The sequence below is a fragment of the Streptomyces sp. NPDC004031 genome, assembly GCF_053604375.1.
In genome coordinates, this window is record NZ_JBSGHL010000027.1 from 57,672 (window position 1) to 99,673 (window position 42,002).

Below are 42,002 nucleotides of genomic sequence, written 5' to 3' on the forward strand. Positions count from 1 at the left end.
CGACGACAGGGTGGTGTTCGTCGCGTAGTCCATCGCGTTGTGGCCGAAGTTGTTGTAGATCATCTTGTAGTTGCGGTTGCTCCACACGATCGGGTAATAGCCGCTGTACCAGGTCTGGTTGGGGTCGGTCCCGATCGGGAAGGTGGACTGGTCCATCGACGCGAGGATGTCGATGGCCGGGTTCTGCCGCAGGTCGTTCTGCCAGCTGTACCACTCGCTCACCGACGAGGTGATCGTGGACGGCAGACCCGCGGTCGCCGCGTGGTTCGGGTCCTCGATGCGCAGCGTCTCGGACGTCGGGCCCCAGCTGTTGGAGCGGAAGGTGCCGGTACCGAGGAACGTCTCGTGGTACCAGGACCAGTCGCTGGGCGTCTGGTCGTTGTAGGCCGCGACATGGAAGCCCATCCAGCCGCCGCCGCCTTCCATGTACGTGCGGAAGGCGCTCTGCTGGGCCGCGGTGTGCGGGTAGTTGTCGAGGAACATGACGACCTGGTAGTTCGCCAGGTTCGCGGTGTTGAGCTGGTTCCAGTCGTTGGTGGCGGTGTAGGTGAAGCCGTTGGCGGCGGCCTGCTGCGGGAACCAGGTGTTCGCCTCGTGGACGAAGCTGATGTGCGCCGCGTCGTACGTGCCGTCGTAGAACGCGAGGATCTTGAACGGTGCTGCCGCGTGGGCGCGGTGGAACGGCGCCATCAGTGCGGCGAGCAGCAGGGCGACGAGTGCCAGCAGGCGTATCGCCGTACGGGGTCCGGCGGTGCGGGTGGGGACCATCGGTGGCCTTCCTGTGCGCGACGGTGGGGGGACGTGCGCCTGTAGGGGGATTCAAAGGTCTAGACGGTGTTCATGTCAATGACCTATGGTCCATACCACCGACGACATCCCCCCACCTTCCCTCGCGTTCGAGGAGCCCCCATGAGACGCGCCACGCAGCGAAGTAACCGGTTTCGTCAAGTCCCCGCTCTCATCGCCTTCGGAGCAGCAATCACAACGGTCGCCGCGTTGGTGACCGGTACCGGCGCCGCGACCGCCGCCACCCCGGCCGCGGCGAAGGCGGCCCCCGCCGCCGCCCGGCCGGCCGCCGCTGCCGCACCCGCGGTCGCGGCCGCGCCGACGTCGTTCGTTCATCCCGGAGTCATGGTCAGCCGGTCCCAACTGGACTTCGTGCGCGGCAAGGTGCAGGCGGGGGCCGCGCCCTGGACGGCCGCGTACAACCAGATGATCTCCAGCTCGTACGCCTCCCTCTCGCGTACGCCCAAGCCGCGCGCGAGCGTCGACTGCGGCCCGTACTCCAACCCCAACAACGGCTGTACGGACGAGCGCGAGGACGCCATCGCCGCGTACACCGACGCGCTCGCCTGGTACATCAGCGGCAACTCCGCCTACGCGCAGAAGGCCATCGCGCTGATGGACGCGTGGTCGGCGACCATCACGACGCACACCAACAGCAACGCCCCGCTGCAGACCGGCTGGGCCGGGTCGGTGTGGCCGCGCGCCGCGGAGATCGTCAAGTACACCTACACCGGCGGCTGGCCCAACGCCGGGCGCTTCGCGACGATGCTGCGCAATGTCTACCTGCCCGAGGTCATCAACGGCTCCAACAGCAACGGCAACTGGGAGCTGACGATGATGGAGGCCGCGGTCGGCATCTCCGTCTTCCTCGACGACGCCTCCTCCTACGACCGGGCGATCGCGCGCTACCTCAACCGCGTCCCGGCGTACGTCTACCTCAGTTCGGACGGCGCGCTGCCGAAGACCGTGCCGGGCAGCGGGCTCACCACGGCGTCGCAGATCATCGGCTACTGGCAGGGCCAGTCCACCTTCGTCGACGGCCTCACGCAGGAGACCTGCCGCGACTTCACGCACACCGGCTACGGCATCGCGTCCATCTCGGACGTCGCCGAGACCGCGTACATCCAGGGCCAGGACCTCTACCCGCAGGTCGGCCCGCGGCTCCAGCAGGCGCTCGGCTTCCAGGCGAAGTACGAGCTGGGCGCGACCCCGCCGTCCTGGCTGTGCGGCGGCAGCCTCAACCTGGGCCTCGGCCCGGTCACCGAGGTCGGCTTCAACGCGCTGCACAACCGTATGGGCATCGCGATGACCAACACCCAGACGCTCACCGAGTCGCGGCGCCCCGCGGGCACGAACAACCTCTTCGTGGCGTGGGAGACCCTGACGAACGCCGACAACCCCGACGTCGCCCCGGGCGGCGCCACCCCGCCCCCGCCCGCCACCTCCGGCGCCATCACGGGCCTCGGCGGCAAGTGCGTGGACGTCGCGGGCGCGAGCAGCACCAACGGTGCGGCCGTCCAGCTCTACGACTGCAACGGCACCGCCGCGCAGACCTGGACCGTCGCCTCGGACGGCAGCCTCCAGGCGCTGGGCAAGTGCATGGACGTGGTGTCCGCCGGGACGGCGAACGGCACGCAGGTCCAGCTCTACGACTGCAACGGGACCGGCTCGCAGGTCTGGCAGCCCGGCGCGTCCGGCTCCCTGGTGAACCCGCAGTCCGGCAAGTGCCTGGACGCCACGGGCAAGAGCTCCGCGAACGGCACCCGCCTCCAGATCTGGACCTGCACCGCCGCCACCAACCAGACCTGGACCCTCCCCACCGCCTGACCCCGGCACGGGGGAACCGAGACCGCGCCGCCGCGGAGCATGGGTGCGCATTCGCGGCGGCGCCTCCCCCGGCGGGTCCGTTTCGTTCAAGACGGGCCCGGACCCGCGGGCTAGCGTCGGGGGCATGAACGCACCTCGTGTGACACCTCGCCTGGACATGATCGGGATCGTCGCCTCCGACATGGCGGCCTCGCTGCGCTTCTACCGGCTGCTGGGCATCGACCTGCCCGCGGCCGCCGACGGGGAGCCGCACGTCGAGGTCACGCTCCCCGGCGGGCTGCGGCTCGCGTGGGACACCGTCGAGACCGTCAGGTCCTTCGACCCGACGTGGCAGCCCGCCCGCGGCAACCGCGTCGCGCTCGCCTTCGACTGCGGCACCCCCGCGGGCGTGGACGCGCTGTGGGACACCCTGACGGGCGCGGGCCACGAGGGGCACCTCAAGCCGTGGGACGCCTTCTGGGGCCAGCGCTACGCCGTCGTCCACGACCCGGACGGCAACCCGGTCGACCTCTTCGCCGCGGCCTGAACGACGCCCTTGTGCGGGCCCGCGCACCGCGCCAGGATCGGGCCGCATGAGCCGTCCCTACGACGACGAGCGGCTCGCCGCCGCCTACGACCGGGGCAACGGCATGCCGGAGCCCTCCCTGCGGGCCTGGGTGGAGCTGATCGCCTCCTTCGCGCCGCGCCCCGCGCCCGCGATCGTCGAGGTCGGCGCCGGGACGGGCGTCTTCTCCGCGGCGATGGCCCGCTGGATCGAGGGCTCCACCGTGCTGGCCGTGGACCCCTCGGAGGCGATGCTGGCGCAGGCGCGCCGGCACCGTACGCATCCCGCGGTGCGGTACGCGGCCGGGTCCGCGGAAGCCGTGCCCGCCCCGGCGGGGGCCTTCGACCTGGCCCTCCTCTCGCGGGTGATCCACCATCTCCCGGACCGGCCGCGGGCGGTGGCCGAGCTGACCCGGATCGTGCGGACCGGCGGGCGGGTCGTCGTCCGCACCACCTTCCGCGAACGCCTGGACTCGGTGGTGTACGACCACTGGCCGCTGCTGCGGAAGGCCGACGAGCAGCGTTTCCCGAGCGCGGCGGACGTCGTCGCGGACTTCACGGCGGGCGGATTCGCCCTGGTGGAGACGCTGTCCTTCGCGCAGCCGGTGGCGGCGGACCTGGGCGCCTACCACGACCGGCTGGTCACCCGGCCCCAGGCGAAGTTCGCCCGGCTGACGCCGGAGCAGTTCCGGGCCGGGCTCGCGTCCCTGGCGGCCGCGGCGCGCGGCGCCGGGGCGGGCCCGGTGGCCGAGCGCTACGACGTGGCCGTGTTCTCCCGCCCGTGACGGGGGCTCAGGACGCCGGGGCCCGCCACTCGTGGGCGAGCAGGCCGAGGACCACCTCGTCCACGAACGCGCCGAGGACCCAGGCGGCGGAGCGCAGGACGCCCTCGCGGACGAAGCCGTTGGCCTCGGCGGCGCGCAGCATCGCCGGGTTGTCGGCGAGGGTCTCGATCTGGAGGCGGTTGAGGCCGCGGACGACGAAGCCGTAGTGGCACAGCACCGCGACCGCGTCGGCGCCGTAGCCCTTGCCGCGGGCGGACGGCAGCAGGCTCAGGCCGAGGTGGGCGTAGCGGCTGTGGGTGTCGATGCCCCACAAGGTGGCGTGGCCGACGAGCGCGCCGCCGGACAGTTCCACCACGGAGAAGGGGACGTTCTTCGGGTCCAGGTCGTCGACCACGAACCGGGGGTCCTTCGTGCCGGGCGCGGCCGGGCGCCAGGCCTCGGCCTCGGAGCGCGAGGCCGTGGCCACGTCGTCGAAGAGCTCGGCCCGCAGGATAGGGATGTCCTCCTCGTGCCGGGCCCGCAGCCCGACCGTACGGCCTCGTAGCATGCCGCCTTCCTACCCGGCGGGGGCGGCGGGCGGCAACCCGGTCAGTTCGCCGAGCGGGACGCCCGCCAGCGCGCGGACCTCACGGGCCAGGTGGGGCTGGTCGGCGTAGCCGGTGTCGGCGGCGACGCGGGCGAAGGGGACGCCCGCGCGGGCGAGGGCCAGGGCGCGCTGGAGGCGCAGGACGCGGCCGAGGGTGCGCGGCCCGTAGCCGAAGGCGGCCTCGCAGCGGCGGCGCAGCTGGCGCTCCCCGAGGCCGCACACGGCGGCGACGTCCCGGACGGACCGCCCGGCGGCGAGAGCGGCGGTCACCGCGGCGGGCAGCGGATCGGCGGGGCCGGCCTCGTGCGTCCGGGCGACAGCCCAGGCTTCGAGGGCGGCGACGGGGTCGGCGTCGGCGCGTGCGGCGAGCCGCCGGGCGCGGGCGGCGGGCCAGAGGTCGGCGAGCGGCACCCGGCGGTCGCGCACCTCGGCGGCGGGGGCGCCGAGCAGGGCGGGCGCGGTGCCGGGGGCGAAGCGCAGTCCGGCGAAGGCGCTGCCGGGGCGGGCGGTGGCGACGTGGGCGGCGGTGTCGGGCCCGGCGACGAGCAGTGTGCCGTCGTACCAGATCAGGTCCATGCAGCCGTCGGGCAGCACGCGGTAGGGCGCGTCCCCGCTGTCCGTGCGGCTCCACACGGTGACGCCGGGGACGGCTCCCGGCCGTTCACGGTATCCGCCCACCTCCCCATGATGCCGTGGACCGCCGACAGCGCGGCCTCAGCGCTGCCGGTGCTCGTCCCACCGCGTCTGCGGGGGCGGCGGCGGGAAGGGCGGCAGCGGGGGCGGCGCGGAGGGGCGGGGCGGCACGAGCGGGCGGGGGCGGCGCGGCGGGTCGAGCGGCTCGGGGCGCTCGGGGCGGGGGCGGCGGGCGCGCAGCCGGGAGCGGATGTCGGCGTGCGGGAGGACGTCCACCCAGCGCTCGGGGTATTCGGCGGGCGGGTCGGCGTCGTCGGCGTCGTCCTCCAGGCTGCCGGCGGCGGCGGCCTGCCGGGCGCGGCGGGCGGCGGCGCGGGCGACGACCTCGGCGGCGACGGCTTCCTTGCGGCGGTTGTTCTCCTCGCGGGCGGCGGCGGTGGCCAGCGACGGCCACACCCGGTCGACGGCGGCGTTGACGGCGGCGCCGACCAGGACGGCGAAGGCGCTCACGCCGATCCACAGCAGGACGGCGATGGGCGCGGCGAGGGAGCCGTAGATGGTGTGGCCCTCGACGGCGTGCCCGAGGTAGATCCGCAGGACGAAGCTGCCCAGCATCCACATGAGCAGGGCGACGAGCGCGCCGGGAACGTCCTCGTACCAGGGCGACCGGACGGGGACGGACACGTGGTAGAGGGTGGTGAGGAAGGCGACCGAGGCGAGCAGCACGGCGGGCCAGTAGAGGATGTGGACGGTGCCGGTGACGCCGGGGATCAGGTCGTCCACGGCGCCGGGGCCGACGACGACCAGCGGCAGCACGGCCGCGCCGAGCACGAGCGCGACGACGTACAGGACGAGCGACATCAGCCGGGTCTTGACGATGCCGCGGCGGCCCTCCAGGCCGTACATGATGGTGATGGTGTCGACGAAGACGTTGACCGCGCGGGAGCCGGACCACAGGGCGATGACGAAGCCGATGGAGATCAGATCCGGGCGGCGGCCGTGGAAGACGTCGTCGACGAGCGGTTTGACCAGGTCGTTGACGCCCTTGTCGGAGAGCACGGTCCCGGACGCGCTGAGGATGTTGTGGCGTATGTGGTCGATGGTGTCGAGACCGACGACGGTGTCGACGTAGCCGAGCGCGCCGACCAGGCCGAGCAGCAGCGGCGGCAGCGACAGCAGCACGAAGAACGCCGCCTCGGCGGCCAGGCCGGTGACGCGGTACTCCAGGCAGGAGTCGACCGTGTCCTTGAGCAGCAGCCAGCCCACCTTCCGCTTGGAGACGTTGCGGTAGAGCACCCGGGCCCGCCGCCAGCGGCTCGGACGCCGGTGGCTTCTTTCTTCTGCTGCTTGCACCCCCTTACGTTAGCTGGCATGACTGCCGTCACCCACACGGTCGCGAACCAGGCCCCGCCCCTGGTCGGCCATGACGTATACAGCACCGACACCGCGCTGACCGAGGCCGTCGCCCGCCATGCGGACCCGGCCGGGCTCGCGGAGGTCACCGAGGAACTCGTCCGGCTCGGCGAGGCCGCCGGTTCCGCCCAGGCGCAGCGCTGGGGCGAGGAGGCCAACACCTGCTCCCCCGTGCTGCGCACCCACGACCGCTACGGCCACCGCATCGACGAGGTCGACTTCCATCCGTCCTGGCACCGGCTGCTCGGGCACGCGATCACCGCGGGCCTGACCGACGCCTGGTCGCGGCCCGACGGGCACCTGCGGCGGGCGGCCGGGTTCCTGGTGTGGTCGCAGGTCGAGGCCGGGCACGGCTGCCCGGTGTCGATGACGCACGCCGCCGTGCCCGCGCTGCGCGCCGACCCGGAACTGGCCGCCGAGTGGGAGCCGCGGCTCGGCTCGCACTCCTACGACCCGCGGCTGGTGGCCCCCGGCGAGAAGCCCGGGGCGCTGTTCGGGATGGGCATGACCGAGAAGCAGGGCGGCTCGGACGTGCGCGCCAACACCACCCGGGCGGTGCCGCTCGCCGAACCCGGGACGTACGCGCTGACCGGGCACAAGTGGTTCTGCTCGGCCCCGATGTCGGACGGCTTCCTGGTGCTGGCCCAGGCGCCGGGCGGGCTGACGTGCTTCCTGCTGCCGCGCGTGCTGCCGGACGGGACGCGGAACGTCTTCGCGATCCAGCGGCTCAAGGACAAGCTGGGCAACCGCTCCAACGCCTCCGCCGAGGTCGAGTTCGACGGCACGTGGGCGCGCCGGGTCGGCGAGGAGGGCCGCGGGGTCGCCACGATCATCGAGATGGTCGCCGCGACCCGGCTGGACTGCGCGCTCGGCTCCGCGGCGCTCATGCGGCAGGCCGTCGCGCAGGCCGTGCACCACGCCACCCACCGGGAGGCCTTCGGCGGCCCGCTCGTCGACAAGCCGCTGATGCGCAACGTGCTCGCCGACATGGCGCTGGAGTCGGAGGCCGCGACGGCCGCCGTCATGCGGCTCGCGGCGTCCTACGACGCGGACACCGAGCAGGAGCGGCACCTGCGGCGGCTCGGGGTGGCGGTGACGAAGTTCTGGGTGACCAAGCGCTGCCCGGCGGTCGCGGCCGAGGCGCTGGAGTGCCTGGGCGGCAACGGCTATGTGGAGGAGTCCGGGATGCCGCGGATCTTCCGGGAGTCGCCGCTGAACTCGGTGTGGGAGGGCTCGGGCAACGTCCAGGCGCTGGACGTGCTGCGGGTGCTGGGGCGCGAGCCGCTCGCCGTCGAGGCGTTCCTGACCGAGGTGGGACGCGCGCGGGGCGCCGACCACCGGCTGGACGCGGCGGTCAAGGACCTGCTGTCGGACCTCGGCGACCTGGAGGGCGTGGAGGCGCGCGCCCGCCGGGTCGTGGAGCGGATGGCGCTGGTCCTCCAGGGCTCGCTGCTGGTGCGGTACGCGCCGTCCGCGGTGGCCGACGCCTTCTGCGCCTCCCGGCTGGGCGGCGAGTGGGGCTCGACCTTCGGCACCCTCCCGTCGGGCCTGGACCTGGCACCGGTCCTGGAGCGGGCGGCACCGGTCGCGGGCTGAGCGGCCCCGGCGGCTTCCGTACGGGCGGGGCTCGGTACGGGCCGGCGTCCGTACGGGCGGGGCTCGGTACGGGCCGGCGTCTGTACGGGCGGGGCTCGGTACGGGCCGGCGTCCGTACCGCGGGGCCGTCGCGGATCCGGCGGGCCCGGGGGGGGCAGGCGGGCCCCGGGCCCTACGGTGCCGTCACGGCCGCCGGTCCGCCGCGGTGGCTGCGGTGCGCGGTGGCCGGGCCGAGGACGCCGAGCAGGGCGAGCGCGTCCACGCCGGGCGAGCCGGGCTGCGGGGTGAAGACCAGCAGCCGCTGGTCCTGCGACGGCGTGAGCAGCACCTCGTAGTCGAAGACGATCAGCCCGACCTCGGGGTGCAGCACCCGCATGCTGCTGCGCTGCTTCACCGCGACCTCGTGCGCCTCCCACAGCTCGCAGAACTCGTCGCTCGCCGCGCGCAGCCGGGCGACCAGCGCCGCCGCAACGGGGTCGTTCCCCCGGCGGGCGACGGCGGCCCGCAGGTCGGCGACCATCTCGCGGCTGCGCTCGGTGTGCTCCTCGACCGGGTATGCCTCGCGCAGCACCGGGTCGGTGAACCAGCGCCAGGGCACGTTGCGGTCCGCCTCGGCCACCGTGCACACGCAGCCGAACAGCGCCTCGGCGAGCGCGTTCATCGCCAGCAGGTCGCCGAGGTCGCCGATGAGCTGCGCGGGGGTCTGCGTCATGTGGTCCAGCAGGTAGCGCAGGCTGGGGCGGACGTGCAGGCCCGCGCCCGGCGGCAGCGGCGGGGGGTGGCCCGCGAGCAGGTACAGGTGGTCGCGCTCGTCGGTGGTCAGGCGCAGCGCGCGGGCCAGCGCGGCGAGGATCTGCGTCGAGGGCTGCGGGCCGCGGGCCTGTTCGAGCCGCATCACGTAGTCCGCGGACATGCCCGCGAGGTGGGCGACCTCCTCGCGGCGCAGCCCGGGGGTGCGGCGGTGCCGCCCGACCGGCAGATCGGCCTCCTCGGGCCGCAGCCGGTTGCGCGACCGGCGCAGGAAGTCGGCGAGTTGCTCGCGGTCCATCTGCATGTACCCATCATGCAGCGCCGGGCGGCGGGTGCGGCCGGGGGTGCCTAGGACGGCCCGTCCTAGGCGAAGCGCTCCGATTTTCACCGCCGGGCGGCGGCGGCAAGGTGGGGGCATGACACAGACACAGATCAAGAACCTCCAGGACACGCTGCGCAGCCGCCCCGCCCTGGACCCGGACATGCCGGTGGCCGACCAGCGGGCCTTCTTCGAGGAGATCACCTCCACGGCGGTGCTCCCGGAAGGCACCGTCACCACCGAGGGCCGGCTCGGCGGGGTGCCGGTCGTGCACACCGCGCACCCGCAGGCCGAGGGCGGCCCGGACGCGCCGGTCGTGCTCTACCTGCACGGCGGCGGGTTCGTCGTCGGCTCGGCCCGCTCGGGCACCTCTCTCACCGCGGGGCTGGCCTCCCGGGCGCGCGGCCGCGGTGTCTCGGTGGGCTACCGGCTGGCGCCCGAGCACCCCTTCCCCGCCGCGGTGGAGGACACCCTCGCCGTCTACCGCGCGCTGCTGGACGACGGTACGGCGCCCTCCCGGATCGCCTTCGCGGGCGACTCGGCGGGCGGCGGGCTCGCGCTCCAGGCGCTGGTCGCCGCCCGCGACGCCGGGCTGCCGCTGCCCGCGGCCGCCGTGGTCCTGTCCCCCTGGTACGACCTGACGATGTCCGGGGCGTCGATCACCGCGCGGGCCGCCGACGACCCGATCCTGACCGCGCACATGCTGGGCCGGTACGCCGCCGCCTACCGGGGCCCGGCGACCGGCGCCCTGCCGGTGCTGGACGACCTGCGGGGGCTGCCGCCACTGCTGGTGCAGGCGGGCTCGCACGAGATCGTGCTGGACGACGCGGTGGCGCTGGCCTCCCGCGCGGCCGCCGACGACGTGCCGGTCGAGCTGGAGATCACCGCCGGGGCCACGCACGTCTTCCAGCGGTTCGCCGGTTCGGGGCTGCTCGACGAGGCCGACGCGGCGCTGGACTCCGCGGGCGCCTTCCTGCGCCGCGCCCTGACCCCGGTCCTGGCCGCGGCGGTGTGAGCGGGGCGTCGTATACGAAGGGGGTACGCGGTGGGCGCCGGACAAGGCCGCGCGGGGCGCCCTGCGGACCGGAAGAGGCGGTCCCCGGCCGGGGGTGGCGCCGCGCCGACTCGGCACCACCCCCGAAGGTGACGCGGCGTCACTGTCCGTCGGTAAGCGCTCTCGGCGCAACCGTTGCACACCGTTGCACCAAAGCCCGGCGGCCCGGGGCCGTACCGGGCACCATGGGCAGCGGGAGCTGCGGGGGCACCGGGACGGAGGCGGCGTGGCAGACCGGCCGATCGGCTACGGGCGGCTCGACGGGTCGGACCTGACGAGGTCGCCGCACCTGCTCGCCTCGGTGCGGGCGGCCACGCTCGCCGGGGACATCCCGCCGCAGGCGCCGCGCGCGGTCATCGGGGCGTCCTGGGCGCGGACGCTGGACCACGGGGTCGATCCGGACGTGGGGCGGCACAGCGGGCTGCTGGCCGCCGAGGAGATCGAGCACCGGCGGCACGGCAGCCCGCTCGGCGAGGTGCTGCCGGTGCTGGCCGACGGCCTGGTCTCGGTCGCGGACGCGGCCTGGCACATCATGGTCGTCACCGACGCGGAGGGCCGGGTGCTGTGGCGCGACGGCAGCGTCGCGGTGCGCCGCAGCGCCGACCGGCTGGGCTTCGCCGAGGGCGCCTCCTGGTCGGAGGAGGTCGTCGGCACCAACGCGATCGGCACCGCGCTCGTCACCCGCAGGCCGCTCCAGGTGCATTCCGCCGAGCACTTCGTGCGCACCCACCACGGGTGGACGTGCGCCGCGGCGCCCCTGCACGACCCGCGCGACGGGCGGCTGCTGGGCGTGGTGGACGTGAGCGGGCCCGCCTCGACCGTGCACCCGGCGACGCTGTCGCTGGTGTCGGCGGTCGCCCGGGTCGCCGAGGGCGAGCTGCGCAGGCGGCACTGGGCGGCGGTGGAACGGCTGCGGTCGGTCGCGGCGCCGCTGCTCGCGGGGATCGGCGGCCGCGCGCTGGTGGTGGACCGCAACGGCTGGACGGCGGCCGCGACCGGGATCGCCCCGGCCGAGCGCATCGCGCTGCCCGCCGCGGTGACCGCGGGGCAGGTGTGGCTGCCGGCGCTGGGGATGTGCGGGATCGAACCGCTGCCGGGCGGCTGGCTGGTGCGCGTCGGCGACGGCGAGCCGTCCGCCGCGGCCGGCCGGGTGGTGGTGGACGTGAGCGGCCCGGCGTGCTGGACGGTGACCATGGCCGGTCCGGCGGGCCGCTGGGCGCTGCCGCTCACGCCCCGGCATGCGGAGCTGCTGTACGTCCTGGCGGTGCACCGGGCGGGCCGGACGGCGGCGGAGCTGGCGGGCGACCTGTTCGGCGACCCGACCCGTACGGTGACGGTGCGGGCCGAGATGTCGCGGTTGCGGCGCACGCTCGCGGGGGTGCTGGCGCACCGCCCGTACCGCTTCGCCGAGGGGGTGGAGGTCGAACTGGTGCGCCCGCGCCGGGCGGCCGACCTGCTGCCGCAGTCGGTGGCGCCCGCGGTGCTGGCCGGGCGCGCCCCGCGCGGCTGAGCCGCGGTCGCGCCCGGCGCCGCCGCGCACCCCGTCCGACGGCGGCTGTCCGCCTCCCACCTGCTCCTCCGTGTCCGCGGCGGGAACGTGACGTGCGCCATAGTTTGCCACATAGTGAGATGCGGACGTCCACATGATGGATAACGGTGGACTCTCCCGAGACGTGCATGCCACGCTTCCGTCATGTCTCGCACTGGAATCGCCTTGGTGGGTCGGCCGCACGTCGACTTCTGCCGCGTTTCCAGCGCCATCTGTCCGGCGGGCTGACCGCACAGCTGCACTGCTCCGCCATCCCCGCCGTCGTGGATGCACGGGAGTTCCCCTGTGTCCGCGGCCGTCGTACCACCGCTCTGCGTTTCCCCAGGCCACAGGGTACTTCCGCGCCGTCAACGACCGTATTCGAGCCTGCCAGAAGGACGCATCGCCATGGCATCCAGCCCCGCCGACACCCCGCAGCCGTCTGCCGGGACGCCCAGGACACCCGCCGCGGCCCGCCGTAAGTCGACGCGGCACCGCGGCGAAGGCCAGTGGGCCAAGGGCCACTTCACTCCGCTCAACGGCAACGAGCAGACGAAGAAGGACGACGACGGTCTCAACGTGCGGACACGCATTGAGACGATCTACGCCAAGGCGGGTTTCGACGCGATCGACGGTGCCGACCTGCGCGGACGCATGCGCTGGTACGGCCTGTACACGCAGCGCCGCCCCGGGATCGACGGCGGGCGCACCGCGATCCTGGAGCCCGAGGAGCTGGACGACCGCTACTTCATGATGCGGGTCCGCATCGACGGCGGCCGGCTGACGGTGGCGCAGCTGCGCGTCGTCGGCGAGATCTCGCAGGAGTTCGCCCGCGGCACCGCCGACATCACCGACCGGCAGAACGTGCAGTACCACTGGATCCGCATCGAGGACGTGCCGGAGATCTGGCGCCGGCTGGAAGCGGTGGGCCTGTCCACGACCGAGGCGTGCGGCGACACCCCGCGCACCATCCTGGGCTCCCCGGTCGCGGGCATCGCCGAGGACGAGATCATCGACGGCACCCCGGCGATCGACGCGATCAAGTCCCGTTACATCGGCAGCAAGGAGTTCTCCAACCTGCCGCGCAAGTTCAAGACCGCGATCTCCGGCTCGCCGCAGCTCGACGTGGTGCACGAGATCAACGACGTGTCGTTCGTCGGTGTCGAGCACCCCGAGCACGGTCCGGGCTTCGACCTGTGGGTCGGCGGCGCGCTGTCCACCAACCCGCGGCTGGGCGAGCGGCTCGGCGCGTGGGTGCCGCTGGACGAGGTGCCCGACGTGTGGGCGGGCGTCGTCGGCATCTTCCGCGACTACGGCTACCGCCGGCTGCGCTCGCGCGCCCGGCTGAAGTTCCTGCTGGCCGACTGGGGTCCGGAGAAGTTCCGCCAGGTGCTGGAGGACGAGTACCTGGGGCGCCCGCTGCTCGACGGCCCGGCGCCGGAGCTGCCGAAGCAGGTGTGGCGCGACCACATCGGGGTGCACCGGCAGAAGGACGGCCGCTTCTACGTGGGCTTCGCCCCGCGCGTCGGCCGCGTGGACGGCGCCACGCTCACCAAGATCGCCGAACTGGCCCAGGGCCACGGCTCGGACCGGGTGCGCACCACGACCGACCAGAAGATGATCGTCCTGGACGTCGCCGAGGACCAGGTCGACTCGCTCGTCGCGGGCCTGGAGTCGCTGGACCTCCAGGTGCGCCCGTCGCCCTTCCGGCGCGGCACCCTGGCGTGCACCGGCATCGAGTTCTGCAAGCTGGCCATCGTCGAGACCAAGGCGCGCGGCGCCTCGCTCATCGACGAACTGGAGCGCCGCCTGCCGGACTTCGACGAGCCGGTCAACATCAACATCAACGGCTGCCCCAACTCCTGCGCCCGCATCCAGACCGCCGACATCGGTCTGAAGGGCCAGCTGGTCACCGGCCCCGACGGCGAGCAGACCGAGGGCTTCCAGGTCCACCTGGGCGGCAGCCTCGGCCTGACCGCGGGCTTCGGCCGCAAGGTGCGCGGCCTGAAGGTCACCTCGGCCGAACTGCCGGACTACGTCGAGCGGGTGCTCACACGCTTCCAGGCCGAGCGCACCGACGGCGAGCGGTTCGCCCAGTGGGCGGCGCGCGCCTCCGAGGAGGCGCTGTCGTGAGCGAGCGTGCCGCCCCCTTCTACTGCCCCTACTGCGGCGACGAGGACCTGCGCCCCTCCGAGGAGGGCGGGCACGGCGCCTGGGAATGCCGGGCGTGCTCCCGCGCCTTCAAGCTGTCGTTCCTCGGGCTGCTGGCCAGGAGGCCGGCCGCCGATTCCCCGCAGGGAGGCGCTTCGTGACCACCGCTTCTTCGTACACCGCCGACCAGTTGCAGGAACTCGCCGAGCAGGCCGGCCGCGACCTGGAGGACGCGTCCGCGCTCGACGTGCTGCGCTGGGCCGCCGACACCTTCGGCCCGCGCCTGTGCGTGACGTCGTCGATGGAGGACGCCGTCGTGGCGCACCTCGCCTCGCGCGCGCTGCCCGGTATCGACGTGGTCTTCCTCGACACCGGCTACCACTTCGAGGAGACCATCGGGACGCGTGACGCGGTCGCGGCGGTCATGGACGTCCACGTCATCACCGTCACGCCCGAGCAGACCGTCGCCGAGCAGGACGCGCAGTACGGCCCCCGGCTGCACGACCGCGACCCCGACCGGTGCTGCGCGCTGCGCAAGATCGCCCCGCTGGAGCGCTCGCTGGCCGGCTACGACGCGTGGGCGACGGGCCTGCGCCGGGACGAGTCGCCGACCCGGGCGAACACCCCGGTCGTCGGCTGGGACGCCAAGCGGCAGAAGGTCAAGATCGCCCCGATCGCCCGCTGGACGCAGGACGACGTGGAGGCCTACGTGGCCGAGCACGGGGTGCTCACCAACCCGCTGCTGACGGACGGCTACGCCTCCGTCGGCTGCGCGCCCTGCACCCGGCGGGTGCTGGAGGGCGAGGACGTACGGGCCGGGCGCTGGGCGGCGTTCGGCAAGACCGAGTGCGGGATACACCAGTGACGGCGGCTCAGCCGCAGGAGGCTTCGATGACAGCGGGCGCCACCGTCTGGCTCACCGGCCTGCCGAGCGCCGGCAAGACCACGATCGCCCGCGCGCTCGCCGACCGGCTGCGCGCGGACGGCCACCGGGTCGAGGTGCTGGACGGCGACGAGATCCGCGAGTTCCTGTCCGCGGGTCTGGGCTTCAGCCGCGAGGACCGGCACACCAACGTGCAGCGGATCGGCTTCGTGGCCGAACTGCTCGCCGCGCACGGGGTGCTGGTGCTGGTGCCGGTCATCGCGCCGTACGCCGACAGCCGCGAGGCGGTCCGCAAGCGCCACCAGGCGCGCGGCACCGGCTATGTGGAGGTGCACGTGGCCACGCCGGTCGACGTGTGCTCGGTGCGGGACGTGAAGGGCCTCTACGCGCGGCAGGCCGCGGGCGAACTGACCGGACTGACCGGGGTGGACGACCCCTACGAGGTGCCGGAGACCCCCGACCTGCGGATCGAGACCCAGGGCAGCACCGTCGAGGAGTCCGCCGCAGCGGTGCACGCGCTGCTCGCCGAGAGGGGCCTGACGACATGAGCACCATCGCGACGCACACCGAGCAGCGGGACAGCCCGTACGCGCTGACCCACCTGGACGCGCTGGAGTCCGAGGCGGTCCACATCATCCGCGAGGTGGCGGGCGAGTTCGAGCGGCCGGTGATCCTCTTCTCCGGCGGCAAGGACTCGATCGTCATGCTGCACCTGGCGCTGAAGGCGTTCACGCCCGCGCCGGTGCCGTTCTCGCTGCTGCACGTCGACACCGGGCACAACTTCCCCGAGGTGCTGGACCTGCGCGACCGCACGGTCGCCGAGCACGGCCTTCGGCTGTACGTGGCCAAGGTGCAGGACTACATCGACGACGGGCGGCTGCGCGAGCGCCCCGACGGGCTGCGCAACCCGCTGCAGACCGTGCCGCTGACCGAGGCCATCGCCGGCCACCGCTTCGACGCGGTCTTCGGCGGCGGGCGGCGCGACGAGGAGAAGGCCCGCGCCAAGGAGCGGGTGTTCTCGCTGCGCGACGAGTTCTCCCAGTGGGACCCGCGCCGCCAGCGCCCCGAGCTGTGGCAGCTCTACAACGGCCGGCACGCGCCGGGCGAGCACGTCCGCGTCTTCCCGCTGTCCAACTGGACCGAGCTGGACGTGTGGCAGTACATCGCGCGCGAGAAGATCGAGCTGCCCTCGATCTACTTCGCGCACGAGCGCGAGGTCTTCCGGCGCAGCGGCATGTGGCTGACCGCCGGCGAGTGGGGCGGCCCGAAGGCCGCCGAGCCGGTCGAGACCCGGCAGGTCCGCTACCGCACGGTCGGCGACATGTCCTGCACCGGCGCGGTCGACTCGACCGCGACCACGCTGGACGCGGTGATCACCGAGATCGCCGCCTCCCGGCTGACCGAACGGGGGGCCACCCGCGCCGACGACAAGATGTCGGAGGCGGCGATGGAGGACCGCAAGCGCGAGGGGTACTTCTAGACATGAGCGTCTCCACCAGCCCGCTGACGGCCGAGGAGCTGTCGGCCACCACGCTGCTGCGGTTCGCCACCGCCGGTTCCGTCGACGACGGCAAGTCCACCCTGGTCGGGCGGCTGCTGCACGACTCCAAGTCGGTGCTCAGCGACCAGCTCGAAGCCGTCGAGCGGGCCTCGCAGGTCCGCGGCCAGGAGGCCCCCGACCTGGCGCTGCTCACCGACGGCCTGCGGGCCGAGCGCGAGCAGGGCATCACCATCGACGTGGCCTACCGCTACTTCGCCACCGCGCGCCGCCGGTTCATCCTGGCCGACACGCCGGGCCATGTGCAGTACACCCGCAACATGGTCACCGGTGCCTCGACCGCGGAGCTGGCGGTGGTGCTCGTCGACGCCCGCAACGGCGTGGTGGAGCAGACCCGCAGGCACGCCGCCGTGGCCGCGCTGCTGCGGGTGCCGCACGTGGTGCTCGCGGTCAACAAGATGGACCTGGTGGACTTCGCGGAGCCGGTGTTCGCCGCCATCGCCGAGGAGTTCACGTCGTACGCCGCCTCCCTCGGGGTGCCGGAGATCACCGCGATCCCGATCTCCGCGCTGGCCGGCGACAACGTCGTGGAGCCGTCCGCGAACATGGACTGGTACGGCGGCCCGACGGTGCTGGAGCACCTGGAGACCGTCCCCGTCAGCCACGACCTGACGGACTGCCCGGCGCGTTTCCCGGTGCAGTACGTGATCCGGCCGCAGTCCGCCGAGCACCCGGACTACCGCGGCTACGCGGGCCAGATCGCCTCCGGCATGCTGCGCGTCGGCGACCCGGTGACGGTGCTGCCCTCGGGGCGTACGACGACGGTCTCCGGCATCGACGCGCTGGGCGTGAGCGTGGACACCGCGTGGGCGCCGCAGTCGGTGACCGTACGGCTCACCGACGACATCGACGTCTCGCGCGGCGACATGATCGCGCCCACCGCGTCCGCGCCCGCCGTCACGCAGGACGTCCGGGCGACGGTGTGCCATCTGCACGAGCGCCCGCTGCGGATCGGCGAGCGGGTGCTGCTCAAGCACGGGACGCGCACGGTCAAGGCGATCGTCAAGGCCATCCCCTACCGGATCGACCTGTCGCACGGCCTGGCCCACGACAACGACCCGGCGGCGCTGGAGGTCAACGACATCGGCGCGGTGCGGCTGCGCACCGCCGAGCCGCTGCCGATCGACGCCTACGCGGAGGCCCGGCTCACCGGCGCCTTCCTGCTGATCGACCCCGCGGACGGGACCACGCTGACCGCCGGCATGGCGGGCGAGGCGTTCGCGGAGCCCCCGGCGGCCCAGGCGGCCGCGGACGACGAGGGCTGGGACTTCTGACCATGGCTCAGGAAGCCTTTTCGGGATTCGCGAAGGAGGGCGGGCGCGTCGGCAGCGGCTCGCTCGGCTCGGGTACGGGCGGGGTCGCGCGATGTGCGGGCTGACCCGCACGACGGCGGTCCACGGCATGACCGTGGCCGCCGGCGCACGCCCCATGCGCGCTCCGCGCGCCCCGATGCACCGCTTTCGAAGACCTGACGAACTTCCGGCCGCGCCCTAGCGCGCGACACGCCGGGCCTGACGAGAGGACACACCCGTGTCTGCGCACCTCCGACCCGCGTCCCGCCCCACCGCCCGCCGCCACAGACTCATCGCCGTGGCCGCCGCCCTCCCGCTGTTCCTCGGCTCGCTGGCCGCCTGCGGCTACGGCTCCGACGACAAGTCGGACAACGACAGCTCCTCCTCGCCGGCCGCCGCGGCGTCCGGCAGCAGCACCCCCGCCGCCAAGCTCTCCGCCGACCAGGTGAAGATCGGCTACTTCCCGAACCTGACGCACGCCACCGCGCTGGTCGGGCTGAAGGAGGGCTTCTTCCAGCAGGAGCTGGGCGACACCAAGATCAAGGAAGCCACCTTCAACGCGGGTCCCGCCGAGATCGAGGCGCTCAACGCCGGGTCCATCGACATCGGCTGGATCGGCCCCTCCCCGTCGATCAACGGCTACACCAAGTCCGACGGCAAGAACCTGAAGATCATCTCCGGGTCGGCGTCCGGCGGCGTCAAGCTCGTGGTCAACCCCCAGAAGATCAAGACGCTCGCGGACGTCAAGGGCAAGAAGATCGCCACCCCGCAGCTCGGCAACACCCAGGACGTGGCGCTGCTGAACTGGATATCCACCCAGGGCTGGAAGGTCGACGCGCAGTCCGGCAAGGGCGACGTGTCGGTGGTGCGCACCGACAACAAGATCACCCCGGACGCGTACAAGAACGGCTCCATCGACGGTGCGTGGGTGCCGGAACCCACCGCGTCGAAGCTCGTGAGCGAGGGCGCCAAGGTGCTGCTCGACGAGAGCACGCTGTGGCCGAACAAGCTGTTCGTGATCACCAACGTGATCGTGTCGCAGAAGTTCCTGACCGCGCACCCGGACGTGGTGGAGGCGGTGCTGCGCGGCTCGGTGAAGACCAACGCCTGGATCAAGGCCAACTCCGACAAGGCCAAGGCGGACGCCAACGCCGAGCTGGAGCGGCTGACGCAGAAGGCGCTGCCGGCGGACATCCTCGACCCGGCGTGGGCCTCGCTGCAGGTGACCGACGACCCGCTGGCCTCGACCGCCAAGAGCGAGGCCGACCACGCGGTGGCCGCGGGCCTGCTGGACAAGCCGAAGCTGGACGGCATCTACGACCTGACGCTGCTCAACAAGGTGCTCAAGGCCGCGGGACAGCCCGCCGTGAGCGCCGCCGGCCTCGGCAGCGAGTGACGGGCCGCGGGTCCGCGTGACAACCGAACCGAGAATCCCAGGAGGTGACATGGCCGACACCCTCACCAGTGCCGGGGAGCAGGCCGTGGAGAGCGCCGCGCACGCGGCCCGGCTCGACCACGTCTCGAAGGCCTTCGGCGGGCCCGGCGGCCGGCAGCTCGTGCTGGACGACATCACGCTCGATGTCGCCCCCGGCGAGTTCGTCTGCCTCCTGGGCGCCTCGGGCTGCGGCAAGTCGACGCTGCTGAACCTGGTCGCCGGACTCGACAAGCCGTCCGCCGGGAGCATCACGACTCCCGGCGGCCGGCCGGCCCTGATGTTCCAGGAGCACGCGCTCTTCCCGTGGCTGACGGCGGGCAAGAACATCGAGCTGGCGCTGCGGCTGCGCGGTCTGCCGCGCGAGGAGCGGCGCCCGGAGGCCGAGCGGCTGCTGTCGCTGGTACGGCTCGGCGGCGCGTACGGCAAGCGGGTGCACGAGCTGTCCGGCGGCATGCGGCAGCGCGTGGCGCTGGCCCGCGCGCTCGCCCAGGACAGCCGACTGCTGCTGATGGACGAGCCGTTCGCGGCGCTGGACGCCATCACGCGGGACGTGCTGCACGACGAGCTGACCCGGATCTGGTCCGAGACCGGTCTGTCGGTGCTGTTCGTGACGCACAACGTGCGCGAGGCGGTGCGGCTGGCCGAGCGGGTCGTGCTGCTGTCCTCCCGGCCGGGCCGGATCAACCGCGAGTGGCGGATCGGCATCCCGCAGCCGCGGCGGATCGAGGACGCGGCCGTGGCGGACCTGTCCGTCGAGATCACCGAGGAACTGCGTGGGGAGATCCGCCGCCATGGCCAGCACTGAGACAGAGCCGACCCCCGGTCCGGGCCCGCAGGACACCGCGGGCCCGCTCGACAAGGCGCCGCACAAGGTCCGGGAGCGGTCCGGCGAGAGCGACCTGTCGGGCCTGGAGGCGGGCCTGGACGCGCTGGACGCGGTCGTCGTCGAGCGCGCGACCCTGCGCCAGGTGCTGGTCAAGAAGGCGCTGCCGCCGGTCCTGGCGGTCGTGCTGGTCCTGGTGGTGTGGCAGCTCGCGGTGTGGGGGCACGTCGCCGACCAGACGAAGCTGCCGAGTCCCTCCGCGGTCGCCGACGAGCTGAAGGCGCGGTGGCAGGCGGGCGACCTCTTCGACATCATCTGGACCAGCGTGTCGCACGGCCTGCTCGGCTTCGCCGCCGCGCTGGTCATCGGCACCCCGCTGGGCCTGGTGGTCGCACGGGTGCCGTTCGTGCGGGCGGCGATCGGGCCGATCCTGTCCGGACTCCAGTCGCTGCCGTCGGTGGCGTGGGTGCCGGCCGCGGTGATCTGGCTGGGCCTGAACAACTCCACGATGTACGCGGTGATCCTGCTCGGCGCGGTGCCGTCCATCGCCAACGGCCTGGTGGCCGGCATCGACCAGGTGCCGCCGCTGTACCTGCGGGCCGGACGCACCATCGGCGCGACCGGGCTGCGCGGGGCGTGGTACATCCTGCTGCCCGCCGCGCTGCCGGGGTACGTCGCCGGTCTCAAGCAGGGCTGGGCCTTCTCCTGGCGCTCGCTCATGGCCGCCGAGCTGATCGCGTCCTCCCCCGACCTCGGGGTCGGGCTCGGCCGCTACCTGGAGAACATGCGGGAGGCCTCCGACATGGCGGGGGTCTTCCTCGGCATCCTGATGATCCTGGTCGTCGGCATCGCCATCGACCTGATCGTCTTCAGCCCGCTGGAGCGCTGGGTGCTCCGCTCGCGCGGGCTGACCGCACGGAGCCAGTGACCGTGCGCCCCGGCCGGAGCCGGCCGCCGCTGCTCGTCATCGCGCACGGCTCGCGCGACCCGCGGCACGCCGCGACCGTGCACGCCCTGACGCGACGGGTGGCGGCGGCCCGGCCGGGGCTGCGGGTGGACACCGCCTTCCTGGACTTCAACGCCCCGTCCGTCCCGCAGGCCGTCGGCCGGCTCGCCGCCGACGGGGTACGGGACGCGGTGGCGCTGCCGCTGCTGCTGACCCGGGCCTTCCACGCCAAGACCGACATCCCCGCGGTGCTGCGCGACTCCACCGCCGCGCTGCCCTCGCTGCGGCTGCGCACGGCGGAGGTGCTGGGCCCCTCACCGCTGCTGACCGCCGCCCTGGAGCGGCGGCTCACCGAGGCGGGCCTGCGGCCCGCCGACCGCCCGTCGACCGGCCTGGTGCTGGCGTCGGCGGGCTCCACCGATCCGGAGGCGGGCGCGGTGATCGCAGCCGTCGCGCGGGAGTGGCGGCACACCGGATGGTGCGCCGTGCGGCCCGCGTTCGCCTCCGCCGCCCTGCCCCGCACCGAGGACGCCGTGCGGGCGCTGCGGGCCGTCCCCGGAGTGCGGCAGGTCGCGGTCGCGCCGTACGTCGTCGCGCCGGGCTTCCTGCCGGACCGCATCGCCCGCGGGGCACGCGAGGCGGGCGCCGACCTGCTGGCGCCGGTGCTGGGCGACGCCCCCGAGCTGGCCGCGCTGCTGCTGCGCCGCTACGACCAGGCGCTGCGGCCGGCCGCCGCCGGGCAACTGCTGTCGGCCTGAGCAGGGCGTCCGGCCGCCTAGGTGTAAGGGGCACGCGTCCGGCGGAGGTGGGGTTAGCCCCACCCTCAAGGGGGAGACCGCCCTCCCCGAAGTCACCGGTCAGCCGGATGGGTGGGCCCCTCGCAGGCCCGTAGCGTCATTCGTGGACGGAGCGGCACCCGCCGCCACCCGGCACGGACCTACGAACCTGACACCTGACAAGGGGGACACCGTGAGTCGCGGACGCGCACACGGCAGCAGGATGGGAATAGCGGCGGCGATGGGCGCCTGGAGCGCCCGGCACCGCTGGGCGGCGGTGGGCGCCTGGCTGCTCCTGGTCGTTCTCGCGGTCTTCGCGGGCCAGGCGGCGGGCCGGGTCGATGTGGACCAGGACAAGTCGATGGCGGGCGAGGTCAACCAGGCCGCCACCATCAACGACGACGCGGGCCTGAAGTCGCCGGCCGGCGAGATGGTGATCGTCCAGGCCGAGGGCGGCACGGTCAAGGCCACCGACCCGGCCTTCCGGGCGGCGGTCGGCGATGTCGTCACCGCGGTCAAGGGCACCGGCGAGGTCACCGCGGTGACCTCGCCGTACGACACCAAGTCGATCTCCGCGGACGGGCGTTCGGCGCTCGTGCGGTTCGACATGCTCGGCGACGAGAAGACCGCGGGCGACCGGGTCGAGCCGGTCATGGACGCGGTGAAGAAGGTGCAGGCCGAGCACTCCGACCTGCGCATCGAGGAGTTCGGCGACGCCAGCGCCAACAAGGTGCTGGACGACGCCTTCGGCACCGACTTCAAGACCGCCGAATACTCCGCGGTACCGCTCGCGCTGGGCATCCTGCTGATCGCCTTCGGCGCGCTCGTCGCCGCGCTGCTGCCCGTGCTGCTGGCCATGACGGCCTTCATCGCGGCCGGCGGGGTGGTGGCGCTGGTCAGCCACTGGGTGCCGATGAGCGACACCGCCAACTCGGTGATGCTGCTGGTCGGCCTCGCGGTGGGCGTCGACTACTGCCTGTTCTACCTGCGCCGGGAGCGCGAGGAGCGGGCCGCGGGGCACGACCCGGAGACCGCGCTGAAGATCGCCGCGGCCACTTCCGGCCGGGCGGTGCTGATCTCCGGCATCACCGTGATCGTGGCCATGGCGGGCATGCTCTTCACCGGCATCGGCGACTTCGAGGCGATGGGCGTCGCCACCATGATCGTGGTCGCCCTCGCGATGGCCGGCTCCGTCACCGTGCTGCCCGCGCTGCTGTCGCTGCTCGGCCACCGCGTCGAGAAGGGCCGTATCCCGTTCCTCAATCGCGGCCGCAAGCAGGCCGCCGGACGCCCGTCCGCGCCCCGCACCAGCCGGGTGTGGCGGACCGTGCTGCGCCCGGTGCTGCGGCACCCCAAGGCGGCCACCGTCATCGCCGGCGGCGCGCTGCTGGTCGTCGCACTGCCCGCGTTCGGCATGAAGACCGCCAACCTGTCGATGCAGCAGGAGCTGGGCGACGGGCTGCCGATCATCCAGACCTACGAGCACATCGACGCCGCCTTCCCCGGCGGCCCGGCACCCGCCCAGGTCGTGGTCAAGGCCGCCGACATCAACGCCCCCCAGGTCAAGAAGGCCATCGCCGACTTCCGGGCCGAGGCCGTCTCCTCCGGCGCCAGCAAGGGCCCGGTGACGGTCACCGTGCACGGCGCGCAGAACGTCGCCCGGATCGACGTCCCGCTGGCCGGCGGCAGCGACCGCGCCAAGGCCGAGGCCAACGTCAAGACGCTGCGCGACCACGTGCGGCCCGACACCCTCGGCAAGGTTCCCGGGGTCCAGGCACCGATCACCGGTGAGACGGCCGGCTCGATGGACTTCACCCACAAGATCACCAGCAGTGTGCCGCCGGTCTTCGCCTTCGTGACCGTCTTCGCCTTCCTGCTGATGCTGCTGTCCTTCCGGTCGCTGACCATCGCGATCACCTCGATCGTGCTCAACCTGTTGTCGGTGGGCGCCGCCTACGGCATCCTCACCGCGGTCTTCCAGCACGGCTGGGGCGCCTCGCTGGTCGGCGCGCACGGCACCGGCGCGGTCGTGGCCTGGCTGCCGCTCTTCCTCTTCGTGATCCTCTTCGGGCTGAGCATGGACTACCACGTCTTCGTGGTCTCCCGGATCCGCGAGGCCCGCACCCGCGGCCTGTCCACCAAGGCCGCGATCGAGCACGGCATCACCACCACCGCGGGCGTCGTCACCAGCGCCGCCGTCATCATGGTCGCGGTCTTCGCGATCTTCGGGACGCTGTCGATGCAGAGCATGAAGCAGATGGGCGTCGGCCTGGCCTTCGCGGTGCTGATCGACGCCACCGTGATCCGCGGGGTGCTGCTGCCGGCCGTCATGACGCTGCTGGGCGACCGCAACTGGTACCTGCCGCGCTGGATGAACCGGCTGCCCGACATGACCCACGACGAGTCCGCGCTGCCCCAGCCGCCGGCCGCCGAGCCGCAGCCGGTGCCCCAGCTCGCCGGGGCGGACAGCCACCGCTGACCTGCGGCCGCGCACCGCGACCACGGTGCGCGGCCCCCGCCGCGAGCGCCGACGCGCCCCCGTACCGAGCCGGTACGGGGGCGCTGTCAGTGGTCGCGGTTACGGTGGGAGACATGACCGTACGGGAGAGCAGCGCAAGCGGAACGACCGCGGCGACGGCGGAGGCGGCGCCCGGCGCCGCCGAGGTCGAGCGCGGTCTCGAACAGCACCGGGTGGAACTGACCGGCTACTGCTACCGGATGCTGGGCTCGGCCTTCGAGGCCGAGGACGCGGTGCAGGAGACACTGGTACGGGCCTGGCGCGGCGCCGACCGCTTCGAGGGCCGGTCCTCGCTGCGCTCCTGGCTCTACCGCATCGCGACCAACGTGTGCCTGGACAGCCTCAACGCGGGCAAGCGCCGCGCCCGCCCGATGGACCTGTCCCCCGCCTCGCACGCCGACGCGGTGCTGCCCGACCCGACGTCCGAGGGGATGTGGGTCGAGCCCGCGCCGGACGGCCGGGTGCTCCCCGAGGGCGGCGACCCGGCGGACGTGGTGGTCAGCCGGGAGAGCGTGCGGCTGGCGTTCGTCGCCGCGCTCCAGCTGCTGCCGCCGCGGCAGCGCGCGGTGCTGATCCTGCGCGAGGTGCTGGCCTGGAAGGCCAGCGAGACCGCCGAACTGCTCGGCACGAGCGTGCCGTCGGTCAACAGCGCGCTCCAGCGCGCCCGCGCCACCCTCGCCGAGGCCGGTGCCTCCACGGAGGCCGACCCCCGCGGGACCGAGCTCGACGAGCAGCACGAGGCCCTGCTGGCACGCTACGTCGACGCCTTCGAGCGCTACGACCTCCAGGCCCTCACCACACTGCTGCACGAGGACGCGGTCCTCAACATGCCGCCCTTCCCGATGTGGGTGCAGGGTCACGACGACATACGGGAGTTCATGGGCACGGTCGGCGCGGGGTGCGCGGGCTCGCGCGTCGTGCCGGTCGCGGCCAGCGGCCTGCCCGGCTTCGCGCAGTACCGCCCCACGCCGGAGGGCGGCTTCCGGGCGTTCGCGCTCCAGGTCATCGAGATGTCCGGCGACCGGATCAGCACGATGACGTCGTACCACGACGCCGACCGGCTCTTCCCGCTCTTCGGCCTCCCGCTGGAACTGCCCGCCGCGGCGGACGGCTGAACCGCCGGGAGTGCATTCCGGTCATTGCCGGGTACGTATTCTGAGCAGTTCGGCGGCAAAGGGGCGCGAAGTGCGGGCGCCGGAGTGCAAGACTTGCCCTGAGCCGTAACACCGGTGATGCCGGTGGCATATGCACAGGGCGGGGCGGCGGAGGCTGCCCGCGGGGCGGAGCGCGGAGGGTCGGGGCATGGCGGAAGCGGTGTTCTCGCAGGAGCGGGCACGTGCGGTACTGGACGCCGCGGGGCACCCGAAGGCCGAGCTGATCTCCTTCGGCGAGAACGCGGTCTACGCCGCCGGCCGGCTGGTGATCAAGGTCGGCCGCGGCGCCGACCTGCTGGACCGCGCCCGCCGCGAGGTGCGCACCGCCGACTGGCTGGCCAAGCACGACGTGCCCGCGGTGCGCTCGGCCGAATCCGAGGTACGGCTCGTCGAGGGCCACCCCGTCACGTACTGGCAGCGGCTGCCCGAGTCGCTGCGCCCCGCCGAACCCGCGGACGTCGCCCCGCTGCTGCTGCGCGTCCACGCCCTGCCCGAACCGGACTTCGGGCTGCCGCCGCGCGACCTGCTGGGCGGCGTCGAACGCTGGCTGCGGCTCGCGGGCGACGCGATCGACCCCGCCGACGCGGCCTTCCTGCGCACCCGGCGCGACCGCCACGCGGCCGAGATCGCCGAACTGGTGCCGATGCTGCCGCGCGGCCCGATCCACGGTGACGCGCTGCCGCGCAACGTCCACATCGGGCCCGACGGCCCGGTCCTGGTCGACCTGGAGACCTTCTCCTCCGACCTGCGCGAGCACGACCTCGTCGTCCACACCCTCGACCGCGACCGCTACGGCGTCACCCCCGACGCGTACGCCGCCTTCACCGCCGCGTACGGCTGGGACGTCGCCGAGTGGGACGGCAGCGAGGCGCTGCGCGGGGCGCGCGAGACCGCGGGGTGCGCGTGGGTCGCGCAGCACGCCGCGGCGAATCCGGCCGCCGGCACGGAATTCCGCCGCCGCGTCGCTTCGCTCCGCGCCGGCGACCCCACCGTCCGCTGGTTCTCCTTCTGACCTTTCCCCTGCGGGGCACTGCGGCTGCGGCGCCGGGCACGCGTTCTTGGTTGGCGCGGGTCGTCAACCGGCCCGAAGGGGCAGTTGCTGTCGTTTCCGGACCACCGGTCCGTGGTGGGTTGCTCGCCGCAGTTCTCCCCCGGAGCTTCGCCCGGGAGGTGTCCCCGCGCGCCCCGAAAGCGGTTACCCCGCGCGGGATGCGCATCCTCATGGACCTAACCTTATCAGCGGTGTAAAGATTAGGGCGGGGCCCGCCCCCGGGCCGACCGGGGGCCCGGGAGAGGGGATCCGTCATGCCCGAAAAGCCCACCGCGCGCAGCGGAACGCTCTTACTTCTGACCGGCGTCGAGCTGATCGTCTTCCTGGACTCGTCCGTCACCAACCTCGCGATGCCGAGCATCGGCAAGGCGCTGGCCCTGAGCGTGGCCACGCTCGTCTGGGTCAGCAGCGCCTACCAGGTCACCTTCGGCGGCTTCCAGCTGGGTGCGGGCCGCGCCACCGACCGGCTCGGGCGGCGGCTGATGTTCCGCACCGGGCTCGCCGTCTTCACCGGGGCCTCCCTGCTCGCGGGTCTCACCGGCAGCGGCACCGCGCTGATCGCCGCGCGTGCGGCGCAGGGGATCGGCGCCGCGATCCTGATCCCCGCCGAACTCGCCCTGCTCACCGCGGTGTTCACCGAACCGGAGGCTTACCGGCGGGCGTTCGGGGTGTGGAGTGCGATGGGCGCGGTCGGCGGGGCGGCGGGGGTCGCGGTCGGCGGGGTGATCGTCTCGGGGCTCGGCTGGCGCTGGGTCTTCCTGGTCAACGTGCCGATCGGGGTGCTGGGTCTGCTGGCGAGCGGCCGGCTGCTGCCGCGCGACGACATCCACCTGCGGGCGGTGCGGCGGCGCGAGCTGGACTTGCCGGGCATGGTCACCGGCACCGCGGGCCTGCTGCTGCTGGTGTACGTGGTGACCAAGGGCGCGGAGGGCTCGCTGGACACTCCGCACCGGGTGCTCGCCGGGCTCGCGGTGCTGCTCGGTGCCGCGTTCGTGGCCGTGGAGCGGCGGGCGGGGACGCCGGTGCTGCCCTTCCGGATCTTCCGGGTGCGCGGCATCACCGGTTCGGCGCTGGCGAACTTCCTGGTCGGCGCGGCGCACGTGCCGGTCTTCGTCTTCCTGTCGCTGTACTTCCAGGAGGTGCGCGGCTATTCGGCCGTCACGTCGGGCCTCGCGGTGCTGCCGCTCGCGCTCGTGGCGATCCCGGTGGCCCGGCTGGCGCTGCCGCCGGTCCTGAAGGCGGCGGGCCCGCGGGTGGTGCTCGCGGGCGGGGCGGGGCAGCTGGCGGTGGCGCTGCTGCTGCTCTCCCGGATCCCCGCGCACGCGGACTACATGACGGACTTCCTGCCCGCCGCGCTGGTCTTCGCCGTGGCGCTGCCCGCGTGCTTCGTGGGCTCCACGCTGCCCGCGATGCGCGCGGCGGACCCCGCCGAGACCGGTGTGGTGTCGGGCGTGGTGAACACCGCGCAGCGGCTCGGCGCGGGCCTGGGCGTGGCGGTGCTGGCCGCGGTCGCGAACGCCCGCGCCTCCCACCACCACGGCGGCAGCCCCGCGGACGCGGTCAACGCGGGCTTCCACAGCGCCTTCCTGGGCGCGGCAGGGCTGGCCGCGCTGTGCGTGCCGGTGGCGCTGCTGGTCCTCGGCCCCGGCCCGGAGCCGGACGCGGCGGCCGACGACGAGACCGAGGACGTACCGGCCGAGCGTCCCGGAGCGGGCCCCGTCGCCGACCCGGCCGACGGCGCGGCGCCCACCGCCGACTGACCCCCACCGGGGGCCTCCTTCGCGCGCCGCCCCGCGGCGGAGCCGGTCGCGGGCCGTCCACCCGGCGCGCGGCCCGTGGCGCACTCCCGGACCACCCGAACGGGGCCCCGCTCAGGCCGCCGTGTGCAGCGGCCACTCCCCCGGGATGGTGGCGGCCGCGGAATCCCGGCGGCGCAGCCACGCGGTGAAGTCCTCGGCCCAGGTGGCGTACCAGCCGGACTGCGCGTGCTGGAGCTCCCACAGATCGGCCTGGGCGGCCTCGGGGAAGCGGACGGCCAGCGCGCGGGCGACACGGACGGCGGCGAGGGCGTCGGCGCCCGCGTCGTGCGCGTCGTCCAGCGTCACCCCGTAGACCGCGCAGGCGGCCTCCAGGGTGCGCTTGCCGCGGCGGTAGCGGTCCAGGGCGCGGTCGATGACGAGCGGATCCACCACCGGGCCGGGCCGCCCGCCCGGCGCGACCAGCGGCGGCAGCGCGTACCGCCGCAACTCGGCGTCCAGCAGGGTGAGGTCGAAGGGCGCGTTGTAGACGACGACCGGGACCTGCGCGGCCCAGTACCCGCGGACGGCGTCGGCGACCTCGGCGGCCACCTCCGGCGCGGGCCGCCCCTCGGCGGTGGCGCGGGCGGTGCTCACCCCGTGGATGGCGGTGGTCTCCGGCGGTATCGGCACCCCCGGGTCGGCGAGCCAGGCGCGGTGCCGCACCGGCTGGCCGTCCTTCACCTCGGTGAGCGCCGCGGTGACGATACGCGCCTGCCGCGGGTCCGTCCCCGTGGTCTCCAGGTCGAAGCCCACCAGCAGATCCTCATGCCAAACCATGGCGAAAGTCCCCTTCCCGCCCCGTTGTCCCCCGATGTGCCCTGCCATCATCGCCTGCCCCACTGACACTCCCCCGCCCGCCCGCACGGGGCGGCGCCGACCGGGCGTGGTAACGGGGCGGGTGACGGGCGGGGTTCAGGAGACGGGGCGGGCGTCGGTCCAGATGCCCTCGAACTCCTCGCGGTAGACGTCGAAGAGTCCGGCCTCGGAGGGCCGGTCGTCGGCGACGACCCGGCGCGAGCCGCCGCGCAGCACCATCACCGGCACCTCCATGCCCCGGGCCCGCCGCAGGTAGGACTGGACGACGGCGAGGCCGTCGCCGCTGTCCCCGTCGACGAGGTAGGCGGTGAAGCGCGGGGTCTCGTCGAAGACCTGGATCTCGAAGGCGCCCGGGTCGCGCAGCCGGGAGCGCACCCGGCGCATGTGCATGATGTTCATCTCGACGGAGCGGGCCATCTCGCCGCGTCCGAGTCCGAGTTCCCGCTCCCGGCGGCGGACCGCGCTGCTGGCGGGGTTGAGGAAGAGCAGCCGCACCCGGCAGCCGTCCTCGGCGAGCCGGATGAGCCGCCGTCCGGAGTAGTTCTGCACCAGCAGGTTGAGCCCGATGCCGACGGCGTCCAGCCGCCGCGCCCCGGCGAAGAGGTCCTCGACGGGCAGCTGCCGCTGCAGGCGCACCCGGTCGGCGTAGACCCCGACGACGTCCGAGAAGCGGTCGGCGACCAGCTCCTCCACGGCGTCCACCGGCAGCCGCTGCGAGGCGGCGCGCCCGGCCCCGGCGCCCAGCAGCTCCAGCAGCCGGGCGCAGGCGCGCTCGGCCTGGTCCAGGACGGTGCGGGACAGGGCGCGGTTGCGGGAGACGACGTGCCGGGCCACCTCCAGCTCGTCGAGGGCGAGTTCGAGGTCGCGGCGGTCGTCGAAGTAGGGCTCGAAGCACGGCCAGTGCTGGACGACCAGTTCGCGCAGCTGGGGCAGCGTCAGGAAGCTCAGGACGTTGTCGTCGGCGGGGTCGAGCAGGTAGCCCTTGCGGCGGCTCACCTCGTGGACGGCCACGGCCCGCTGCACCCATTCGTGCCCGGCAGGGCCAGCGGCGGCGACGACCCACTCCTCGCCGTGCACGGGCTCGTAGATGGGCCGCAGCACCGCGTTGACGACGGCCCGCAGCCGCTGCTCGACCAGGTTCAGCCACACATAGGCGCGGCCGGCGCGCCGGGCGCGGGTGCGGACCTCAGCCCAGGCGTCGGCGCCCCAGTCGAGTTCCGCGCCGATCTCCATGGGCTGGGTGAGGGTGACCGCGGCCGGCGGTCCGCCCTCCACGGTGGTGTCCTGCCGGTCACCCTGCTCACCGCCTCCCGGGAGCATCAGACCTCCGGACGTCACCACTCCACCGCCTCCCACCCCCGTCCACGATCAAGGAAGGGTACTGCGGTGCGGGGGCCGTCGCAGCAGTATCGACCCTACTTGACTACTACCGGACAACCCCATCACTCGTACGGTCGCAGCCCGTTGTGGCTGTGTCACCCTCGGGTGGACGGGATGCGAAGATGACGCTTCGTCACCGCAACCGCATCGCACCGCACCGCACACTGTCAAGCGCATCGGCTCCGCCACCGCAGCCGGGAAGGACCGCGGGGTACGAGGACCGAAGGCCGGGCGCTCCCGCCCGGCCGGGACAACGGACAGAACGGAAGAGTCTCGACATGCAAGTCTGGCCGGGTCAGTCCTACCCCCTCGGAGCGACCTTCGACGGGGCGGGCACCAACTTCGCCGTCTTCTCCGAGGTGGCCTCCCGTATCGAACTGTGCCTGCTGCACGACGACGGCTCGGAGACCGCCGTGGAGCTGCGCGAGGCCGACGCCTTCGTCCGGCACGCGTACCTCCCCGGGGTGATGCCGGGCCAGCGGTACGGCTTCCGGGTGCACGGCCCGTACGAGCCCGCCGGCGGCGACCGCTGCAACTCCGCGAAGCTGCTGCTCGACCCGTACGCCAAGGCGATGAGCGGCGAGATCGACTGGGACGAGGCGGTGTACGGCTACCGCTTCGGCCAGCCCGACTCGCGCAACGACCTGGACTCGGCCCCGCACACCATGTCCTCGGTCGTGGTGAACCCGTACTTCGACTGGGCCGACGACCGGGCGCCGCGCATCGACTACCACCGCACGGTCATCTACGAGGCGCACGTCAAGGGCCTGACGATGACCCACCCCGGTCTTCCGGAGGAGATCCGCGGCACGTACGCGGCGCTCGCGCACCCGGCCGTGATCGGCCATCTGGTGGAACTCGGTGTGACGACCCTGGAGCTGATGCCCGTGCACCAGTTCATCCAGGACCACCGGCTCGTGGACGCGGGCCTGGCGAACTACTGGGGCTACAACACCATCGGCTTCTTCGCGCCGCACCACGCGTACTGCTCGCTGGGCGACCGCGGGCAGCAGGTGCTGGAGTTCAAGACGGCGGTGCGCGCGCTGCACCGGGCGGGCATCGAGGTCATCCTCGACGTGGTCTACAACCACACCGCCGAGGGCAGCCATCTCGGGCCCACGCTGTCGCTGCGCGGCCTGGACAACGCCTCCTACTACCGGCTCGCCGACAACCGCCGTTACTACATGGACACCACCGGCACCGGGAACTCGCTGCTGATGCGCAGCCCGCACGTGCTCCAGATGATCATGGACTCGCTGCGCTACTGGGTCACCGAGATGCACGTCGACGGCTTCCGCTTCGACCTCGCCGCGACCCTCGCCCGGCAGTTCCACGAGGTCGACCGGCTGTCGTCGTTCTTCGACCTGGTCCAGCAGGATCCGGTGGTCTCCCAGGTCAAGCTGATCGCCGAGCCCTGGGACGTCGGCGAGGGCGGCTACCAGGTCGGCAACTTCCCGCCGCTGTGGACCGAGTGGAACGGCAAATTCCGCGACACCGTACGGGACCTGTGGCGCGGTGAGAGTGCGACGCTCGCCGAGTTCGCCTCCCGCCTGACCGGCTCCTCCGACCTCTACCAGGACGACGGCCGCCGCCCGCTCGCCTCCATCAACTTCGTCACCTGCCACGACGGCTTCACCCTGCGCGACCTGGTCTCGTACGACGAGAAGCACAACGAGGCCAACGGCGAGAACAACAGCGACGGCGAGAGCTTCAACCGCTCCTGGAACTGCGGCGCCGAGGGCCCCACCGACGACCGCCGCGTCAACGCGCTGCGGCAGCGGCAGATGCGCAACTTCGTCGCGACGCTCATGCTCTCGCAGGGCGTGCCGATGCTCTCGCACGGCGACGAGTTCGGCCGCACCCAGCGCGGCAACAACAACGCGTACTGCCAGGACAACGAGCTGGCCTGGATCGCCTGGCCCGGCAAGGCGGGCACCGACGACGAGGCGGACGACGCGCACCGGATGCACGAGTTCGTCCGCCGGATGGTGTGGCTGCGCCGCGACCACGCCGTCTTCCGCCGCCGCCGCTTCTTCCACGGGCGGCCCGTGGAGGGCACCCACGACGAGCTGTCCGACATCGCGTGGTTCACCGCGGAGGGCACCCAGATGACCCAGCGCGAATGGCAGGCCGCGCACGCCCGCTCGCTCGTCGTCTTCCTCAACGGCAACGCGATCTCCGAGCCGGGTCCGCGCGGCGAACGGGTGACGGACGACTCCTTCCTGCTGATGTTCAACGCGGCCCCCCGCGCCCAGGAGTTCCTGGTCCCCGCCCACCACGGCAAGGAGTGGCAGCTCATCGTCGACACGGAGCGGCCCGACGGCGTCGCGCCGGGTACGGGCGAGCGGGTCGCCGCGGGTGACCGCCTGCTCCTGGCCGACCGCAGCCTCGTCGTCCTCCAGCGCCCGGCGGACTGACCCGCGCGGCGAAGAGGTCCGGGCGGCGGCTCAAGGGGCAGAAGGGGCGGATCCCGGGTAGAAGGGAGGGCATGACCCACACCGCGGCGGCGCCGCCGAGCGCCACGTACCGGCTCCAGGTACAGCCCGGCTTCACCTTCGCGCAGGCCGCGCGGGCCGTCCCGTACCTGAAGGACCTCGGCGTCAGCCACCTGCACCTCTCGCCCGTGCTGGAGGCGGTGCCGGGGTCCGGGCACGGCTACGACGTGGTCGACCACACCCGGGTACGGGCCGAGCTGGGCGGCGAGCAGGGCCTGCGGGAGCTGTCCCGCACGGCCCGCGAGCACGGGCTCGGCCTGGTCCTGGACATCGTCCCGAACCACATGGCCGTCCCGGCCCCCGAGCATCTGAACAGCCCGCTGTGGGCGGTGCTGCGCGACGGCCCGCAGTCGCCGTACGCGGACTGGTTCGACATCGACTGGGCCGCGCTCGGCGGCCGGCTGCTGCTGCCGGTGCTGGGCGAGCCGCTGCCCGACGCGGCGGACAAGCTGTCGGTGGTGCGGGACAAGGCCGCGGGCGGCACCGTCCTGGCCTACTACGACCACCGCTTCCCGCTGCGCCCCGGCACGCAGGAGCTGCCGCTGCCGGAGCTGCTGGACGCCCAGTGGTACCGCCTGGCCTACTGGCGCACCGCCCGCACGCAGCTGAACTACCGCCGGTTCTTCACCGTCTCCGACCTGATCGCGGTGCGCGTCGAGCGCCCGGAGGTCTTCGCGGCCACGCACGCGACCGTGCTGCGGCTGCTGCGCGACGGGGTCGTGGACGGGCTGCGCGTCGACCACCCGGACGGCCTGGCGGACCCGGCCGGGTATCTGCGGCGGCTCGCGGAGGCGAGCGGCGGGCGCTGGACGGTCGTGGAGAAGATCCTCCAGCGCGACGAGCCGCTGCCCGCCGACTGGGCCTGCGCCGGGACCACCGGCTACGACGCGCTGGACCGGATCGACGGCCTGTTCACCGATCCTGCCGGCGCCGAGCGCCTCGCGGACTTCCACCGCTCCTACACCGGCGCCGACGACGACCGCGGCGGGCGCTGGGCGCCGACCGTGCGGCGGGCGGCCCACCGGGTCGTCACCCACGATCTCGCCGCCGAGGTCGCCCGGCTGCGCCGCGCCGCGGAACGCGCCCGCGCGGCCGTCCCCGGCGCCCCGCCCTACCGGCGCGAGGTGCTGGACGACGCGATCCGCGAGCTGCTCGTGCGGGTGCCCGTCTACCGCCCGTACGTGCCGCCCGCGGGGCCCGCCTCCGCGCGCGACGAGGCGATGCTGGAGCGCGCGGCGCGCGAGGCCGCCGAGGCGGCGCCGGGCCTGGGCGGCGCGGTGGACTTCGTCCGGGACCTCGCGCTGGCCCGCCCCGCGCCGGGCGGCGAGGGCGCGGACGCCGCGGACTTCGCGGCGCGCTTCGCGCAGGTCGCCTCCGCGCTGCACGCCAAGTCGGTCGAGGACACCGCCTTCTACCGCTACACCCCGCTGCTCCCGCTGTGCGAGGTCGGCCGGGACCCGTCCGCCCCCGCGACCGCGCCCGCGCAGTTCCACACCTTCTGCGCGGGCCTGCTGCGCGAGCGGCCCGCGACGGGCACGGTGCTCTCCACGCACGACACCAAGCGCAGCGCCGACCTGCGGCTGCGGCTCGCGGTGCTCTCCGAGATGCCGGAGGCGTGGGCCTCGTGGATGGCCGAGCGCGACGCCCGCGAGGAGCAGCTGTCCTGCCCGCCCGCACCCGACCGGCAGGTGCAGTACACCGCCTACCAGACGGGACTGGGCCTCGGCTTCTGCCACCCCGACCGGCTGGTGCCCGCGCTGCTGAAGGCCGTCCGGGAGGCGGGGCTGCACACCACGTGGACCGAGCAGGACGCGGCCTACGAGCGGGCCGTCACCGACTTCGTCGCACACGGCCCGTGCGGGCCGCAGGTCTACGACATCGGCGAGTTCGCCGGGCGGCTCCAGCCGTACGCCCAGGCCAACACGCTGGGCGCGGCGCTGCTGCACCTGACGATGCCGGGCGTGCCCGACGTCTACCAGGGCACCGAATTCCCCGTGCACACGCTGGTCGATCCCGACAACCGCGCCCCGATGACGGGGCCGTCCGGCGACGGCCGGCGCGTCGGCACCTCCGGCACCTCCGGCACCCTCACCGAACTGCTGGACGGCCGCCCGCCGGGCAACGGCGACGAGGCCAAGCTGCTGCTGACCGCGGTGGCGCTGCGGCTGCGCCGCGACAACCCGCACTGGTACGGCCCGCAGGCCGCGTACGACCCGCTCGCCGCCGACGGCCCGGCCGCCGCGCACTGCGTGGCCTTCGTCCGCGGCGGCGGCGCGCTCACCGCGGTGACCCGGCTGTCGCGCCGCCTGGAGGAGGCGCACGGCTGGCGCGGGACCGTGCTGCCGCTGCCGCCCGGCCGCTGGCGCAGCCGGCTGACCGGTGCCGTGTACACCGGCCGGGTGCCGCTCGCCGAACTGCTCGCGGACTCCCCCGTGGAGCTGCTGACCCGCGAGTGAGCGCCCGTCACGCCTGGACGGTCGGCAGGACGACGAGCTGCCGCAGGTTGACGTGCCGCGGGCGGCTGGTGGTGTACGCGATCAGGTCCGCGACGTCGTCGGCCGTCAGCGCCTGCCCGAAGGCCTCGAACATGCCGTCGAGGGCCTGCGACAGCTCCGCGTTGTCGATGTGGCTGCCCAGCTCGGTGTCGGTCAGTCCCGGCTCGATGTTGCTCACCCGCACCCCGCGCGGGCCCAACTCCGTACGCAGCGACGCCGAGAGCTGTGTCAGCGCGGCCTTCGTGGCGCCGTAGACCGCGTAGTTCGGGAAGACCACGTGGGCGCCGATCGAGGAGACGTTCACCAGGTCGGCGGGACGGCCCTCGGCCGCGGCCGCCAGCAGGTCGTCGCGGAAGGCGTCGATGACGTGCAGCGCGCCGCCCAGGTTGGTGTCGATCATCCGCGCCCACTCGTCCGTGCGGCCCGCGTCGACCGGGTTGGGCAGCATGACCCCGGCGGAGTTCACCACCAGGTCGGCCGCCCCGAACGCGTCCCGTACCCGCCCGGCCGCGGCCCGCACCGACGCCGGGTCGGTGACGTCCGCGGCGACGGCGAGCGCCTGGCCGCCGTCCGCGGCGATCTTCCCGGCGAGCGCGTCCAGCCGCTCGGCGCGCCGCGCGAGCAGCGCGACCCGCACCCCGTGAGAGGCCAGCCGCCGCGCGGTCGCCTCCCCCATCCCGCTGGCGGCGCCGGTGACGACGGCGGTGCGACCGGTGAGGCGTTCGAAACCGAAGATGCTCATAAGAAGTGACTCCCCGAAAGTGACCCGTGTGCCGGGTGCTCGTCCTGCTGACGGGATCCACTGTGCGCGCCCCCGCGACACCCACCCAGGGCTGAGCTGAACCTGGGTCCGGCAGTACCAGGATCGGGGGCGGGGGTGCGTCTAGGGCCTGTCGTGTGGATCTCCGTGGAGGAAGGAGCGGGGTCCGGCGGGTGCAGATGCAAGGCGGAGGAGGGAGGCAACGCGGAGCGTTGTCGACCGACGACAACGCGGCAGATGTGCGTGCCGGGGCACGCGACGCCGCGGAGATCCACACGACAGGCCCTAGGGTTCTGGCATGGACAACACGCTCGGGGATTTCCTGCAGTCCAGGCGGGCCGCGATCCAGCCGGAGGACGTCGGCCTGCCGCCGTACGGGCGGCGCCGCGTGCCGGGGCTGCGCCGGGAAGAGGTCGCGCAGCTCGCGGGGGTGAGCGTCGACTACTACATACGGCTCGAACAGGGGCGCGGCAAGAACGTGTCCGACGCTGTGCTCGACGCGGTCGCGCGCGTGCTGCGGCTCGACGCCACGGAGCACGCGCACCTGCTGGCGCTCGCCCGGCCGTGCCGGGGCCCGGCCCCCGTCCCGGCGTCCGACGCGGTGCGTCCGGGGGTGCAGCTGCTGCTGGACCGGATGGCCGACTGCCCCGCCATGGTGCTCGACCACCGCATGGACGTCCTGGCGTGGAACGCCCTCGGCGACGCGCTGCACGGCTTCACCGCGGATCCGCTGCGGCGGAACATGCCGCGGCTGGTCTTCCTCGACCCGCAGGCCCCCGAACTCTTCCCGGAGTGGCCCGCGGTCGCCGCGGAGACGGTCTGCTACCTGCGGCTCGGCGCCGGCCGCCGCCCCGGGGACGAGGCGCTCGCCGCGCTGGTGTGCGAGCTGTCGCTCAAGAGCGAGGCCTTCCGCCGGCTGTGGGCCGACCACCTCGTGCGGGAGAAGACGTACGGCGTCAAGCGGATCAACCACCCCGTGGCCGGGGAACTGCGCCTGTCCTACGAGACGCTCGCGCTGCCGGGCGAGGGCGACCAGACGCTCGTGGCGTACACGGCCCCGCCGGGCTCCCCCACGGCCGACCGCCTCGCCCTCCTGGCCAGCTGGTCGGCTCCCTCGCTGCGCGGGCCGAACGCGTAGGCCCTGCCACGTGCGGTGGTGCCCACGGCCTTCCCCCGGTGGGGGCTGAGCGCGCAGTTCCCCGCGCCCCTGAAAACGAGTGCCCTCGCCCGCAGGGGGCTCGGGTCTGCCGCGCAGGGGGACACATCAGGGGCGCGTGAGGGCACCTCCCAGGCGAAATTCTGGGGGAGAACGGAGCGTCACCGGGCAGAAGCCACCGCGGGGCCGAGGTAGGAGATCATCTCGGCCACCGGCGGGGAGAAGGCGGCGCGGGCCCACGCGTGGAGGGGGCGGCGCCAGGGCGGGGTGAGGGACACCGCGGGGGTCCCGGGCGGGACCGCGTAAGAGGGGACCGCCACGACCCCCGCCCCCGCCGCGGCCATCGCGACCGCCGTCGTCGTGTGCTCCGTCCGCACCGCGCCCCGGGGTGCGAACCCCGCGCGTTCGCAGGCCAGGTCGATGAAGGGCCGCCCGTCCACCACGGGCTCCATCGCGCACCGCACCCAGTCCCGCCCGGCGAGCGCGGCGAGCCGTACGGGTCCGCCGCCCGCGAGCGGGTCGCCCGGCGGGAGCACGACGACGACCTCCTCCTCGCCGATCACCGCCCGCGCCGCGGCGTCGGCGCCGTCCCCGCCGTGCCCGACGGCGAGGTCTGCGACACCCCGCGCCATCGCGTCGTCGAGGTCCGCGTCCCGCGCGTACTCGTGCAGGACGAGCTGCACGCCCGGGTGGTCGCGCCGCCAGCGGGCGAAGGCGGGCGGCAGGAGCCCGGCGGCGACGGAGTGGACGGCGGCGACGTGGATCTCGCCGCCCTCCGCCCCGGCGGCGGCGCGCGCGGCCCGTTCGGCCTGCGCGGCGCTGCGCACGGCCAGCTCGGCGTGCGGCAGGAAGGCCCGGCCCATGGCGGTGAGCCGTACCCCGCGCGGCAGCCGTTCCAGCAGCGGCCCGCCGACGTGCCGTTCGAGCGCCTTGATCTGGTGGGACAGCGCGGGCTGGGTGACGTGCAGCAGTTCGGCCGCGCGGGTGAAGGAGTCGGCCTCGACGACGGTCACGAAGTACTCCATCTGCCGCAGGCTCACCGCGGGCCTCCTCATGAACGTCCTGCATGGGCAATGCGCTGATTATGTCTTGGACTCATGACCTGGCGCGGCCGGAGACTGGCCGCATGACGAGCGAGAACACCCCGGGCGCCGCCCCCGCGGAAACGGCGGACGTCATCGTGGTCGGCGGCGGCACGGGCGGCTACAGCACGGCGCTGCGCGCCGCGGGCCTCGGCCTGGACGTGGTGCTGGCCGAACGGGACCTGGTCGGCGGCACCTGCCTGCACCGCGGCTGTATCCCCAGCAAGGCGATGCTGCACGCGGCCGAGCTGGTCGACGGCATCGCCGAGGCGCGCGAGCGGTGGGGCGTCAAGGCGACGCTGGACGGCGTGGACTGGCCCGCGCTGACCGCGACCCGCGACGACATCGTGGCCCGCAACCACCGCGGTGTGGAGGGCCACCTCGCGCACGCGGGGGTGCGGGTGGTGCGGGCCGAGGCACGGCTGACGGGGCCGCGTTCGGTGACCGCGGGCGGGCGGACGTACACCGCGCGGCGCGGGCTCGTCCTGGCGACGGGCTCGCGTCCGCGGCTGCTGCCGGGTCTCGTCACCGACGGGCGGCGGGTCGTGACGAGCGACGACGCCCTGTTCGCGCCGGGCCTGCCGGATTCCGTGCTGGTGCTGGGCGGCGGTGCGATCGGCGTGGAGTACGCGTCGCTGCACCGCTCGATGGGCGCCCGGGTGGTGCTGGTCGAGGCGGCCGCCCGGCTGCTGCCGCTGGAGGACGCCGAGGTGTCCCGGCAGCTCGAACGGGGCCTGCGCAGGCGCGGCGTGGAGATCCTGACCGGCGCGCGGACGACGGGCGCGGAGCCGTACCCGGACGGGGTGCGGGTCACCGTGCTGGGCGCGCGCGGCGAGACGCGCGTCCACGACGTGGACAGGCTGCTGGTGGCGGTGGGCCGCGAGCCGGTCACGGACGGGCTCGGCCTCGCGGCGGCGGGGCTCGCCACGGACGCGCGCGGCTTCGTGCCGCCCGCGGACTGGGCGCGGCTGGAGACCGCGGTGCCCGGCGTCCACGTGGTGGGCGACCTGCTGCCGCCGCCCTCCCCCGGCCTGGCGCACGCGTCCTTCGCGGAGGGCCTGCTGGTCTCGGAGGTGCTGGCCGGGCGGAGCCCGCGGCCGGTGGACTACGCGGCGGTGCCACGGGTGACGTACTCCAGCCCGCAGACCGCCGCGGTCGGCCTGACGGAGCAGCAGGCCAGGGACGCGGGCCACGAGGTGGTGGTGAACACGATGCCGCTGACGGCGGTGGCCAAGGGCATGGTGCACGGCCGGGGCGGCAGTGTGAAGGTGGTCGCCGCGGCGGGCGGGCCGGTCCTCGGCGTCCACCTGGTGGGACCGCATGTCTCGGAGATGATCGCCGAGAGCCAGCTGATCGTGGGCTGGGAGGCCGACCCCGCGGACGTCGCCGCGCACGTCCACCCGCACCCGACGCTCTCCGAGGCGGTCGGCGAGGTCTTCCTGACGCTGGCCGGGCGCGCCCTGCACCAGTCGGCCTGAGGCCCGCCCGCCGCCGGGCCCGGGGGTGAATCGGGTCTAGCGGGTCCTGCCCGCGGGCATGCATCCTGCGCGGGACGCAGTGGCCGGCGGCGGACGGGAGATGTGCGTGCTGTTCGAAGTGTGGGCGCCCCAGGCCCAGCGGGTGGAGGTGGTGGCCGGCGGACGCACGCACCGGCTCGGGCCCGACCCGGCGCGGGAGGGGTGGTGGCGGGCGGAGCTGTCGGCCCCGGCGGGCACCCGCTACGCGTACGTCCTGGACGGCGGCCCGCCACTGCCCGATCCGCGCTCGCGGCGGCAGCCGGACGGGCCCGACGGGCCGAGCGCGGTCGTCGACCACGACGCCTTCGCCTGGTCGGCGCCCTGGCCCGGACGCGGTCTGCCCGGCGCGGTGCTCTACGAGCTGCACGTCGGCACCTTCACCCCCGCAGGGACCTTCGACGCGGCGGTGGAGCGGCTGCCGCACCTGGCCCGGCTCGGCGTCACGCACGTCCAGCTGATGCCGGTGTGCTCCTTCCCCGGTACCAACGGCTGGGGCTACGAGGGGGTGTCGCTGTGGTCGGTGCACGAGCCCTACGGCGGGCCCGAGGCGATGAAGCGCTTTGTCGACGCGGCGCACCGGCACGGCCTCGGTGTCGTCCTGGACGTGGTGCACAACCACCTCGGCCCGTCCGGCAACTACCTGCCCGCCTTCGGCCCGTACTTCACCGACCGCCACCACACCCCGTGGGGCGACGCGGTGAACCTGGACGCGCCCGGCTCGGACGAGGTGCGCGCCTTCCTCGTCGGCAGCGCCCTGGCCTGGCTGCGCGACTACCGCCTGGACGGGCTGCGGCTGGACGCGGTGCACGCGCTCGTCGACACCCGCGCACTGCACTTCCTGGAGGAGCTGTCCACCGCCGTGGACGGGCTGTCGGCGGCGCTCGGCCGCCCGCTCTTCCTGATCGCCGAGTCCGACCTCAACGACCCGCGCACCACCGCCCCGCGCGAGGCGGGCGGCCAGGGCCTGCACGCGCAGTGGAACGACGACTTCCACCACGCCCTGCACACCGCGGTGACGGGCGAGGCGCAGGGCTACTACGCCGACTTCGCCGCCGCGGGTCCCGCCGCCGTGGCCAGGACGCTGACCCACGGCTTCTTCCACGACGGCACCTGGTCCTCCTTCCGCGGCCGTCACCACGGCCGCCCGATCGACCCGACGACGCTGCCGGGCCACCGGCTGCTCGGCTACGCGCAGACGCACGACCAGATCGGCAACCGCGCGACCGGCGACCGGCTTTCGCCGCAGGCGCTCGGTGTCGCCGCGGCGCTCGTGCTGACCTCGCCCTTCACCCCGATGCTCTTCATGGGCGAGGAGTGGGGCGCGAGCACCCCGTGGCAGTTCTTCACCGACCACCACGACGCGGAGCTGGGCGCGGCCATCACCGCGGGGCGGCGGCGCGAGTTCGCCGCGCACGGCTGGGCCGAGCAGGACGTGCCCGACCCGCAGGACCCGGCCACCCGCGACCGCTCGTGCCTGGACTGGGCGGAGCCGGAGAAGGAGGGGCACCGCGAACTGCTGGAGTGGTACCGGGCGCTGATCGCGCTGCGCCGCTCCGAACCCGCCCTGACCGACCCGCAGCTGGACACCGTCACGGCGACGGCGGGCGGCCGGACGCTGCGGGTCGCGCGCGGCCCCTTCCGTGTCCTCGTCAACTTCTCCGACGCGCCCGCGCGGGTCCCGCTGAACGCGCCCTGCGAGGTGGTGCTGTCCCGCCCGGCGTGCAAGCTGCTGCCGGGCCCCGCCGTGCAACTGCCCGCCCGGGGGGCGGCGGTGCTGCGGACGGTGGACGCTACCGTGGACGTATGACCGACGACCGGCAGGACCGGCCCCAGGACGACACGGCCGACGAGCCGCGCGCGGACTGCGTGCTGTGCGGCGACCCGACCGAGCACCCCGCGAGCACCCGCGGCGCCACGTACTGCCCGGTGTGCGAGTGGCAGGAGGCGCAGCGCACCGCCTGCTCGGGCTGACCGGCGCTCCCGGGCGGCTAGGTCTGTCGTTCGGATCTCCGCGGGAGAGCGTCAACAAGAAAAACACGGCCCCGGAGGTGGGGGGGAACAAAAAGTAGCGGGAAGCAGAGAAGAGGGGCGCGGC

36 protein-coding genes and 1 pseudogene (1 of these 37 only partly in view) are annotated in these 42,002 nt (G+C 74.0%); 28 read left to right on the plus strand and 9 right to left on the minus strand.

What is annotated here, in order from left to right; translation table 11 throughout:
- Positions 1-768, minus strand: partial view of a ThuA domain-containing protein gene (locus ACWERV_RS19165; RefSeq protein WP_452934356.1) — the 5' portion only. Its footprint begins 480 nt before the window's first position; only the first 768 of its 1,248 coding nucleotides appear in the window; it begins with the start codon at positions 766-768; its stop codon lies off the left edge, out of view.
- Between the two features lie 141 nt (positions 769-909).
- On the opposite strand from ACWERV_RS19165, the pseudogene ACWERV_RS19170 reads away from it, so the two are divergent.
- The 4 genes and pseudogenes from ACWERV_RS19170 to ACWERV_RS19185 all read left to right on the plus strand — a co-directional run.
- Positions 910-2,190 (plus strand): annotated as a pseudogene (locus tag ACWERV_RS19170) (alginate lyase family protein); the annotation flags it as partial.
- A 48-nt stretch (positions 2,191-2,238) separates the two neighbouring features.
- Positions 2,239-2,613 (plus strand): ricin-type beta-trefoil lectin domain protein, encoded by a 375-nt coding sequence (locus ACWERV_RS19175; RefSeq protein ID WP_452934426.1) that lies wholly within the window; start codon positions 2,239-2,241, stop codon positions 2,611-2,613.
- Positions 2,614-2,737: 124 nt separating this feature from the next.
- On the plus strand, positions 2,738-3,139 hold the full coding sequence (locus ACWERV_RS19180; RefSeq protein ID WP_452934358.1) for a VOC family protein: 402 nt from the start codon (positions 2,738-2,740) through the stop codon (positions 3,137-3,139).
- 46 nt (positions 3,140-3,185) lie between these two features.
- Positions 3,186-3,941, plus strand: coding sequence for a class I SAM-dependent methyltransferase (locus tag ACWERV_RS19185; protein WP_452934361.1), 756 nt, complete (start codon positions 3,186-3,188; stop codon positions 3,939-3,941).
- A 7-nt stretch (positions 3,942-3,948) separates the two neighbouring features.
- Here ACWERV_RS19185 and ACWERV_RS19190 read toward each other — a convergent pair whose 3' ends face one another.
- The 3 genes from ACWERV_RS19190 to ACWERV_RS19200 are packed head-to-tail and all read right to left on the minus strand — an operon-like array spanning position 3,949 to position 6,513.
- Positions 3,949-4,488: a GNAT family N-acetyltransferase gene (locus ACWERV_RS19190; RefSeq protein WP_452934363.1), complete on the minus strand. Its 540-nt coding sequence runs from the start codon at positions 4,486-4,488 to the stop codon at positions 3,949-3,951.
- 9 nt (positions 4,489-4,497) lie between these two features.
- Positions 4,498-5,205 carry a helix-turn-helix domain-containing protein gene (locus tag ACWERV_RS19195; protein WP_452934366.1) on the minus strand — a complete coding sequence of 236 codons (708 nt, stop codon included), beginning with the start codon at positions 5,203-5,205 and terminating at the stop codon, positions 4,498-4,500.
- 36 nt (positions 5,206-5,241) lie between these two features.
- Complete coding sequence (locus tag ACWERV_RS19200; protein WP_398178316.1) at positions 5,242-6,513, minus strand: YihY/virulence factor BrkB family protein; 1,272 nt, start codon at positions 6,511-6,513, stop codon at positions 5,242-5,244.
- Positions 6,514-6,531: 18 nt separating this feature from the next.
- On the opposite strand from ACWERV_RS19200, the gene ACWERV_RS19205 reads away from it, so the two are divergent.
- Positions 6,532-8,169 carry an acyl-CoA dehydrogenase family protein gene (locus ACWERV_RS19205; protein ID WP_452934369.1) on the plus strand — a complete coding sequence of 546 codons (1,638 nt, stop codon included), beginning with the start codon at positions 6,532-6,534 and terminating at the stop codon, positions 8,167-8,169.
- A 172-nt stretch (positions 8,170-8,341) separates the two neighbouring features.
- On the opposite strand, the gene ACWERV_RS19210 is transcribed toward ACWERV_RS19205, so the two are convergent.
- Positions 8,342-9,223: a helix-turn-helix transcriptional regulator gene (locus tag ACWERV_RS19210; RefSeq protein WP_452934371.1), complete on the minus strand. Its 882-nt coding sequence runs from the start codon at positions 9,221-9,223 to the stop codon at positions 8,342-8,344.
- 112 nt (positions 9,224-9,335) lie between these two features.
- Here ACWERV_RS19210 and ACWERV_RS19215 point away from each other — a divergent pair, with 112 nt between their 5' ends.
- The 17 genes from ACWERV_RS19215 (at position 9,336) to ACWERV_RS19295 (ending at position 28,167) form a co-directional block, all read left to right on the plus strand.
- Entirely contained in the window at positions 9,336-10,253 is a 918-nt protein-coding gene (locus ACWERV_RS19215) for an alpha/beta hydrolase (protein WP_452934374.1), read from the plus strand.
- A gap of 265 nt (positions 10,254-10,518) precedes the next feature.
- Complete coding sequence (locus ACWERV_RS19220; RefSeq protein ID WP_452934377.1) at positions 10,519-11,802, plus strand: GAF domain-containing protein; 1,284 nt, start codon at positions 10,519-10,521, stop codon at positions 11,800-11,802.
- 183 nt (positions 11,803-11,985) lie between these two features.
- Positions 11,986-12,069 carry a putative leader peptide gene (locus tag ACWERV_RS19225; RefSeq protein WP_322899662.1) on the plus strand — a complete coding sequence of 28 codons (84 nt, stop codon included), beginning with the start codon at positions 11,986-11,988 and terminating at the stop codon, positions 12,067-12,069.
- A gap of 159 nt (positions 12,070-12,228) precedes the next feature.
- On the plus strand, positions 12,229-13,953 hold the full coding sequence (locus ACWERV_RS19230; RefSeq protein ID WP_452934380.1) for a nitrite/sulfite reductase: 1,725 nt from the start codon (positions 12,229-12,231) through the stop codon (positions 13,951-13,953).
- Positions 13,950-14,132 carry a hypothetical protein gene (locus ACWERV_RS19235; protein WP_398178299.1) on the plus strand — a complete coding sequence of 61 codons (183 nt, stop codon included), beginning with the start codon at positions 13,950-13,952 and terminating at the stop codon, positions 14,130-14,132. Before ACWERV_RS19230 ends, ACWERV_RS19235 begins: the two co-directional genes overlap by 4 nt.
- Complete coding sequence (locus ACWERV_RS19240) at positions 14,129-14,836, plus strand: phosphoadenylyl-sulfate reductase (protein WP_398178296.1); 708 nt, start codon at positions 14,129-14,131, stop codon at positions 14,834-14,836. Before ACWERV_RS19235 ends, ACWERV_RS19240 begins: the two co-directional genes overlap by 4 nt.
- Positions 14,837-14,862: 26 nt before the next feature.
- A complete protein-coding gene (cysC, locus tag ACWERV_RS19245) occupies positions 14,863-15,402 on the plus strand; it encodes an adenylyl-sulfate kinase (protein WP_452934383.1) in 540 nt (179 codons plus the stop codon).
- Positions 15,399-16,334 (plus strand): sulfate adenylyltransferase subunit CysD, encoded by a 936-nt coding sequence (cysD, locus tag ACWERV_RS19250; protein ID WP_452934386.1) that lies wholly within the window; start codon positions 15,399-15,401, stop codon positions 16,332-16,334. Before cysC ends, cysD begins: the two co-directional genes overlap by 4 nt.
- A gap of 2 nt (positions 16,335-16,336) precedes the next feature.
- The gene (locus ACWERV_RS19255; protein WP_398178287.1) at positions 16,337-17,686 is read left to right on the plus strand and encodes a sulfate adenylyltransferase subunit 1; all 1,350 of its coding nucleotides are present in this window, start codon (positions 16,337-16,339) and stop codon (positions 17,684-17,686) included.
- 256 nt (positions 17,687-17,942) lie between these two features.
- Positions 17,943-19,100: an aliphatic sulfonate ABC transporter substrate-binding protein gene (locus ACWERV_RS19260; RefSeq protein ID WP_452934390.1), complete on the plus strand. Its 1,158-nt coding sequence runs from the start codon at positions 17,943-17,945 to the stop codon at positions 19,098-19,100.
- A gap of 49 nt (positions 19,101-19,149) precedes the next feature.
- Positions 19,150-19,944 carry an ABC transporter ATP-binding protein gene (locus tag ACWERV_RS19265; protein WP_398178282.1) on the plus strand — a complete coding sequence of 265 codons (795 nt, stop codon included), beginning with the start codon at positions 19,150-19,152 and terminating at the stop codon, positions 19,942-19,944.
- Entirely contained in the window at positions 19,931-20,890 is a 960-nt protein-coding gene (locus ACWERV_RS19270; protein WP_452934394.1) for an ABC transporter permease, read from the plus strand. Before ACWERV_RS19265 ends, ACWERV_RS19270 begins: the two co-directional genes overlap by 14 nt.
- Positions 20,887-21,666, plus strand: a complete 780-nt coding sequence (locus tag ACWERV_RS19275; protein WP_452934397.1) for a sirohydrochlorin chelatase — start codon at positions 20,887-20,889, stop codon at positions 21,664-21,666. The genes ACWERV_RS19270 and ACWERV_RS19275 overlap by 4 nt, the downstream gene beginning before the upstream one ends.
- A gap of 241 nt (positions 21,667-21,907) precedes the next feature.
- Positions 21,908-24,163, plus strand: coding sequence for an MMPL family transporter (locus ACWERV_RS19280; protein ID WP_452934429.1), 2,256 nt, complete (start codon positions 21,908-21,910; stop codon positions 24,161-24,163).
- 113 nt (positions 24,164-24,276) lie between these two features.
- Positions 24,277-25,317: a sigma-70 family RNA polymerase sigma factor gene (locus ACWERV_RS19285; protein WP_398178273.1), complete on the plus strand. Its 1,041-nt coding sequence runs from the start codon at positions 24,277-24,279 to the stop codon at positions 25,315-25,317.
- 187 nt (positions 25,318-25,504) lie between these two features.
- Positions 25,505-26,368: an aminoglycoside phosphotransferase family protein gene (locus ACWERV_RS19290; RefSeq protein WP_398178270.1), complete on the plus strand. Its 864-nt coding sequence runs from the start codon at positions 25,505-25,507 to the stop codon at positions 26,366-26,368.
- 293 nt (positions 26,369-26,661) lie between these two features.
- The gene (locus ACWERV_RS19295; protein WP_452934400.1) at positions 26,662-28,167 is read left to right on the plus strand and encodes an MFS transporter; all 1,506 of its coding nucleotides are present in this window, start codon (positions 26,662-26,664) and stop codon (positions 28,165-28,167) included.
- A 111-nt stretch (positions 28,168-28,278) separates the two neighbouring features.
- On the opposite strand, the gene ACWERV_RS19300 is transcribed toward ACWERV_RS19295, so the two are convergent.
- Positions 28,279-28,983, minus strand: a complete 705-nt coding sequence (locus ACWERV_RS19300) for an exonuclease domain-containing protein (protein ID WP_398178264.1) — start codon at positions 28,981-28,983, stop codon at positions 28,279-28,281.
- 135 nt (positions 28,984-29,118) lie between these two features.
- A complete protein-coding gene (locus tag ACWERV_RS19305) occupies positions 29,119-30,360 on the minus strand; it encodes an SAV2148 family HEPN domain-containing protein (RefSeq protein ID WP_398178261.1) in 1,242 nt (413 codons plus the stop codon).
- A 320-nt stretch (positions 30,361-30,680) separates the two neighbouring features.
- Here ACWERV_RS19305 and glgX point away from each other — a divergent pair, with 320 nt between their 5' ends.
- Together glgX and treY are read left to right on the plus strand one after the other, a co-directional pair.
- Positions 30,681-32,819, plus strand: a complete 2,139-nt coding sequence (glgX, locus tag ACWERV_RS19310) for a glycogen debranching protein GlgX (RefSeq protein ID WP_452934403.1) — start codon at positions 30,681-30,683, stop codon at positions 32,817-32,819.
- A gap of 71 nt (positions 32,820-32,890) precedes the next feature.
- Positions 32,891-35,353 (plus strand): malto-oligosyltrehalose synthase, encoded by a 2,463-nt coding sequence (gene treY, locus ACWERV_RS19315; protein ID WP_452934406.1) that lies wholly within the window; start codon positions 32,891-32,893, stop codon positions 35,351-35,353.
- A 7-nt stretch (positions 35,354-35,360) separates the two neighbouring features.
- Here treY and ACWERV_RS19320 read toward each other — a convergent pair whose 3' ends face one another.
- Positions 35,361-36,134: an SDR family oxidoreductase gene (locus ACWERV_RS19320; protein ID WP_452934409.1), complete on the minus strand. Its 774-nt coding sequence runs from the start codon at positions 36,132-36,134 to the stop codon at positions 35,361-35,363.
- Between the two features lie 316 nt (positions 36,135-36,450).
- Between ACWERV_RS19320 and ACWERV_RS19325 the strand changes: the two genes are divergently transcribed.
- Positions 36,451-37,290: a helix-turn-helix transcriptional regulator gene (locus ACWERV_RS19325; protein ID WP_398178250.1), complete on the plus strand. Its 840-nt coding sequence runs from the start codon at positions 36,451-36,453 to the stop codon at positions 37,288-37,290.
- Between the two features lie 179 nt (positions 37,291-37,469).
- Here the strand turns inward: ACWERV_RS19325 and ACWERV_RS19330 are convergent, their stop codons facing one another.
- On the minus strand, positions 37,470-38,348 hold the full coding sequence (locus ACWERV_RS19330) for a LysR family transcriptional regulator (RefSeq protein WP_452934411.1): 879 nt from the start codon (positions 38,346-38,348) through the stop codon (positions 37,470-37,472).
- 86 nt (positions 38,349-38,434) lie between these two features.
- Here ACWERV_RS19330 and ACWERV_RS19335 point away from each other — a divergent pair, with 86 nt between their 5' ends.
- The 3 genes from ACWERV_RS19335 (at position 38,435) to ACWERV_RS19345 (ending at position 41,878) form a co-directional block, all read left to right on the plus strand.
- Complete coding sequence (locus ACWERV_RS19335; RefSeq protein WP_452934414.1) at positions 38,435-39,868, plus strand: FAD-dependent oxidoreductase; 1,434 nt, start codon at positions 38,435-38,437, stop codon at positions 39,866-39,868.
- A 106-nt stretch (positions 39,869-39,974) separates the two neighbouring features.
- The gene (gene treZ / locus ACWERV_RS19340) at positions 39,975-41,714 is read left to right on the plus strand and encodes a malto-oligosyltrehalose trehalohydrolase (RefSeq protein WP_452934415.1); all 1,740 of its coding nucleotides are present in this window, start codon (positions 39,975-39,977) and stop codon (positions 41,712-41,714) included.
- Complete coding sequence (locus ACWERV_RS19345; RefSeq protein WP_452934418.1) at positions 41,711-41,878, plus strand: hypothetical protein; 168 nt, start codon at positions 41,711-41,713, stop codon at positions 41,876-41,878. Before treZ ends, ACWERV_RS19345 begins: the two co-directional genes overlap by 4 nt.
- Positions 41,879-42,002: the final 124 nt, after the last annotated feature.

Excerpts from the sequence above, each read along its gene's own strand:
- ACWERV_RS19180 (WP_452934358.1), top strand. The coding sequence starts at position 2,738 with ATGAACGCACCTCGTGTGACACCTCGCCTGGACATGATCGGGATCGTC.
- ACWERV_RS19185 (WP_452934361.1), top strand. The coding sequence starts at position 3,186 with ATGAGCCGTCCCTACGACGACGAGCGGCTCGCCGCCGCCTACGACCGG.
- ACWERV_RS19190 (WP_452934363.1), bottom strand. The coding sequence starts at position 4,488 with ATGCTACGAGGCCGTACGGTCGGGCTGCGGGCCCGGCACGAGGAGGAC.
- ACWERV_RS19205 (WP_452934369.1), top strand. The coding sequence starts at position 6,532 with ATGACTGCCGTCACCCACACGGTCGCGAACCAGGCCCCGCCCCTGGTC.
- ACWERV_RS19210 (WP_452934371.1), bottom strand. The coding sequence starts at position 9,223 with ATGCAGATGGACCGCGAGCAACTCGCCGACTTCCTGCGCCGGTCGCGC.
- ACWERV_RS19215 (WP_452934374.1), top strand. The coding sequence starts at position 9,336 with ATGACACAGACACAGATCAAGAACCTCCAGGACACGCTGCGCAGCCGC.
- ACWERV_RS19225 (WP_322899662.1), top strand. The coding sequence starts at position 11,986 with ATGTCTCGCACTGGAATCGCCTTGGTGGGTCGGCCGCACGTCGACTTC.
- ACWERV_RS19230 (WP_452934380.1), top strand. The coding sequence starts at position 12,229 with ATGGCATCCAGCCCCGCCGACACCCCGCAGCCGTCTGCCGGGACGCCC.
- cysC (WP_452934383.1), top strand. The coding sequence starts at position 14,863 with ATGACAGCGGGCGCCACCGTCTGGCTCACCGGCCTGCCGAGCGCCGGC.
- cysD (WP_452934386.1), top strand. The coding sequence starts at position 15,399 with ATGAGCACCATCGCGACGCACACCGAGCAGCGGGACAGCCCGTACGCG.
- ACWERV_RS19255 (WP_398178287.1), top strand. The coding sequence starts at position 16,337 with ATGAGCGTCTCCACCAGCCCGCTGACGGCCGAGGAGCTGTCGGCCACC.
- ACWERV_RS19265 (WP_398178282.1), top strand. The coding sequence starts at position 19,150 with ATGGCCGACACCCTCACCAGTGCCGGGGAGCAGGCCGTGGAGAGCGCC.
- ACWERV_RS19270 (WP_452934394.1), top strand. The coding sequence starts at position 19,931 with ATGGCCAGCACTGAGACAGAGCCGACCCCCGGTCCGGGCCCGCAGGAC.
- ACWERV_RS19280 (WP_452934429.1), top strand. The coding sequence starts at position 21,908 with ATGGGAATAGCGGCGGCGATGGGCGCCTGGAGCGCCCGGCACCGCTGG.
- ACWERV_RS19285 (WP_398178273.1), top strand. The coding sequence starts at position 24,277 with ATGACCGTACGGGAGAGCAGCGCAAGCGGAACGACCGCGGCGACGGCG.
- ACWERV_RS19290 (WP_398178270.1), top strand. The coding sequence starts at position 25,505 with ATGGCGGAAGCGGTGTTCTCGCAGGAGCGGGCACGTGCGGTACTGGAC.
- ACWERV_RS19295 (WP_452934400.1), top strand. The coding sequence starts at position 26,662 with ATGCCCGAAAAGCCCACCGCGCGCAGCGGAACGCTCTTACTTCTGACC.
- ACWERV_RS19300 (WP_398178264.1), bottom strand. The coding sequence starts at position 28,983 with ATGGTTTGGCATGAGGATCTGCTGGTGGGCTTCGACCTGGAGACCACG.
- glgX (WP_452934403.1), top strand. The coding sequence starts at position 30,681 with ATGCAAGTCTGGCCGGGTCAGTCCTACCCCCTCGGAGCGACCTTCGAC.
- treY (WP_452934406.1), top strand. The coding sequence starts at position 32,891 with ATGACCCACACCGCGGCGGCGCCGCCGAGCGCCACGTACCGGCTCCAG.
- ACWERV_RS19320 (WP_452934409.1), bottom strand. The coding sequence starts at position 36,134 with ATGAGCATCTTCGGTTTCGAACGCCTCACCGGTCGCACCGCCGTCGTC.
- ACWERV_RS19325 (WP_398178250.1), top strand. The coding sequence starts at position 36,451 with ATGGACAACACGCTCGGGGATTTCCTGCAGTCCAGGCGGGCCGCGATC.
- ACWERV_RS19335 (WP_452934414.1), top strand. The coding sequence starts at position 38,435 with ATGACGAGCGAGAACACCCCGGGCGCCGCCCCCGCGGAAACGGCGGAC.
- ACWERV_RS19345 (WP_452934418.1), top strand. The coding sequence starts at position 41,711 with ATGACCGACGACCGGCAGGACCGGCCCCAGGACGACACGGCCGACGAG.